We start from the raw sequence: 57,671 nt of genomic DNA, 5'->3' as shown, positions 1-57,671 counted from the left end.
TGGCTACCTAAATTAGCACAGGCGCCATCACTTGCACCGATAACAAAAGGCGTTTGGACGTAAATTCCTGTTGATGATACAACAGATTCGTTAACATCAGCGCGATAATAAGTTGTATTGACAGGCTCAGACAGCTTATTAGTTGGGATGCCGATCAGGTCAAGCGCTTCAACATTCCACCGCCTGGTCACAATATCAAACATACCCGTCGCCGAGGCTATGGAATAATCAATCTCAAAAACCCCGAACAATTTAAACCAGATATACTCTTTAACAGATATAAATTTATGTGCAGATTCAAAAACCGCCGCTTCGTTATCTTTTAGCCATAACAGTTTATTTAGGGGAGACATAGCGTGGATGGCCGTACCACAATTATGATACAGCGAGGCACCTTTTTCAGTCGCTCTCAATGCCTGGGCAATATTCTCGCTCCGGGCATCGGCCCAGGTGATCATGGGGTACAACGCTTTACCTGCTTCATTAACAGGAATAATGCTGTGCATCGCACTGCTCAGGCTTGCTGCCTGTGGGTGCGTACCTAATTTCGCGATAATCCCCGAAAGGCATTTTATAAAAGCATCCCAGATCAGTTCAGGATCCTGCTCACTGTACCCTGGTTCGGGAGAATTGATAGGATAATGAGCCGATACTGTACCTAAGGCCTCGCCGGTTAAACTGATGGCTACAGCTTTAGTGCTGCCGGTGCCTATATCGATGCCTAAAATATATGCCTGCATGGTGATGTATTTTAGGCCAAAATAGCAAACAGAACCGGGATTGTCTGAATCAGAATTTACAGAATTTTTAAATTAACAGAATGCCGTAAAACTCTTTATTCTGAAAATTCTATAATTCTGTAAATTCTGATTCAGACAAAACCAACAGAGACAGAGGGGGATAGTTCCGGCATTTATATTATCTACATTAGCCTTACCAATATAAACCAATTAAGAGTATGCAAGTAATTTTAGGGGTCATCTTTCATTTTATCGGTGGCTTTGCTTCAGGGAGTTTTTACATCCCCTACAAAAAAATAAAGGGCTGGGCCTGGGAAAGCTACTGGATAGTGGGCGGCTTTTTTTCATGGCTTATTGTGCCGCCGCTGGCAGCATGGCTTACCGTGCCGGGTTTTGCCGACATTATAAGCCATACCGATTCGGCAACGCTTGGCTGGACATATTTGATGGGGTTATTATGGGGTATAGGCGGATTGACATACGGTTTGGGTGTACGCTACTTAGGGGTATCCCTGGGCAGTACCATCATATTAGGTTTATGCTCGGTTTTTGGTGCGATAATACCTTCGGTATATTATGATCTTTTCCCTAAAGAGGGCAAAGATACTTTTACCCTGATGTTGCACAACCAATGGGGGCAGTTTGTTTTATTAGGTATTTTACTTTGTGTGGTCGGCATTATTATTTGCGGTAAAGCCGGCACCATGAAAGAGAAAGAACTATCAAACGATAAAACTGTAGCCGAGGAAAATAAGGATTATCGTTTTGGATTAGGCATTGTTGTGGCCGTAATATCGGGCATATTGAGCGCCTGTTTCAACTTCGGTATTGAAGCCGGTAAACCGATGGCCGAAATTGCCAATCATACCTGGCAGGCTTCGCATCCGGGGCAGGGCGATTTCCTGTTCTCAAACAATGTGCCCTACATCGTGATACTATGGGGCGGCCTCACCACCAACTTTGTATGGTGCATGGTATTGAATGCCCGCAACAAAACGTTTAATAATTATACCGACAAAAAAACGCCCCTGCTTAAAAACTACCTGTTTGCGGCGCTGGCCGGTACCACCTGGTTTTTACAGTTCTTTTTTTACGGCATGGGCGAAAGTAAAATGGGTAACGGTGCCAGCTCATGGATATTGCACATGGCCTTCATCATCCTCATAGCCAACACCTGGGGATTGGTGCTGAAAGAATGGAAAGGTGTAAGCAAAAAAGCATTCGGTACAGTAATAGCAGGTATAGCGGTAATTGTGTTATCTGTACTGGTGGTAGGTTATGGTAACAAGATAAAGCCGAAACCCAAGGCAAAAGCCGAGTTAATCAAGCCAACAATCAAAACAAATCAATAATTAAAAATTCGCTAATTCACTAAGTCAATAATTCACTAATTAAAAATATGTCTGTTAAAACAACACAATTTAAGCATGTAAGTTACCTTTGGGATGATGCCAAAGCCGCCGAACTGGAAGGCGATGAAGTAGCCCTGCTCATATACCGATCAAACCTGTTAGGTGCCGATCTGCGCCTTACCAATTATGGCGGCGGCAATACATCTTGCAAGCTGCAAAGCAAAGATCCCCTTACCGGTAATAACGTTGAAGTAATGTGGATTAAAGGTTCAGGCGGTGATATCGGCACACTTAAAAAAAGCGGACTGGCAGCACTTTACGTTGATCGCCTACGCAGCCTAAAAAATATTTACCGCGGGGTTGAATTTGAAGATGAAATGGTTGAACTGTTTAACCACTGCATTTACGATCTTAACTCGAAAGCGCCATCTATCGATACACCATTACACGGTTTCCTGCCATTTAAACACATTGATCACCTGCACCCCGATGCGGCTATTGCCATAGCGGCAGCAAAAGATGGTAAAAAAATAACCCAGGAGTTATTTAACGGCACTATTGGTTGGGTTGAATGGAAAAAACCGGGCTTTGAACTGGGCCTGCAATTAAAACAGTGTTTGGACGAAAACCCTGGTATCCGCGGTATTATGTTAGGATCGCACGGTTTATTTACCTGGGGCGATACCGCTTACGAAAGCTATATGAACACCCTGGAGGTAATTGAGCGTTGCGCCGAATACCTGGAAGAAAACTATGGCAAAAAAGGCCCTGTTTTTGGCGGACAGAAAGTTGAAAGTTTGGATGAAATCGGTCGTAAAAAACAAGCCGCTGCCCTTGCACCGGTATTACGTGGTTTTTGTTCAAGCTACCGCCATATGGTTGGCCATTTTACTGATGATGCGCGTGTGCTGGAGTTCATCAACTCGAACGATCTGGATCGTTTGGCCCCGCTGGGCACCAGTTGCCCGGATCACTTTTTGCGCACCAAGATCAGTCCGTTGGTACTTGACCTTGCACCGGGCGAAGATTTGAGCGATGTTGCCGCCTTAAAAGGCCGTTTGGCACCTGCGTTTGAGGCTTACCGCCAAATGTATACCGATTACTATAATACCTGTAAGCATGATAACAGTCCGGCTATCAGGGATACTAACCCGGTAATTATCCTGTATCCCGGTGTAGGTCTGTTCTCTTTCTCGAAAGATAAACAAACCGCACGTGTTGCCGCGGAGTTTTATACCAACGCCATTAACGTAATGAAAGGCGCTGAGGCTATTTCTGAATATACTTCACTGCCACGCCAGGAAGCTTTTGATATTGAATACTGGTTACTGGAAGAGGCAAAACTACAGCGTATGCCTAAGCCTAAAGCTTTATCGGGCAAAATAGCTCTGATAACCGGCAGTGCAGGCGGTATAGGTAAAGCTATCGCCAAAAAATTTGTTGATGAGGGGGCGGTTATAATTCTGAATGATATGAATGCCGAACGTTTGGAAGGTGCCGGCGAAGAGTTTAAAAAACAATACGGTAAAGATTCATATACTACTGCTATACTCGATGTTACCAAAGCCGACCAGATTAACGAGGCCCTTGAAATAGCCGCTTTAGCTTTTGGCGGTGTGGATATCGTGGTGAACAATGCCGGTTTATCCATCTCCAAATCAATTGCCGATCATACCGAGAAAGATTGGGATCTGCTTTATGATGTATTGGTGAAAGGCCAGTTCTTTATTACCCAGGCTGCTGTAGCTGTAATGAAAAAACAGGATATTGGTGGCGATATCATTAATATTGTAAGTAAAAACGCCCTGGTTAGCGGTCCGAACAACGCGGGTTACGGCTCGGCAAAATCGGCGCAATTACACCTGAGCAGGTTAAATGCGGCCGAGCTGGGTACCGATAAGATTCGCGTGAACGTGGTTAACCCTGATGCGGTGATCAGCGATAGCAATATCTGGGCCGGCGGGTGGGCCGAAGGTCGTGCTAAAGCCTATGGCGTTACTGTTGATGAGTTGCCTGCTTACTATGCTAAACGCACATTATTGAACGAAGTTATTTTACCTGCCGATATTGCCAATGCCTGCTTTGCCTTTACCGGCGGACTGCTCAACAAATCAACCGGCAACGTGTTGAATGTTGATGGTGGGGTGGCGATGGCGTTTGTGAGATAGTTCATAGGGGATAGACCATGGTTCATGGTCTGAAAATAGAGATTTAAAAAGCGTAGGCCTGTGCGATTCCCTCCCCCGGGAGGGTGTAGGGAGGGGTTTCTTCGATTTGCTTATCCGTTAAGCATGGCGTACAAACCCCTCCCTGCCACCTCGCAGGCCCGCGCACCCCTCCCGAGGGAGGGAATTAAAGAACTCAGCAAGTTCAGGCGTCCACGCCTGAACTTGCGAATGATAACCAATACCAATTATGCAGTTAGAAAAATATAAAATTGATGAAGCCAATCATCAACAGCTCAACAGCCATCAGCGCAAGTTTGATTTTGTTGCGGCTGATGTAAAAAACCTGGATACTATCCTGCAAAAACTGATCGATTTTAACATCGCCATACCAAGCTGGGCCTTAGGCACCGGCGGTACACGTTTCGGTAGGTTTTCGGGTGGTGGTGAGCCGCGCAGTTTGGAAGAAAAAATTGAAGATGTAGGTTTGATCCATGCGCTTAACCGCAGCAGTAATTCTATTTCGTTGCATATTCCATGGGATATCCCTTCAAATGCTTTGGCTGTTAAAGCACATGCGGCGCAGTTGGGTTTGCATTTCGACGCGGTTAACTCCAACACTTTTCAGGATCAGCCAAACCAGGAACTGAGCTATAAATTTGGTTCGTTACACCATGTGGATAAGGCTGTGCGTAAGCAGGCTATCGCCCATAATATCGAGGTGATCAAATACGGCGTTGAGCTGGATTCGAAAGCATTATCTGTTTGGCTGTCGGATGGTTCAAACTTCCCCGGTCAGCTAAATATGCGTGGGGCATTTGAACGTACGTTAGAAAGCTTGCAGGAAATTTACGATGCTTTGCCCGATGACTGGAAAATTTGGGTAGAGTACAAACCATACGAGCCTAACTTTTATTCAACTACCATTGGTGATTGGGGTCAATCCTATTTATTGTCATCCAAATTAGGCCAAAAAGCGCAAACCCTGGTTGACCTCGGTCACCACTTAGGCAGTACCAACATTGAGCAAATAGTTTCATTATTGCTGATGGAGGGCAAACTTGCAGGTTTCCACTTTAACGATTCGAAATATGGAGATGACGACCTTACCGTAGGCAGTATCAATCCATACCAGCTATTCCTGATATTTAACGAACTGGTTGAAGGTATGGATGCCCGGGGCATGACTCACGCCACTTCTATCGGCTGGATGATCGACGCCTCGCACAATGTAAAAGATCCTATTGAAGATCTGCTGCAATCGGTAGAAGCCATCAAAATTGCCTACGCACAGGCTTTATTGGTTGATACCCCTGCTTTGGTGCAGGCACAACAGGATAACGATGTGGTATTGGCACAGGAAATATTACAACAAGCCTACCGCACCGATGTGAGGCCATTATTAGCCGAAGCACGTTTACGTGCAGGTGGCGCGCTGAACCCACTAACTGTTTACAGGCAACAAAGCATCAGGCAGCAACTGGTAAACGAACGCGGAGCTAAAGCAGTGTCAACCGGATTGTAAGTCTATGGAGCCGATACCAGTTATAGCTGTTTTTGACGTGGGTAAAACCAACAAGAAACTCTTCCTGTTCGACGAGAACTATAAGATAGTTTTTGAGCGCACAGCCCGTTTCCTGGAAACCCACGACGAGGATGGCGACACCTGCGAAAACCTTGATAGCCTCAGGCTTTCAGTGTTCGATTCGCTGCGAGAAATCATTAAACATAAAGAGTTTGATCTGAAAGCGATCAATTTCTCGACTTATGGGGCCAGCTTTGTTTATGTAGATGAATACGGCAAGCCGCTCACGCCGCTGTACAATTACCTTAAACCATATCCGCCTGAACTGGGCAGGCAGTTTTATAACAGTTACGGCGATGAAGCCGGGTTTGCTTTAGAAACCGCGTCGCCTGTTTTGGGCAACCTTAATTCGGGTTTACAATTGTACAGGCTTAAATATGAGCAACCGGACGTTTTTAAAAAGATAAAGTACGCGCTTCATTTACCGCAATACATGAGCTACCTCATTAGCGGGCAAATGGTAAGCGATTTAACCAGCATCGGCTGCCATACCGCCCTTTGGAATTTCGGCAAAAACAATTACCATAACTGGTTGAAACAGGAAAATATCCTGCTTAAAATGGCACCCCTGCATCCGGCAGATAGCGTACTTACTGCCGAGTTTCCCGGCAATGGCTATAAAGTTGGTATCGGCTTGCACGATAGCTCGGCAGCGCTCATTCCTTATTTGGTGAGCTTTAATATGCCTTTTGTGCTGATCTCTACAGGTACCTGGTCAATCAGCCTGAATCCGTTCAATCAAACACCATTAACGGCAGATGAATTGAAGCACGATTGCCTCAATTACCTGCAATACAAAGGCAAACCGGTAAAAGCCTCGCGCCTGTTTACCGGCTACGAGTACGAGCAGCAAGTAAAACGCATAGCCGCTCATTTTAACCAGGACGAGATCAGGTATCGTACCATCCAGTTTGACCCGGCAGTTGTGGCTAAACTACAAAACCAGCCGGCTTTAAAAGCCAATGAAAAGGATGGTGAGCTACAAAAATCGGCATTTGAACAGCGTGATCTTGGTGCATTTACAAATGATGTGGAAGCCTATCATCAACTGATGCTGGATATCATCGCGCAGCAAACCATCTCCACCAATTATGTTTTAAACGGTTGTACCGTGAAACGTATTTTTGTTGACGGCGGCTTTAGTAAAAACAGCGTATTTATGCACCTGTTGGCCTGTGCGTTTCCACACCTTGAAGTTTACGCCGCTTCTATGGCACAGGCAACGGCTGTGGGTACGGCTTTGGCCATACACCAGCATTGGAATAGTAAACCGTTGCCGCATGATTTGATCGAGCTAAAATATTATTCGGGGGTGCAGAGTGAGGTGGTGTAGTGTAGTGCATCCCGTCCAATCTCCCGCTTGTCATTTCGACGAACAGCGGGAGGGCATAGCGGGTGGTGTGAGGAGAAATCTTCTACGCCCTGCTTTTACGGATGCAAAGCCGCGTTACAGGGCGTAGAAGATCTCTTTCGTCCCTGTACACTTACCGCCCGTTGCTCTATCGGAAATGACATTTTTTAGATTAACATAATCCGGTTATCAGCCGTTTTTTTTTATTTTAGGGCAACCAACATCCTCAATTATGAAACGGATAGCTTTGTTTTTATTATCATTCTGTTTTGCATTTACTGTCCACGCCCAGCCGTCAAAACATAAAAAAGCCATCATCGTACTTACCTACGATGACGGCATCAACTCCCAACTCAACATCGCTATCCCCCAGCTTGATTCGGCACACCTTACCGGCACCTTCTTCTTAACCGGCGGAATGTCGGAAACATCGATCGCCCGCTGGCGGGAAACAGCAAAAAAAGGTTACGAACTGGCTAATCATACTTTATACCATCCTTGCCTGCTTACCACGGTAAAAGCCAATCCCGCCAATAATTCGGCTGCTTATACACCGTATATGATGCTGCGCGAGATTAACCAGATGAATACCCTGCTCTACGCCCTTGATGGTAAAACAGGCACCCGCACTTATGCTTATCCCTGTACCGAAGAAGAGGTTGGCGGTGTAAACTACGTAGATACCCTGCGCAAAGCAGGCCTTGCCAAATACGCCCGCATTGGCGGCGGCCCGGACGCCGTAATTACCGATTTTAAAAACCTCGACCCGCTCAGGGTACCGTCATTCGCGGTTACCGGCAATCCCGTAACCGGCGAAGCGCTGATAGCCTTTGTGAAAAAGGTACAGCAAAGCGGAGGCATGGGCGTGTTTATGTTTCACGGCGTTGGCGGCGATTACCTCATTACCCCGGCCGATGCCCATCGCCAGCTTTTGGCTTATTTAAAAGCGCATCGCGATGAAATTGAGGTAACCACCTTTATGAAAGCGATGGATGAGGTAGTGGCAGCTAAGTAGTTAGCTTATCAAGTTGATGATATCCGCTATCAAAGTTTCATCTTTGATAATCCTTTCATGCCCGAGGTTCTCGTAAATCCTTGTTTCTATCTCCGGGTGGAGGTTAAGGAAACTTTTCAAAAACCCAACCGGAGCAACCTTATCTTCCGGATCAAAGGCCAGCCAGTGGCGATTGATCAATCCGGCCGGATATACTTTATCCATAATAAAATCGGATGCCTGCATTTCAAAAAGCTGCTCAAAATCGGCAAAGAACTTAGCCTGTACCTCCCGGCTTACATCTGCCGAGTTTAGCGTTGCTATAAAGTTTTCTTTTAAGTTGATTAATGGCGTAATGCTGATCAACAACTCTGGTTCGATACCTGTATCCTTAATAGCTAAGGCATTAGCCATTGCACCTAAGGAATGCCCTATAAGCACATCAGGCACACCATGAGTTTTTATAATGGCAGTTGCCGCTTTGGCAAAAAGTATCAGGTTTGATAATTCTCCCTCCGAACTACCATTCCCCGGCGCATCGAAGCCGATTATTTGGGTGTCCGGCAGGTTTTTCAACGCGGTGATGAGTTCTGCAAAATCAGCGGCTTTTGACCCCCAGCCGTGGGTAACCAATATCCGGCGGTTACCTTCGCCCCAAATAAAGCCGTTGAACTTTAAGTTTGCTTTGGCAAAATGCGGATCATCAACTTCAAGCGTAAAAGCTTTAGCCTCATTAAGCAATTGCTGCTGTTGCAGGCGTACCGGCATTTTTGGCGAGTAGTAGATCAGTTGCCACAACAGGCTGATCAGTTCGGGAGTTTCAGCGCCTTCAAGGGCTTTTACCTGGTTAAATATGGTTTTGAATTTCTTCATCGGTATGTGCAGAGGTTTGCGCACGCAAAATAAACAATCCTGTTTGAAATATACCGATGGGTATTTTTATTTACTTTAAGGAGACGAAGTTTAGGGAAGAGGGTTGAGCAAAGGTGCAAAGTTTTTTTGTGGATAACCGTAGATTTTAAGTACCCGAAGGTGGCTAAGACGCAATATTTTTGTGGAATAGTTTGAGAGTTTTGAGCACGCAAATGCGCGAAGACGCTAAGTTTTTTTGTGGATAACTGTAGATTTTAAGTACGCAAAGGGAGCTAAGACGCCGTATTTTTGTGGAATAGTTTGAGAGTTTTAAGCATACAAAGGCGCGAAGATGTAAAGGTTTTTGAGGTTGAGCCGCGTACAAATGGAGAAAAACTTGCGAAGTTTTAAAAACTTCGCAAGTTTCAAGTTGTCAAGTTATTTACCCCGGCCCAACCACAGCAAGGAGTTTATAATTAGTTTATCCACATCATCATTTTCAAAGGTTTGTGATAGTTCTTGGTTAGTGCCGCCATCGTAATCCATAGCGTTGTGACCTATATTAAAATAAACCATTTTATATTTTTTGTTTGTCCACGCTACCGGATAATAACCGCTATGCCAGATTTCGTACTGCTTCGGACCGGTACCCAATGGGAAACTTGTAGAATCAACCGCCAGCAAGATATCGATATCCGGATTTTTGCGCAGGTCGTGTTCCCAACGGTACCATTCGTTAGGGTTGGTTTTAAAGGTGAGAGGCAGGCCTTTGGTTACCGGGTGTTTAGGGTCTTCTACGTGTAATATGGCAGGGGTTGGGTGCCAGGTATTACTTACATATTGTCCCGAGCCCAAAAACTCGTTATGGTACCAATCCCAGTTTTGTGGAAAAGCCGACGGCGTAAGCGCGAAGGCCGAAAAGTGAAAACCCATCCAGGCACCACCGTTTTTCATGTATTGCTCAAAAGCGGCGCGTTGTTCAGGGTTATCTGCACGGGTATCTAAAAATACCACCACCTGGTATTTGGCCAAAAATTCGGGGTTCATGTTAGCCCAGTTGTTGGTGCTATCGTAAGTGAAATTATATTTTTCGGCCATTTTGGGAAACCAGCGATTGGCCTCGTGCATAAAGCTGATATGGGCCAGATCGGCCCTGCCCGTGTAAAAAGCTATTACTTTAAATTTCTTTTTGCTTTGGGCGTTGGTGTTTATCGTCGTAAAAACAGCCATAATAAGGATGGCAGTAAACAGCATGGCCCGGTTAATCATGGTTCGGTTAATCATCATTTCCGTGTGTTTATAATTGTGGATATAAAACTAAGGGATTTGGGTTTAGGGTGATGGAAAAATGAGGGAATGAGAGGTAATGTAGGGGAGAGTAAATATATCAATAGCAATAAAAACGATTATTGCTTGGTTGTTTCCCAGACATATATCTTGGAAGTATCACTTTGGTCACCAACAATGATAACTCTTGGCATTTTAGAAAATTCAAGAAAATAAGGAACAGTTCGGGAAGCTGATGGCCCATTTGTTATCATCCTTACAAATTTTTCCTGCCCCCTATTACCAATTGTTCGATTCCAATAAGTATAGCTGACAGAAATTGAGATTGTTCCACCATATTTATTCCAATACCAGATTGGATTTATTGTTTGATTATCGCTATCTAACAGTTCCACATAAGGAATTTTCCAGGTGCCCTGAATCGGAGAAAATTGAATTAAGGTTGGAGTGATTTGTTTAACTATAATATTATTTTCAATCGGAAGGTCCTTGTCTTCAGGAACTGTCAAATTGAAAACTCCCGCCATTCCACCTTGTTGATTTTGATTTATTATTTGCACTATGGGCTTTTCTTTTTGAATCAACGATGCTTGATTTATTGAAGCGTGAGTTGTTTCTTTTTTGGAATTCTTCAGTTTATTCAACTCAATAGGAATAGATAGATAGGAAACTGACACCTGCTTAGTATACGTCTGGTAGCCTGACTTTGAAACTCTTAAGATAACAACGTCCCCGCGCTTTAACGATGCAGGTAAAAGTATCAGAAAGACTCCGCGATCGTCAGATGTTCCATTTGCATTTATTCCAACGATGTCAATAGTTGCTAATTTAACAGGTTCTTTTTTGTTATCATAAATTTGTCCTGTAATTGATATCTGCTGTGCTTTAGAAGTCAGACTAAATAATATCATTACTAATGCAATGTATTTCATTCCTACTCTGAAGTTAACGGAATTATTACATTGCTATTGGGAATATCAAAAGATTTGTCATAAGTGTGATAATGCTTTTTTACAACTCGTATCCTGACACTACTGATTGAATCTTTAATATTAAGTCGAAAATTTCCATTGTGCTCGGAATAATAGATTTCATTGCGGCCGACAACTGAAATTTCTGCTTGTTCAATACTCTTATTAGTGGCTTCATCTACTATTGATCCAGATACAATCAATGTGCTATTGGCAGCAGGAAGACTTTTAGAATCTTTCCATGGGTAAAATTTAATTATTGCAGGAATTATGACCCCAAGTAAACCGATTATACTAATCCAGATTTTGGTTTTATTATTTGTTGTACTCATTTATTCATAAATGTAATAAATATTTAATCTGAAAAGCATAGTGCCTTATGCTTTGTCTTTGCGAGCTTTATCACAAAACCATCTGCTCAAACAACTTATTCAACGTAGCCTCTGCATCAGCAGTCATCCCCGGATGCACTTTGGATGCCTGCACCACCGTACTCCGGGTAGCGGTAAGCCAACGGAAACGTGAGGGCTGATCAAGCAGCGCTATCGGTCCGGCATCTTTTTCGCCGTTGCAGATACGCTCGAGCGAGTTGACGTTATCTTTCAGGCAATCCAGATCCAAGTCGCCGCAGAAGCCTGCCAGGCGCTTGTTATCAAGACTGAACAATACTTTTAAAAACTTTTGTTTGGCACAAAACAATATCACCCCGATATTGATAAACTCCTCACGCTCTACCCTGGGTACAACGCGGATTACGGCGTACTCAAATACCTGCATATAGGGCTTGTTTTGCTGCTGTAACAAATATATCCGACGCGGCCAGCCGGGTTATGATAAATTCGGCGTAAATGTTGCGCACTTCGTCGGGCGTTTCTTCAAAATCGCGGTAGGTGATCCATTCGTCGGGGATCAGCGCTACAATATCGCGGATCTTTTCGGGTGTTAGTATGGCTTTAAATTCGGTATCAACGGCATCCAGTTGGGTAGCCCTTGCTAATAGCACATGGTCTTTCACCTGCGCAAACGGACGGGTTGCCATTTCCTGCCAGTTATGCCACGAGTGATGAAAATATAGTGCGGCACCGTTATCAATCATCCAGAGCTCTTTATGCCAGATGAGCATATTGGTATTGCGGGCCGTACGATCAACATTGGTGAGCAGGCAATCAAACCATACTATCTGCGAGGCCAGTTTGGCATCAACAATGGTAACTGCCGGATCGAAAGTGATTGCGCCCGATAAATAGTGAAGCGCAAGGTTAAGGCCTTCGCTAAATTTTAACAGGTCCTGGATCTCTTCGTCGGCTTCGGAGCGGCCGAAGGCTTCATCAAGGTTGGCGAAAACCAGTTCGGGTACTTTAAAGCCAAGCAGGCGGGCTATTTCGCCGCCGATTAATTCAGCAATGAGGGCTTTTACGCCCTGGCCTGCGCCGCGAAATTTGAGTACATATAAAAAGCCGTCGTCGGCCTCGGCAATAGCGGGTAGGGAGCCGCCTTCGCGCAGGGGCGTTACGTAACGGGTTACGTTTACAGTGCGAAGCTGTGGTGCTGTGTAGTTCATAGTTTGTTGTTGCGACGAAAGTAGGTTACTAACGCCTGTTTGCGTTAGGGATTGCAGCGGATACCGGCCTTGTGCGTAATGCCCGCAGGCGTATGAGCGGAAAGCCCGGGCCGCAGGCAACGCCATTCCCTTAATTGAGCTTTTGTGTTATCTTACAATCATTCGCCGCTCAATTGCCGCGGGTGCTGTTACTTTTGTCTTGATACAAAAGTAACCAAAAAATCAGGTCATCAGAGAGGTTTCTTTGCCGCACCTGGCCGCTCCACGGGGCCACCGCTTGCCTTCCCTGCAAAATGGGTAAAACCACGGGCTGCTAAATTTTGCCCTGTTTCACGCGCGATTGCCTCGCCCTTCTGCAAAAAGTAGCTATGCCCCTGCAGCCGCACCGCCCACCATTGTTTTACCCATTTTCGCCCGAAACTTTTCTGCTGACACTTTTCGATGATTTAGAAATTTATTCTCCAAATGAGCATCCTGAGAATCCTCTAATCCTAAAAATCATGGTTCAGACAAATAAATCCGAAATCGCACATCCGAATTCCGAAATCATACCCGCAATTATTTTTTTCAATCAACAATTCCTCCTGACATAGGGCTGTCATTAGCCCGCCGTTACTTTACATCATCAAACAAAAACACAACATTATGGATACTTTGAAATCATTGCTTAAAGAGATGGAACAAGAGGCTCAAACCACCGAAAAAATGCTGAGCCGCATTCCTGACGATAAATACCAGTGGAAACCCCACGCCAAAAGCATGACCATTGAGCAATTATCAAGTCATATTGCCGAACTGCCTACCTGGGTTCCGCTTACTCTGCATACCGACGAACTGGATTTCGCCACCTCGCCTTACCAACCCAAAAAGATTGCTAATACTGCCGAATTATTAAAGGTTTTTGAAGATTCGTTAGCGGATAGTTATGCCAACCTGCAAAAAGCGGATGTAAATACTTTTGATGAGACCTGGACTTTGCGCAATGGCGAGCAGATTCTTACGCAACGCACCAAGCTGGAAGTAATCAGGATGACTTATTGCCAGATTGTACACCACCGGGCACAATTGGGCGTATACTTAAGATTGCTGGATGTACCTATTCCGGGAAGTTACGGCCCAAGCGCTGATGATTTGGGGCTTTAATGGGATAAGAAAATCACCCTACCTTTACCTGATGAACAATTAAAACACACAAAAGCCGGGCAGGCATTAGCGGGCCGGGCTTTTGTGTGTTAAGCACTATCCACGGTGCTTTGATAGTTTACCTGTATTAATTTCTTCCAGGAAACCATTTTCGTTAATAGCATATCGGGCCTCGGAGGTGTCGGTATCTATTTTGTAATTTACGGTCTTTACTTTTTTGCTCCTGATCCTTTTGCCAAAAATTAACATTGGCAAAACGAAAACCGCAAGCAGGGCTACAACTTGTAATAGGGTTGTGTACATAACATCTAACATAAAAATTTAAGTCTGATTGGTACATATATAACGTTACCACGCGATAAATGGTTTACCCCTAAACGGTTATATTTATACCCATCATGGCGCACTTATAGCTAATTGTGTGCCACATATTTATTTGACGCTATTTATTGTGTGAAAATTACACAGGGAGGCTTATTTAGTTGATTTACAATAAAGTATTTGAATTTTTAACCGCTTTGATGTTTAAACCTGTTATGGTTTTGAAATAAATAATATACAGTACACTTTATTGATTTCAGTACAGTGGCGAAGTATCGTTTTTTGACGATGACTGGCGTTGGCGGCGGCGGATTTTGGGGTGAAAAATGTTGAAAAGTATTTTTTGTGGATGAGTTTTTTTGGGGACAGGAGACGATTTTACGATAGGTATTACCACGTCGTCATTGCGAGGAACGAAGCAATCGCGAACTATACAGAGCGGCCCTGCCTCCGTGCGATTGCTTCGTTCCTCGCAATGACGGCTTTTCTACTAAGGTTAGTAGAGTTGTTGGAGAGATGACCGCCGGTTTGTGGAAACTTTTATAAATTATAAAACGCTATCGCATTCCCACCAAAAAACAATTCCTTTTCGGTAACGGATAATTTTTCCGCATAAAGCCCCATTACCTCCATCGTTTTTTCATAACCACCGGCCAGTAAACAAACCGGCCAATCTGAACCAAACATTACGCGGCTGATACCGAAAGCGTTAAATACAATATCAATATAAGGGATAAAATCTGCAGCCGGGGTATTGTTCCAATCTGCTTCGGTAAGCAGGGCCGATACTTTGCAGTATACGTTTGGATAGGTGGCCAGCTTTTCGATATCCTGTTTCCAACCATCAATTTTACCGGCTTTGATATAGGGTTTGGCTATGTGATCGAGTACAAATTTCTGATCCGGAAATTCGGCAACCAGTTGTGCTGCGTATGGCAGGTGATTGGGGAAGATCAGGATATCATAAGTATAACCATACTCCGCCAAAGCAGCTATGCCTTTTTTAAAAGCCGGATTAAGCATATATTGCTCATCGGGCTCGGATTGCAATATGTGGCGGAAGCCCTTAAGCTTTTCATATTTCTTAAAATGATGCAGCCTGTCATTCAAATCATCGGCTTTCAGGTCAATCCAGCCTACTACGCCTTTTATAAAAGGGTTTACGGAAGCCAGATCGAGCAAAAACTCGGTTTCTTTTTCGGATTGATCGGCCTGAACGGCAATACAGCCATCTATGCTGTATTGCTGTAGTACAGGTAACAGGTCTTCCGGATAAAAATCCCGACCTATTACCTGCATATCTGCGGTGATCCAGCTGTCTCTTACCGGGTTGTATTGCCAGAAATGCTGATGCGCATCAATTTTTAGCATAAGCTATTACGTTTTGTTTCGATTCGCCAAGACCTTCGATGCCTAACTCAACCACGTCGCCTGCTTTGAGGTAGATAGGCGGCTTCATGCCTAAACCTACGCCTGCAGGAGTACCTGTCGAGATGATATCACCCGGCAGCAAAGTCATGAACTGGCTGGTGTATGAAATAAGGTGCGGCAGGTTGAAGATGAAGTTTGAGGTGGTACCATCCTGCATGGTTTCGCCGTTAACTTTTAACCAAAGGCGCAGGTTATGCGGATCGGCAATTTCATCCGGAGTAGCTAAAAAGGGGCCAAGCGGCGCGAAAGTATCGCAGCCTTTACCTTTATCCCAGGTGCCGTTACGCTCCAGTTGAAACTCGCGCTCACTTACGTCATTGTGCAGCACATAACCGGCAACATAATCCATGGCTTCGGCTTCTTCCACATACGATGCTTTTTTGCCGATAACCACAGCCAGCTCCACTTCCCAATCGGTTTTTACCGAGTTTTTAGGGATCATGATATCATCAAACGGACCAACAATAGCGGTGGTTGATTTCATGAAGATAACCGGCTCGGGCGGCAGCGGTGCGTTGGTTTCTTTGGCGTGATCGGCATAGTTCAAACCAATGCAAACCAGTTTTGACGGGCGAGTGATCGGGCTGCCTAAGCGTACATCCTCGGCCACTTCGGGCAGCAGGTTATCCTGTACAAAAGCGGCAAGGCGGTTAATACCGTCGGTTTCAAAAAACTGTTCGGTATAGTCTTCGCCAAAGGCAGATACATCGTATTTTTTATCGTTCAGGATAACGCCCGGTTTTTCTTTTCCTGGCTCGCCAAAGCGTATTAATTTCATTTTGTATGTTTTAGTTAGTTATAAGCTTAATAATAGTATCGTTAGGGTCGGCTGCTATACCGTTTAAATATACAAACACACCCTCGGTTTGTTGTTTAAATTTAACCACGCTGCCATCGGCCAGTAAAGCGGCTTTGGTTATCTTGCCTTTTAACTGGGGGATAAATATGTAAGGCTGTTGCGGCGGCGTCATCACATGCACGTAAAGGTTTTTATCTTTTTGGGTGATAACGCCCCATGGTTGCGCCGGGATGCCGCTGCCGCGGGTGCCGTAAATAGCTTCGCCGTTTTTTTGTATCCATGCGCCTACTATGGCCAATGTATCGGTAAACTCAGATTGAATTTTGCCGTTTGGCATGGGGCCGATATTTAACAGGAAGTTGGCATTTAAACCTGCTGCGTTAACCAGGTAATGGATAATGCGTTTTGATGATTTAAAGCTATGGTCGGTTATGTTAAAACCCCAGCTGTTATTGATGGTTTCGCAGGTTTCGAGAGGCAATGTGCCTATTTTTGACTTGCCGCTGAAACCGGTGGTATTGGCACCTGGCAAATCTTTCTCAAACATCTGGAAATCTTCGCCTTCTTTGGGTTCGAGGTGGTGGTTGTTACCTATTAGGATAGCCGGATTTAATTTATGGATCAACCCGTAAATTTCATCATAATGCCAGTTTACATCGCGCTCCCAATGGCCATCAAACCAGATGCCTTTAACACCCGGATATTTGGTAATGAGTTCAGTAAGCTGGGCCTTCATAAAGTTGATGTAGCTGTCCCAATCACCTTTTACGGGTTTGCCGTCAACAATAGGGCTGCCATAAGCATAATCTTTGCGGCCCCAATCTAACAGCGAATAGTAAAAATGAAGTTCGATGCCTTCTTTAACGCATTCCTGCGCCAGTTCCATCAAGGGGTCTTTATGGTACGGCGTGGCATCAACAATATTATAGGGTGATGCCTTAGTACCAAACATGCTGAAGCCATCATGGTGGCGCGAAGTAATGGTGATATACTTCATGCCTGCTTTTTTGGCAAACATCACCCAATCGTGCGCGTTGAAAGCCTGCGGATTGAAGAAATCGGCCAGGCGTTTATAGCTATCATAAGGGATATGCTTCTCGTTCATCACCCACTCGCCCGCTCCAAGCTCACTGTAAATACCCCAGTGAATAAACAGACCGAATTTCAGATCCTGGAAGTTCTGCCTTGCGGCAAGGTTATCGGCCGTTGGCGTGTAGGTCTGAGCGCCGGCGCGCACGACACCAAGCAGCATACCCATTAATAATAGCTTTTTGATCATATCAAATCGGGTTTAATTATTCAGCGTGATAAAGCCGCCATCGATAGGATAATCGGTACCGGTAATGAAACCGGCCTCGTCCGAGCAAAGGTACAGCGCTAATGCCGCAACTTCTTCCGGTTTACCCATCCTGCCTATCGGCTGGCTTTTTGAGAGCTTTTCAAAAATCTCTTCTTCCCTGCCCGCGTAGTTTTTAGCAATAAAGCCATCTACAAAAGGCGTATGCACCCGGGCCGGCGAAATACAATTGCAGCGGATATTGTCATTGATGTAGTCGCGTGCTACGGATAGGGTCATGGCGTGGATAGCGCCTTTGCTCATCGAATAAGCAAATCTATCGGTTATGCCCACGCTGGCCGCAATGGATGCCGTGTTAAGGATAATACCACCGCCATTTGCCTTAAGCGCCGGGATGGCTGCGTAAAGGCAGTTGTAAGCACCTTTAACGTTTACGTTAAATACACGCTCAAAATCTTCGGTACTGGTTGTATCGGCTTTGCCAATATGGGCTATACCCGCATTATTAATCAGGATATCTATTTTGCCAACTTTAGCAAAAGTGTCTATCACCTGCTGCTGGTTGCTTACATCACACGCGTAGCTGGTTGCTTTGCCGCCCGCGGCTGTTATCTCGCTGACGGTATCGGCCGCTGCCTGGTCGTTTAATTCGATAATGTGTACTTCGGCACCTTGCTGCGCGAATAATACGGCCATGGCTTTGCCTATGCCGCTGCCGCCGCCTGTTATGATTACTGATTTATTGGTTAGTTTGAACATTTTGATTCTGGTGTTTGTTTGTCATTCTGAGCGACAGCGAAGAATCTTCTGTGCTATCCAATTTGCGCCCGGACCTACCATCTTGAGTGTCCTCGCGAAGAAGATCCTTCGTTCCTCAGGATGACAGTTAGTTTAGTATAGCAAGACTTACGAAGCTTAAAACTTCGTAAGTCTTAAATTTTTACAGCGATACCCCTCGCTTCCACGGAATAAAGTCATCCTGCCCCAGCTTAACCGATTTTGGTTCCGCTTCACCGCTGGCTACCTGTATTACGTAATCCAGGATCCGCTCGCCGGCCTGCTGGATGGTTTCAGAACCTTCAATAATAGTTCCGCAGTTGATATCTATAATATCTGGCATGCGCTGAAACATAGCCGTATTGGTTGATAATTTGATAACCGGGGTGATGGGGTTGCCTGTTGGCGTGCCCAAACCGGTAGTAAACAATACGATATTAGCGCCGGAGCCCACCTCTGCGGTAGTGCTTTCTACGTCGCTGCCAGGGGTACATAATAGATTTAAGCCTGGCTTAGTTACTTTTTCAGGATAATCCAGCACAGCTGTTACCGGCGATGAACCTCCTTTTTTTGCCGCCCCGGCCGATTTAATGGCATCGGTAATTAAACCATCGCGGATATTGCCCGGAGATGGGTTAGCGTAAAAACCGGAGCCATCGGCCTCGGCACGGGCATTATAGGTTGTCATGAGGTTCATAAAGCGGTTGGCGGTATCAACGTCAACGCAACGGTCGCTTAGTTCCTGTTCTACACCGCATAGTTCCGGAAACTCGGCCAGGATCACCGAGCCGCCCATGGTAACCAGTAAATCGGATACATAACCCAGGGCAGGATTGGCCGAGATGCCCGAAAAGCCATCTGAGCCACCGCATTCCAGCCCAATACAAAGTTTTGAAAGTGGTGCAGGCTGGCGACTGGTTTCATTTGCTTTTACCAAACCGGCAAAGGTTTGCTTCAAAGCTTGTTTTAACAATTCGCTTTCTGTACCTACTTTTTGCTGCTCCAATATCACCAGTGGTTTATTGAAGTTGGCATCACGTTTAGCAATCTCGGCTTGTAAAATACTTACCTGTGCGTGCTGGCAGCCTAAACTCAATACAGTTGCACCTGCCACGTTAGGATGCGTAATGTATCCGGCAATCAATCCGCAAAGTGCGTCCGAATCTTCGCGCGTACCGCCGCAACCCAGGCTATGATTCAGAAATTTGATACCGTCGATATTTTTGAACAGGCGTTTTGAATTTGGTTTTTCTTCGGATGAATTGATATCCGCGTTCAGAATTTCCTCCACCGATTTCCCGGCCTGGTAAAGCTCCATCAGTTGTTCCACATCACCTTCGTAGCTTTTGGCTTTTTTATAGCCCAGTTTATCAACCAAGGCTTCTTTTAGTACGTTGATGTTTCTGTTCTCGCAAAAAACAAGCGGAACAACTACCCAGTAATTAGCAGTACCTACCGAACCATCTTCGCGGTGGTAGCCCATAAAGGTTTTGCCTTCAAAGCTATTGGTATCGGGTTTGTGCCAGTCGAGCTTGCGTTCGCCAAGGCGAAAACCATCGGCGGCATGGTATACGTTTTCGGTAGTGAGCAAGCCACCTTGCGGAATAAACGAAGATGCTTTGCCTACCAGTACGCCGTACATGTGAATTTCCTTATCTACCGGCAGTTCATTGATGGCAAATTTGTGCTTGGCTGCCACTTTGTTTACCAGTGGGAATGTTTGTCCCTCAAACGTGATAACTGTTCCCTGCTCCAGATCTTGCAGGGCCACCAGTACGTTATCATGCGGATGGATCCTTAAATATGTTTGTTTTTGTGTTGACATTAGTTTTTATGATCGGTCCTTTTTTGCAGGGACAATATTTTTTGGCTTATTGCTGAAGCGTGAGTTCAATTACCGGAATTTCGTATGGCGGTTTTTGTGCCGGCAATGTCAATTCCAAATCGTTACCATTAGCTTCTTTATATAACAATTCTGAACTATCGTTCAAAAACTGGGCGTATTTAATTTTGCCTTTGTACCCGGGCAACACCAGTTTACCTTGCGGATAATTGAACAGTTGCACATACAGTTTACCGGCAGCTTTGTTATAAGTAAGCTTGGTTCCTTCAGGTACTTTATAGGTATCAGGAGCAAAAGTGCAATTGTATATAGCTTTGCCATTGGCATGCATCCAGTACGCCAAACTATCCAAAGCCCTGTTAGCGCGGTAATCAAACTCGCCGCGGGCAGTAGGACCAACGTTCAGGATCAGGTTACCTCCATTGCTTGTTGAGGTAATTAAGAGATCGAGCAGCTGGCGGTGGGTTTTCCAGGTGTTTTCATCACGATAATATCCCCATGAGCCTGAAAACGTTTGGCAGGTTTCCCAGGTTTTGCCGCGGTATTTGGCCAGTTCTTCGGTGCTTACCTGTTCGGGCGTTTCAAAGTCGGCACCGTCTTTATATTCTTCCAGGTTCAGGCGGTTATCGATTATAATGCCCGGCTGTAGTTTCCTGATCAGTTTTACCAGTTCAACGGCACCCCAATCGTCCTTGGTTTTGCCGTGGCCGTTTTTATTCGGGAATGAAAAATCGAGCCAAAGAATATCGATCTTACCATAGTTGGTTAACAACTCGGTGATCTGGTTACGCATGTACTGGCGGTATTTGGCCATATCGCGGCCTTTATTCAGTTTGGCGTAGCTGGCATCACTTTTATCGGCAGGTGCCTGCGGATGATAAGCATCAACCAGGTAATCCGGGTGGTGCCAGTCTAACAGCGAATAGTAAAAACCCACTTTTAAGCCCTGAGCGCGGAAAGCGTTCACATACTCGCGTACCAAATCGCGTTTGGCTTTGGTATTAGGCGCTTTATAATCGGTATATTTTGAATCAAACAGGCAAAAACCCTCGTGGTGCTTAGTGGTAAGCACAGCGTATTTCATGCCTGCTGCTTTTGCCTCTTTAGCCCATTTCTGCGGCTCGAACTGGTCGGGATTAAACTGGTCGAAATATTTTTGATACACATCGTTTGTGATGTGTTCATGGTTTTTAACCCATTCGTGGCGGGCAGCCTGCGCGTACAGGCCCCAGTGAATAAACATGCCAAAGCGATCGTCCTTCCACCATTCCATGCGTTTTTCTTTTTGGGCATCGGTTTCGGTGCCTATCATTTTTTGCGCTGATACTGATGAGCAGATCAGCGAAAAACACACAGCAAGCAATTGTATTTTTTTTAACATACCCATCCCTGTTTATAATGTAAAAACTTTATCCATCAAAACCCATTTTACACCCTCAGGCGCATTTTTTACCGGCGATTGGTAGCTCCACATTAAATCTTCCCACTCCTTAACTTTAGGATTTGCGGCATCCATAGCAGCGGCCTCATCAAAGCTAAAATTATCGTTAACCTCCATAATCATGAACATGCGGGTATCGAAACGGTAAATCTCCATATTGGTAATTCCCTTGGCGGTGATACTTTCGTGAATTTCGGGCCAGATGCTTTCGTGATACTTTTCGTATTCGGCAATCAGGGCCGCATCGTCTTTCAGGTCGAGGGTTAAACAGTATCGTTGGCTCATAGAATAGCTCTCAAAAAAGTTTATATCGGTATTACAAAGAAATAAGGTTTAAGGGTAAATAATTATCGAAAATTGGCCAAAACGTTCAGCTTTTTTGGCATAGTACCGTTGATAAGAACGATCAGTTCTTTTTAGTAAACTCTTTCTGATACGTCAGCGGGCTTTTGCCCGTTACCTGCTTAAAATGTTTATGAAAAGTGGAGAAGTTATTAAAGCCGCTATCATAACACAATTGCTTAATATTCAGTTTATTTTCAATCAACAGTTTACATGCATAGCCAACCTTTATTTCAATAACAAACTGCGAGTAAGTTTTACGGGTTTTTGATTTAAAGTATCTGCAAAATGAGTTGGCGCTTACGCCGGCTACGTCAGCAATCTCTTCGAGGTAAATTTTTTTGCGGAAGTTGCGCATCGAGTACTCATAAATATTATTGAGTCTGTCACTTTCCAATTCGTTATGATCATACTTAAAACCAATTGAAGTTAAGTAATGAAGTGATGCACCAGCCAGTGTGTTCAGTGCTCTGAGCAACATGATAATCCGCTCGGCACCATCGGTATTAAGCATGGAGGTAAGAATTCCGGCCAGAGATTCCTTGGTTTTTCCGGTAATTTGCAGCCCACGTTTTGAACGCTCGAGCAGCACTTTAATCAGCTTATTTTCGGGCAATTGTAAAAACTGTTCACCCCAAAAATTTTCGTTAAAATGCACTACGATAGTGTCTGTAGGTTGCACTTCTCCCCCATCACCAAAATAAACATCGTCAAACCGCCAATAGTGGGGCAGGTTTGATCCTACCAACACCATATCGCCTGCCTCAAATTGTTTAATGCTGTCGCCAATAAACTGTGTTCCGCCTCCCTTTTTAAAATAAATAAGCTCCAGTTCCGGGTGGCAATGCCAGCGGTTATTTATATCGGGCTGTACATCATGCCGCACGCTGAAAGAATGTGCGGGATCGGCAGATACTTTGAGTAAAAGCGGCTTCATTCAGTTATATTTACCATTAAAACGCTAAATATAGATATTAAGTGTAAAAAAAGCTTAATTAATAACACTAAAAAAATGGGTATACTTATTTCAGGTATGATTTAATTAGTTTTATATTGTGCTGATTAAACTCAAACCAATCACAGTTATGAATCGTTACTATCAATTATTCCTTCTTTTTGTATTATTACCTTTTTTTAGTTTTGCACAAAGTCATTTCAAACCGGGTTATGTAATTACCACCGGCGGGCAAACAGTACAGGGCTTTATTGACGAGCGCGATTGGGACAATAACCCTACAAGTATATCTTTTAAAACATCGGCTTCAGCTACTGATACAAAAAGCTATACCGTTGATAATATCAGTTATTTTGAAGTAACCGGTTCGGTTGCATTTCAACGCTACAGCGGCGCCATTAGCATGGATGAAACTGATATAAACAAGCTGTCAACAGGTAAGGATACCAGCACTAAACAGGCTACTGTTTTTTTACGCCTGCAACAAAAAGGCGATAAGGTTTCATTGTTTTCATACAGCGATGATATTAAAACGCGATATTTTATAGCAGATAACCAGGCCGGTACCACAGTTGAACTGATATATCGGATTTACCGCACCGGCGAAGCGGCGGGTGTCAACGGGACTAATACGCGATCTGAAAATCAATACGTGCCTCAACTATATAGCCTGGCTACTAAATACAATCCATCGTCAAGCAAATTGGGGGTACTAATTGAAAAAGCCGAATATAAACCTGGCGATTTGAAAAGCATATCTCAGCTTATAAATAACCAAACGGTTGATAACGACAGTTACGGCTCGCACGCAGGTATGGACTTTTTTGTTGGTGCCGGTGTTGACGCGAGTACCTACAAATTTACGGGTGCTGCTGTTTTTTATAACGATGTGCCCAATAAAACTTCTTTTGCACCGGTATTTATAGCGGGTGTTAATTTTTATACTAATAAAGACATTGGCCGGTTTATTTTCAGGACTGAAGTGCTTTACACCTCGAGTTCATATAACACCATAGTTGATGTGTATTTTAATCAACCTGATAAACCCAAGGCTACATACAGGCTAAAACAACATGAAATAGGCATTGCCCCGCAGGTGCTATACTACTTTTATAATACTGCAAATGTTAAAGCTTATGCTGGTATTGGGCTGATGTTAAACTTAACCAGCTACGGCGGCAACAATATTACCAACAATGCCGACCCAACATCGGTACGCACTAACATTTTGGTACTGGATACAAGATGGCTTTCGTACCCTATTAAAGCTGGGGTATTACTTAACAAGAACATTGAAGTAGCACTGGCATATAGCCTGCCTGTTTCCATTACAAACATAGCAGCAACAAACACGGCCAATTACTCCCTTAATCTGAGCAGCTTTAAAGCAGGTGTTAACTACCATTTCTAAAAATAAAAAACGTTGTTAAACAAAATAAGGCGTTCCGTATCTCACCCCGGAACGCCTTTTGTTATCTCATGGATAACTGATCAACTAAATCTCAGATCACCATGTACAGGATCTGAGCCCACCATCTTTCTCAGGGATGGAAAGGTTTTAAATATTGTTTAAAAGCCGCCGCCCGGAGGAGGGCCACCCGGACCACCGCCCGGAGGAGGGCCGCCCATGCCACCCGGCCCCATTGCGGGCCTTTTACCTGCAAACTTTTGAAGCTTTAATGTAAATGATAACAAGAAATAGCGCCCTAAACGGTTACTGTTGGTTTGTGTAACATAACTTCCGTTTTGAATTGTTGTGTAGCCTGTATTTTCGTTAAACACATCCATTACCGAAAAACGAAGCGTACCCGCATTGCCCTTTAAAAAACGACGCTCAATATAAGTGTTCAAAATATTGGGATTGGTTGCGCCTGTGTAACCATAGTAAATCATTTTCGAATAATCGTAGCTTAGCGTCCAGTCTTTAAAAAAGTAGCTTTTGCCGTTAATACCCAGGTTAAGCGACCGGAAATTATTGTTAACGTTGGCCTGTTTAATAGAATTTCTTGATGTATTAACACTGTAGGTTGTGCTGGCTTCGGCATCAATAACATCGGTAATGCTTACCCTAAAGCGCGCGCCTTGTGATAGCACCAGGTTTTTGGCTATGTTTTTCTCGGTAGTCATGTTATAGGTAACAGAATCAACGTTGCTGATATAAGAGACGTTGTTGTTGTACAAAATGTTACCGATCATGAATAAATTATATTTTCTTTTTTCCCAGGGCTTTGCAAACACATAAAAACCTTGTGCCGAGTAGTATCCGTCGGCATTTAAATATTGAGTAAGGATACTGCCGGCCAGTTTGGTGTTGGGTGCGTAATTACGCGGGTATGTAATGGTATTGGCTACAATTCTGTTATCGGTTTTGGTGAACGACAGGTTACTGAAAAAAACGTTTCCGCTTTCAAAATTAAACTTGTTGTACCTGATGGCCAGGGTGTTGTTAAACTCGGGTTTTAGATCGGGATTACCTTGAACAGGGTACGAAGCATTGCTGAAATCTGTAACGGGCTGCAGTTCGGTATAAGTTGGTTGCATGCTGCTGCCGTTGTAGTTTACACTAAGCGACTGGTTTCTGGAAAAATTATAAATAAACCTGGCTGTAGGTGCCCAGTTAAACGTGTTATTGTTGGTTTTAAAAGGCTGCCCCGCCATTACCGATGCACCATTTAAAATGGTAGGCTGTGCAACAAGGCCTAAAACATAGTTATATTTTTTATCGATAAATCGATAGTTAAGTCCGAAACGGTGGGTTATAAAAGTTGAGTTGTAGTTATTGCTCAGCAAATCATAATTGTTCCTGGTACCGTCGCCGGCCAGCGTATCGGTAACTTTATCGGCCGTAGTGTAAGCATAATGATAAGCATAACTGGCTTCAAGGTAGCCTTTTTTGCTAACAGGTTCCATGTATGATATGGTGGTACCCACGCTATCGGTGCGGCTATCGGTGTTGATAAACTGGTTTAGCGGGGCATTCCTTGCACCATCTATATAGGTATAAACCGGATTTTGGTATTTATTGATACTATAGCTACCCGCTCCCGCACTTACGCTGAAGTTACGGCCATGGGTATTAAACTTGTGGTTAAACAGCACATTGGCTCCGTAATTAGGCTCGGTTGATTTGCTTAGTGTTGAAAATGTATAGTTAGATACAGTTTGTGCATTCCTGATTAACAGGCTGCTTCCGTCTGCATTGGTATTGGTGCTGGCGTAAGCAAATGTAGGCGTAATCTTTACATAATTCACCGTATCGGGTTTGTACTCGATATTGAAATTAACCCGGTGATTCAGCTTGTCATCCTGCTGATTATTGCTTTGCGTATTAGTGCTTGGATTGGTGTTGGAAAGGTTATTTTGAATAGTGCTGCTGATGGTATTTACCGAATTGTTGGCATAGCTGTAGCTGCCATAAGCCGTAACCTTTTTGCCCCAGCTGTCGCGATAATTAAACCCGAACGACCGCGCAGTAGTAATACCGTTTGATGAATTGTTATTGCCGCCCGGAGGGCCCCCCGGGCCACCACCTCTGGGGCCGCCGCCGCCAAAGCTAAACAGGTTGGTATTGGTGTTGTTAAGATTACCCAAAAAAGCCAGTTGCCTGTTGCCATTAAAGCTGAACACACTGGCCGATGCCACATACCTATCGCTTTCCTTATCGTTTGAGATGCCGGGTATAGCATCGCGTCCGCCGCCTAAGCTGGCCTGGCCAAAATAACCGTAGTTTTTGCTTTGTTTGATATTGATGTTCAATACCTTTTCCGGCTCCCCGGTTTTGATGCCGGTTATGTTGGCCTGATCTCCATAATCGTCAATTACCTGGATGCTTTGAATAATTTCGGCCGGAAGGTTTTTGGTTGCCGTTTTAACGTCGCCTCCAAAAAAGTCCTTACCGTTTACACGCACCTTGGTCACGCTTTTGCCCTGCGCGGTAATATTACCATCTTTATCCACATCCATACCGGGTAGTTTTCTAATCACATCTTCTACCGGCGCTCCATCCCTAACTTTATAAGCATCAGCATTAAATTCAACAGTATCCTCCTTCATCTTAACCGGATTAACATCGGCAATAACTACCGTGTTCAGCATGCGGGTTTCCGTTTTCATGATTACCGCAGGCAATATAGCCGGCTTATTATCTACCTGTAAAATAAACCGGCGTTTAAGGGCCTGATAACCAATTGATGTAAACACCAAACTAAACTGGTTAACCTTTACATTATTAAAAGCGAAGCTCCCATCTGCGTTGGTTATCACTGTAGTGCTATCGGTACCTGTAAGCATTTTTACGTTTGTACCCGCCAGCAAATAACCGGTGCTGTCTTTTACAACACCTTTAACCAGCCTGCCTGTTTGGGCATTAGTTTTCAGAGCAATAAAAAGGATAAGGCTTAATATGGTAAATAAAAATTTCATTTAGGATTTGTTTACAACCGCAAAACAATAGTATTAATTTGGCTGTAAAAAACAGAATAGACCGGTGTGCCTATTGTATCGACGGTTTACCTGTTTTACTCTATAAAAGATGGTTAGGCACCTTTATACAACCTATTGTTATATTTAGAGATAGTTTTAGCCTGCTCGTCGGTATTTTCGGGCTCCCCGGCGATTATGGTTGCCGGCAGGGAAGCGCAATTTGTAATATTGCTGAATTATATGTGTAGATTTATGTTTCGGCGTAGCATTATAAACCTCTTTAAATGAGCCTCAAATCAAAAAGTAATACCATTACCGTACTTATCCATATTTTAATATGGGTGGTTTTTGGGTTACTGCTGTTTTTTTACCAGCCCCTCACCTGGAATGTTGATTTCCCCTACCAGTTTTGGGTTAAACAAACCATTACTTTTTTCCTGCTTGTTGCCGGTTATTATTTTAACAACCGGTTGCTTGTTCCGCGCTTTTTACTGCACGACCGTACGGGCGTATATCTTGTTACCGTAGTAGCCGTGGTGGCTATTTTTTTATTGCTAAATCAATGGGCCGATAAAGTGCTCAACATGCACGAGCACATGGAGGCCATATTTCACAAAAAGCACGGCCCCCCAAAACCAAGGGGACGAGGTGGCTGGGATATTTTTGGCACCATCATCATCGCCCTGGTTTTGGGCATAGGCACCAGCATTACGGCTATTCAAAAATGGCAGGCCGATATCAGGCTGCGTGCGGCATTAGAGCAGGAAAAGATCAGTTCGGAGCTTTCATTTCTCAAAGCGCAGATCAATCCGCATTTCTTTTTCAATACGCTTAACAACATTTACTCGCTCACTTATGTCAATGCCGAAACATCGCGCAAAGCGCTGCACCAGTTATCGCGCATGATGAGATACGTGTTGTACGATACCCAACACGGTACCGCGCTGTTAAGCCAGGAAGTTGCATTTATAAAAGATTATATCAGCCTGATGGAATTGCGGCTTACCGAAAAAGTTACGGTATCATTTACTCCGCCTGCACAGCTTAACGATGTGACCCTTGCTCCTATGTTGTTTTTGCCTTTTGTTGAAAATGCTTTCAAGCATGGCATCAGTGCAACTTTGCCGAGCACTATCCTGATCAGCATTGATCAGCACGACGATCAGCTCGAGCTTTTGGTAAGGAACGGTATTTACAAAGATGCAAATGCCAGTATTGAAGAAAATAAAGGTATCGGCCTTACCAACACCATCCGCAGGCTTGATTTACTTTATCCTGGCAAATACAAGCTGGATATTAAGGAAGATACCGACCAAAATACCTACACCGTTCATTTAATCCTTAACCCGCAATGATCCTGAACTGCATAGCCGTTGATGATGAACCACTGGCCCTTGGCCTTGTTTGCGCTTTTATTGAACAAACGCCGTTTTTAAAACTGGCCGGCCGATATAGCAGCGCGGTTGAAGCACTGGTAGGTTTGCAGGATCAAAAAATCGACCTTATTTTTCTCGACATCCAGATGCCCAACCTTAACGGAATGGAACTGGCCAGGGTTTTAGATAGTCGCGGCCCCAATAAACCCCGCATTATTTTCACCACTGCCTACAACCAGTTTGCCATTGAGGGCTACCGGGTTGATGCACTTGATTACCTGCTTAAGCCGTTTAACTACGAAGAGTTTTTGCATGCATCAAATAAGGCGCTAAGTTATTTTGAGTTGGTAAACCGATCGCAAAACGCAACAAACACAGCAACAGTTCCGGCTGCAGCCCCGCAATCCGAAGAGGAAGAATATCTTTTTTTAAAGATCGAATACCAACTGGTACGCATCGCTCTTAATGATATCCTGTACATAGAAGGTTTAAAAGATTATGTGAAGATCTATCTGCAGGATAAAGAAAAGCCGCTGCTTTCACTCAGCAGCCTGAAAGCTCTTGAAGAAAAACTGCCTGCCAAACGTTTTATGCGTGTGCATCGCTCGTTCATCGTATCCCTCAATAAAATAAACTCCATAACCCGTAATGCCCTGCAAATTGGCAAAGTAAACATCACCGTTGGCGATCAGTATAAGGAAGCTTTTGGAGTGTTTTTGAGCAAGTGGGCGTGACCGTTGATTTATTCGAGTTCAGACAAAAAAAGAACATCCCAAAAATCCCCCCAAATCCAGGTTCAGACAAAATCAACGCAATCAACATAATCATTCTCCTATCAACGGTCACGGTCTCACCCTATTGCAATTTTTTGTCTCATTTTTATCCGATTAAATAATATTCACTACTTTTAAATTATGCAAAAGGTAAGTGAAATACAGGTTGAGGTAGCAGACCTCAAAACGTTTGAAGGTTTGGCGGGTGTGCCCGATGATCAGCTGCAATGGCTGATTGACAAAAGTGAGGTTTTGACATTTGAAGATGGCGAATACCTGATGGAACCCGGCGAAACCCTTACAGGCCCGCATTTTATATTGGAAGGCAATATGCGCTTCTTTATGCTGCAACAGGGCTCACGCCGAGATTATGTGGCGGTTGAAAAAGGAAGCATTACAGGTTATATGCCCTATTCGCGCGGAGTGACAGCCCGAGGTTATGCGCAGGCCGTGGGTGAACTCACCGTATTGAGCTACCCAGTAGAGGATATTATGGAAATGATTAAAAACCATTTCGAACTTACCCAGGCCCTGGTACATATCATGACTACCCGCGTGCGCGATTTTACGGCCATGCAGCAACAAAACGATAAAATGATGGCACTGGGTAAGCTTTCGGCCGGTTTGGCGCATGAGCTGAACAACCCAGCCTCGGCCATTGTGCGCGATTCGTTGTCGCTGCGCAAACACCTGCGCATGGTGCCTGCTCACCTCAAAAATATGTTTGCCATCAGGGCCAGCGATGAGCAGGTTGACGGGCTTACCGACGAGCTTTTCAGGATCCTGAACAAAAAGGAATGTTATACCCGCCTAACGCTTAAACAACGCACCCAGCTTGAAGATGAAATAACCGAGTGGCTGGAAGAAAACGGTGCCGAGGATGCTTATGAAATAGCCGAAAGCTTTGTTGATTTCAGCTTTACCCCCGAAAATCTCGAGGCCTTAAAACGATACATCCCGCCGCACGCCGTACCTATTATTATGGGTTGGCTGAGTGCCAAACTTGCCGGCGAAAAAATGATTGAAGATATCCAGGAATCGGCCCGCCGCATTGCCGAACTGGTGAGCTCGGTAAAAACATTTACCCACATGGATAGGGCGCAGGATAAGCAATACGCCGATATCCACATCGGTATCCGCAACACCATCACCATGCTGGGCTACAAAATCAGGAAGGAAAACATTACCGTTGTTGAGGAATTTGATGAAACCCTGCCCGAAGTTAAAGCCCTCATAGGCGAACTGAACCAGGTGTGGACCAATTTGGTTGATAACGCACTTGATGCTATGGAAATCAACGAGAAAGGCACACTCACCATCCGCACCAAAAAGGACAATGATTTTGTTGAGGTTACGATTATTGATGATGGGCCAGGTATTCCCGAAGAAAACGTAGGCCAGATTTTTGATCCTTTTTTTACAACCAAAGAGATGGGCAAAGGTACCGGTATGGGCCTGGAAGTGGTGCATCGCATTGTTAAGCAGCACCGCGGATCGATTAAGGTAAAATCAAGGCCCGGGCATACCGAGTTTATAGTTTGTTTTCCGATAAACGGATAGCAAACTACCATTTTACCAAAAATATTAGTTAATTTGCCTGCATATTTACCCTATGAGCCGTCCGATAATTTTTTCTATAGATGATGACCCGCAGGTACTGCGGTCGATAAGTCGCGATTTGAAAACACAGTATGGCAAAGAATACAAAATACTGAGTACCACATCGGCAAATGAAGCTTTTGAAACCCTTACCGAGCTAAAAAACAGTTCGGAAGTGGTAGCCTTGTTTTTATGCGATCAGCGCATGCCCGAAATGGAGGGCGTAAAATTTTTAGAGAAAGCCAAAAAAGTATTCCCCGAAGCCAAACGCGTATTGCTTACCGCCTACTCGGATACCGATGCGGCTATCAAAGCCATTAACGATGTGCAGCTGGATTATTACCTGATGAAGCCGTGGAACCCACCCGAGGAAAAGCTTTACCCGGTAATAAACGATCTGCTCGACGATTGGCACAGCCATTATATTCCCGAGTTTGTGGGTATGAAGTTGGTAGGCTACCAATTTTCGCCGCAATCGCACCAGATTAAAGATTTTTTGGCAGGAAACCTGATCCCATACCGTTGGTTTGATATCGAAAAAAATATCGACTCGGCCAATTTATTAACCATCAACAACCGCACTACCGACGATTTGCCGATGGTGATATTTGAAGATGGCACCTGCCTAACTAAGCCAACTATCCGCGATATTGCCGATAAAATGGGCAAAAATCCAACCGAACTTACCGATGTTTATGACGTGGTAATTATTGGTGCAGGCCCTGCAGGTTTGGCTGCCGCTGTGTACGGTTCATCAGAAGGTTTAAAAACCTTATTGATTGAACGCAAAGCACCCGGCGGCCAGGCGGGCACAAGTTCACGAATTGAAAACTATCTTGGTTTCCCTGCAGGATTAAGCGGTGCCGATTTAACGCGCCGTGCCATAAGCCAGGCCATGCGTTTGGGTGCCGAATTTTTGTCGCCCCAATCGGTTAGTGATATCAAACAAAAAGATGGTTATAAAACCATTATATTGGATGACGGGCCCGAAATTATCAGCCGTACGGTTGTAATTACCACAGGTGTTGATTACCGTAAACTTGAGGTAAAAGGCGTTGAAAACTACACCGGCGCAGGTATTTATTACGGCGCAGCAACAACCGAAGCTTCGGCTTGTACAGGGAAGGAAGTTTACGTGATTGGCGGCGGCAATTCGGCCGGGCAGGCTGCTATGTACCTGTCTAAATTTGCCAAAAACGTACATATCATTATCCGCAGGGATGATTTAACGGCTACCATGTCGGCCTACTTGATTAACCAGATAGCCGAAACACCAAACATTGTGGTGTTGCCTAACACAGAAGTGATTGAAGCCGAAGGGACCAACTGTCTTGAAAAAGTAACCATTCAAAACTGCAAAACAGGCGAAACAGAATTAAAGGTAGCCAGTGCGCTGTATATATTTATAGGTGCCAAGCCCTATACCGACTGGATAAAACTGGATATCATTAAAAACGCCAAAGATTTTATTGAAACCGGCAGGGAATTGAGAAGTTACGAAAACTTTAATAAAGTATGGAAGCTTAAACGCGATCCGTTTTTACTGGAAACCAGTTGTCCCGGCATATTTGCCGCAGGCGATGTGCGTGCCGGAGCGATGAACCGCGTAGCATCTGCCGTGGGCGAAGGCTCGATGGCGATAAGTTTTGTACATAAATACCTGGCTGAAGTTTAAAAACATATTATGGAAGAAACCTGCACCCACCTTGAAGCTATTGAAAGCATCATCGAGCCTAAAGATTACGTTTGCGAAGAATGCGTAAAACACCACGGTAGCTGGGTGCACCTGCGTACCTGCCAAACCTGCGGCGTTACACTTTGCTGCGACAGCTCGCCGAACACGCACATGACCAAACATTTTCATGCTACAGGTCATCCGGTAGTGATCTCGGCCGAGCCGGGCGAACGCTGGTTGTGGTGCTATGTGGATGAAGCGGTTAGAGGGTATTGATTTGAAAGTATTAAGTAGGAAGTCTTAAGTTCAAAGTAAGGATTTAAGACTTTCTGCTTTTCGACTAATCTCTAATCTCCAGCCTCTAATCTCTCGCTCCCCTCAACTCTTAAACGCCAGATATTTATCCAAAGACCATGGCCCCGATCCTAAAACGGTGAACATAATCAGTAATACAAGCGCGGTAACCGATGGCCACGCCATTGCGTTGATGGGCTCCTGAAAAACGCTGGTTAAAAAAACTGCTCCGGTAACAATCGGGATCTGGATGATGCAGCCCAGGCGGGTTAAAATGCCCATGGCTATCAAAATACCTCCTACCATGTGCGCAAAGGCCACATAATATACCAAAATCATCAGCATATCCGGCGATACATCAATCACATCCTGATCGGTAATGATTCCCCGCAAATAGGATGTATTTTCCATAAAGGCTATCCCTTTCAACAGTAAAAAGATACCGAGTGCAACGCGCACAAGGTCTAAAACCTTTGGGTGATGAGTATCGCCCCAATGTTCAATTTTATGAACCAGATTCATAAAGCCCTCCTTTTTGTTTAATAATTGGTTACCTGCACACACGGGGCTTGTTTGGATCAAGACGGCCGTGCTGCGTATTTCTAATTTAGTAACAAGTTTGTTATAAAACAAGTTTTAAGATAGGAGAAGAAAAATTTCTTTGGTTGCATTACTCGTACTACAAATCATATTCCGCCAGCCACTTCCTCAGCGTGGTCAAATCCTTCTTCACAGCCTCAGAAAATGCTTCTTTACTGATGCTAAGCTTCCGTGCACCATCTTCAGCCCCACCCAGGGGATATTCGCAATGCAGGCTTAGCGGGCCGTTGATATTGTATTGCTTCAGCAGGCTGAAGTATTTCTTAAAATCAACCATGCCCTCGCCCAGCGGTACGCTTTTCACCTGCCATTTGCCATCTTTTTTATCCCAGTAAAAATCTTTTACATTAATGGTTTTTGAATAAGCTTTAAGCAGATCGAGTGTAACCGGCCATGTGTCGGCACCTTCGGTAGTGGCATGGCGCACATCGTACTGGCAGCCGATATAGTTAGGATCAAGCCCTTCCAAACTCAGCCATAAATCCCATTGCGAGGCACCAAACAAATCGCCCGAATGATTTTGGTAGCCACCATGCATCCCGTATTTTTTGTTGATGGCCGCCAAACCAACCAATTGCTTATAAATAGCCTTAATATTGGCTTGAACACTCAGGGCTTTATCATAATTAAACCAGGCGGTGCGGTAATATTTTATACCTAATGCCGAGGCCGCTTTTAAAATAGGCTCCGTATCCTTTTCATCGGCAGCTTTGATATTGGTTACTATCGAATATACCTTGAGTCCTGCCTTTTCAATGGCCTCAACAGCTTTGGGCAGGTCGTCGGTAACACGCTCCGGCGATACATGGCCATCAGGTCGTACCGTAAGATCCACACCATCAAAACCCAGTTGAGCTGCAAGCGTAGCCATATCAGTATAGTTAAGCCAGTGCAGATGCTTGGAAAATATGCTCACTTTTATTTTTTCGGTTGCTGCCGGATAAACACCATTAATATCTTCGGGTAAAGCTAATGGCTTAGCTAAGGCACCTAAGCCAAAAGGCAAACCTGCGGCAGCCAAAGCTGTAGTTGCAATAAATTTTTTGCGACTGATATTTTCCATAAGGGCGTTAAAATTGGTAATGCAATATGCTATTTTTTGCTGTGATTATTTGCCGTTTTTTGCTCACCTTTAGCCAAACCTTTTATCATGATACTATTCTGGTACAGCGTAATACTGTTTGTAATCACTATAGCGCTAAACTTTTATCTGCTTATCGGTTTTAAGCAAATTAAGCAGGTAAGCCGACAACCTTTAAGCGATAATCCCCCTCCCCTGGCTATTATTATTGCGGTGCGCAACGAGGAAGAAGACCTTGAAAAAGCACTTCAAAGCCTCTGTCATATCAACTACCCCAACCATCGTCTAATCGTAGTTAACGACAGATCGACCGACCGTACCGGCGAAATTCTTGAACAGTTTAGTCTCCGCTATCCTCATATTCAAATAACAACCATCAATACCTTACCCGAAGGTTGGCTGGGCAAAAACAACGCCTTATACCAGGGCTACCTGAGCAGCACCGAAGAGTGGATGCTTTTTGCGGATGCCGATATCGTTTTTCATCCCGATGCTATCAACAAGGCAGTAAGCTACGCGGCCAGGCAACAGCTTGATCATTTAACCATACTCCCCGAACTGGTGTCGCGCTCGGCAATTTTAAACAGCGTGTTTGCCACCCTAAGCGTCATGCTCATGACGGCAATGAAACCCTGGGAAGCCAAAAATCCAAAATCAAAAGCAGCATCGGGCATCGGCGCTTTTAATCTGGTAAGGCGCACGGCTTACGAAAAAATTGGCACCCATGTCCGCATTAAACTGCGCCCCGATGATGACCTGCAGCTTGGCAAAATGATGAAAAGCGAGGGCATGCGGCAGGATGTTTTGGCAGGGCACGGCACGGTTTGCCTGGAGTGGTACAAAAACCTTGGCGAACTGGCCGGGGGCATTAAAAAAAACTCATTCGCGATAGCTAATTACAATATTGCCAAAGCCATTGCCAATGTAATAAGTATGCTGCTAACGGTTGCCTTACCAATGCCCCTGATGTTTATTTTCGGCACTGCCGAAATACGGGTAATGGCGGCCATCATGCTGTTGTTTCACATTGTTTATATGATACTTGTACCGCCCAATAAATGGTGGTATGCATTCATGATTCCCTTTACCGGTGCATTTTTAGGCTGGAATTATTTGAAAGCGACAGTGATAACTGTAGCACAGGGGGGTATATATTGGCGGGATAGCTTTTATTCGTTGAAGATGCTGAAGGAGGAATAGATTCTGAATCAGAATTTTCAGAATTTAAGAATGAACAGAATGCTTTTTACTGAGAATACATTCTGAAATCCGGTTTGAACAATGAGGCTATTCTGAAAATTCTATAATTCTGTAAATTCTGATTCAGACAGACATAAAACCCTTATCAATCCAGCCCCAGGTACTCTTTCTGATGCACCTCTATCGAGCCTGAAATATTATCGTGATTCAAAAATATCACGATGTGAAAAAAGTCGTTATCAAAAAAGAAAATATCGTTTTTGGCGTCGGATCCATGCATCTTCATGGTAAGGCCCGAGTGTTTGGCCTGGGCTATTAAATTTAAAATATGGGCCGATGTAACGGTAGTATAAGTAACCGTACGCAGCATAGTGCCACTGGGCAACCTGTCGCCCATGCCTATCACTATGGTTTCTTCCTTATTATCCGGGCCTATTTTATTAAGATGTTCTATGCTGTGGCCATCTACCTCCTGCAGGTATTGCCGCTTAAACTTTTTGCCTAACGTAAGATAGTTATGTGCCTCGGCATTGGAAAGGTTGGCTACGTTGGCCAAATCATTAATGGTTATGCTTTGGGCAAATACCGTGGTGCAGCAAAACAACAATAAGGTAATTAACAGGGCTCTCTTCATATTTAACTAACCAAAGATAGTTTTTGTTCATCATTTAAAATAGTCGCCGGGGTGATAGGTTTGTTGCGCGTGTTTTAACACATCCTTTTTATAAAACAGCACATCTTTAAATTTACCGTCAATAATCCCCTGCGCCTGATCGGTAAAGTTTTTTGATGAGGGATTGAAAGAACTCCCCCCTGTTATGATACTTTTGGCTTTAAGGTGTGTACCAAATTCCACAACAGCGATAAAACTATTGCCCGAATATCCATAGCGCTTGCTGGTGTTTACGGTACGACTTTGGAACGATGGCAGCTGTCCGAAGCCGGATCCGGTTAAACCAACTGGGATACTTGGCTTATTATCATCAAAGGTAATGCCATCATCCGGGCGTTGGTAGCGGTTCATATCGCCCCATTCCACATTCCAGGTACCGAAACGGCTTTTCAGGTTAATGAGCACATCACTTAAATAACCTAATTGCTGCGCCGGACTTAGCGTTTTTACCAACGTTTGAAAACGACGGGTAATAAAGGTACTTCCCTGGTCGGTTTGCGGTGGCGGCAGGGCTTTCATCATGAGGGTTCCCCATTCAATAGCCAACGCGCTGGCTACCGAATGTATGGCGGTGCGCTTGTCCCACTCTTTCAGTAGCTTTACCGGTTCGGCAAGTTTTTGTTTAACCGAGTCGGGCGCATTTTCGTAAGCGCTGAACAGCGAGGGCAATAAATCATCAAATGCCGCCAGGTAATGATCATAGCCTTTGGCAATCAAACCGTCCATCGACAGTTTTTTGGCATCCTTTAGTATTTTAATAGCAGTTACAGCCCGATAATTTTCGCCATCGGGTGCCATATAAACCGGGTATTTATTTTTATCCGGACTTGAGGCGCCCGAAGCAGTAAAAGGTGTAGAATTACAATTCTGGATCCAACCGCTGGCGGGATTGGTAACGGTGATAATTTCGTTTAGCTTATGCACGCCCAGCCATTCGGTAGCCGATGTGCTGCCATCAACGGGCAGGCTCCAATTATATTTAGGGTTACGTTTTGGGATGTAGTTGCCGTACCAAAAAATGGTATTACCCTTATCATCTGCATAAACCGTACTATTGGTAGCGTTTGACACCAGGCTCATGGCTTTTTTATATTGCGCAAGGTTATTGGCTTTTGTAATTAACCACGATTCGAGCAGGGCATTGTACGACCGGTTGTTGGCTTTAAGCGCAAGCCATTTACCGTCGCGACTGCCCATTACCGGGCCGTGGTGGGTATAATAACCGGTGATGTTACGCTGCTCTGTTTGCCCACCGTTTTTTACGTTAAACACCAGTTTGCGCGTAGCAACCGGTTTTAGCTTACCATCATATTCGTAATACCATTTACCGTCCTTTTTGATCACCTTTTCGGCGTAGAGATCGGCCACATCAGCGTAGGCGCTGGTATGCATCCAGCCGCAATGCTCATTAAAACCCTGGTATATAAAAAACTGCCCCCAGGTAACTGCCCCATAGGCATTAAGCCCTTCATTACTTACCAGCTGCACCTCGCTGCGGAAATAAAATGGTACATGCGGATTGATATACAGCAAAGCATGCCCCGATGCCGAACGGGACGGCGCTATAGCAAAACCATTAGAGCCGGTTTCGCGCTCATTCACCATATCATAAACCGGCTTTCGCTCATCGTTTAAAGCTCCCAGTTTTTCAGGATCAGTACTGTAAAAAGCCTTGGTTTCGGCCAGTTTAATCCCGCCTGTTTCGGTTGCGGCTACGCTGCCATCAGTAAACATCAGCGCATACCAGGGCTCAAAATGTTTAAACACTTTGGGTTTTACTTCGGGATGTTTGTACAGGTAATAATTGATCCCATCGGCAAAGGCATCCATTAGTTTTTTAAACCATGGGGCACTATTACGATAATCTTTGATAGCGTCGGCACTATCGGCAATCAATTGCAGCTGTAGATCGGTATACAAATTGGCTTCGCCGTCAACTTCGGCTTGTTTGCCTAACTGGTATAAATAATTGCGTTCGATGCCTTTAAAGTTATCTTCGCATTGGGTGTACATCAAACCAAAAACTACGGCCGCATCTGTTTTTCCATAAATGTGAGGAACTCCCCAGTTATCGCGAATTACCGTAACTGTTTTTGCAAGCGCTTCCGACCTTTTTATTGCTTGTTGGTTAATATTTGGGGCGAAAACAAACACATGAAGAAACATTAAACCAATAAATAAAATCACTTTCATCGTAACAGGAATTTTACCAAACAAATTATCCATTAAATTGTGATAAAAACGGCCTCTTTTAAAGATTTTGAAGTAAATTTGCCGAATAATTCACAATAATTACAGCCCACCTCCGTTTTTATTCAAATATTTACAATCGGGGTTTTTAAAGGTAATTATTTACACTATTCTGCTAAAACGGTATAGTAAATGTAGCAATGACATTCAATACCGGTGCCAACCGGTTCATGAATAAAGAACTTGGGTATACATGTAACATGATATCTGAGATTTAGTTGATTCAATATCATTTGAGACGTGATATTGTGTGCGTTCCGGGGTGAGATACGGAACGCATTTTTTTTTTGGTTGGTCATTAGATCATTTGCTTCGCGTCATTGAGTCATTTTACTTGCATCATTGGTTTCATTGATAATTGCCTCAGCAGCACAAAACAAATGACTTAATAATACATGGCAAAATGACCTAATGACCGTGCAGCAAAATGACCTAATGACTCAATGACGAAAGCGAATGACGCGCAGCAAATGAAGGCCACTGCGTTTGGTATGCAGCCATAACCAGCAGCACCATTCGATTGTAGGTTTCCAGGCCGCGGGGTTGATTGTTAGCTTTCAGAAAATTATCGTAAAAAATACTGCTTACAGCGCCTAATTTGTTTTGGTAGGCACGCCAGTAGTCGCGTTCAATTTTATAATCGTTGCGTACATCTTTGTTTAGCAGGGCTTTAAGCTCTTTATGAGCGATAGTGTCCCTCCCGGCAAGCGAGTACATAAACTCCTGTACCGCAAGGTGGTAGGCTGAGTAGCGCAACAACCTGTCAAGCGAGTGGGTTGCAACAACAAAGCCGGCATAATCGGCTTCATCTTCGGCACCGTAACCCATCTGGTGCGACATTTCGTGGCAAACCACAAAAGGCCTGTTAAAAACCGGCATCTGGTAATTTACCTGCGCTTCGGAAGTAAAAGGATTATAATAGCCCGATGTGCCTATGTAGTTAAGCAGGGGTGTAAGAATGGATGGTTTTATATCAGGATCATAGGCTCTGAAATTGAGCGAATCTTTACTAAGTGTACGGATAGTGTGGCGGGCAATATTATAAATGTTCGTATTGCTCTGGGCCAGATCGGCATGGGTTACGCGCGAGCGGGTTGCATTAACGCTATCTATCAGGATATGGGTAACAGCTTTCAAATCGGCGGTGGTAAATGAGGTATCCTGCAGATTAAGCCTTATAGCAGCCGGCTGCCTGAAGTAATTCATCCCCCAAAAAAGATAAAAAGCCAGTATTGCCGACTGTACACCTATTATCAATCCTAAAAAAAATCTACCCGCTATTTTAAACCGCTTTTTAAAAATCAATACAATTAAACGTATAAAAGCATAAATGAGGTAAATAACTACCGAGATATATAACACATCGCCTACACTAAACGGAAAGATATTCAACACCGGGTGGACAACCCGGCAAATAACAATATAAAAACCATTGGCATAATAGCGTTCTACTGCAGCCGGATGCCCGGCCAGCAGCATCAACAAAAAAATGGCTAAAGCTAAAAGTGCGATAACTATTACTTTTTTTAATACAGGTTTATTATTGTTTTTAGGGCGATGCATGAATGAGGTAAATATAATGTGTCTGAATCAGAATTTTCAGAATTTAAGAATTAACAGAATGGATGAGAGGAAATTTCAGATTTTTGCCCTCCCGGCGGTCGTGTCTTCACGACCGCATACTTGTGTTTTGTCTGAACTCGAATTTGGGGGAATTATTAGAATTTTTAGAATTTGCTCAGCATTCTGCCTATTCCTTAATTCCCCCAAATTCGAGTTCAGACAAAATCCCCTTATCCCCCCAAATCCGGGTTCAGACAAACATTCTGCTAATTCTCAAATTCTGTAAATTCTGATTCAGACAGACAACAAAAAAAGGCCCCGTTGCCGGGGCCTTTTCAATAAGATTTGAGGTTAGTAAATCTCCTTATTTTACCGAAACCGGTACTACAATCTTATCCCAAAACATGCAAAAGCTTTTTGAATCAACTGTATAAGTTAAACGTTCGTGCATTGGCGCGGCTTTGGTTTTAACGGTTACGCGCAGGGCATCTTCTTTATCATCATATTTAAAGGCGCCCCATTGTTTAGCTACTTTATTAAAAATCACTGTCCAGGTTCCGTTTTCTTCCGGAATCAGGAAAAAGCCGTAAGTACCGGCAGCCAGTGGTTTGCCTTCAACTTTAATAGCTTTAGTGGTGGTAAAAGTGGTGGCTTCGTTAGCGCCTGCACGCCATACTTTACCATAAGCTTCCAGTCCGCCCCAAATTTTACGGCCTTTAACCGATGGGCTGCCGTAGTTAATGGTAATGGTTGAACCTGCCGCGGTACCGCTTACGCTGTCGCGTGGACTGGCCATAGGTTTTTGCTGGGCAAAAGTAAAGCTCGACACTAACAAGGCAAATGCAAACAGAAATGCCGCCTTAAGCTGGAATGATTTTTTCATAAGATTTCTCATAATTTATTTACGATAAAGATAAACTGAATTTTGGTTTAATAACAACAAATACATCAAATACCCCTTTGAGGTGATTTTAACACATAAAACACTTAAAATAACCTATATAAAACGAAAACCAACGCAATATTAAATTGTTAACGTATATAGAAAAATCACATTGCAGTTAGGAATACACCGGCGGGATTCATAGCCCAAAGGTTAAACAATTGTTGTGGTTTTTTTACCCTGCCCACCGTGGCAGGGTTTTTTATTTTATTCTACTTTATAGGTAGATACGCTGCGGCCAACATTGCCGGCGGCATCAATTCCCTCAATTACCACCCGGTATGTTCCTTTGGTATCGGCATTAAAAAAATCAAACCCGGCCATGCCATCGTTTCCGGTAGTTACATCCGGATTCCAGTAAACGGTACCCCGGTTATCCGGTTTATTGTTGATGCTCCCGGTACTTTCATAAACGGGCGCATAAAATGTGCGTGCTTTATAAAAACCTTTCGCTGTAAAATAAAGTAAACCCGGCGCGGGTGCGCTGTTAACAGCAATTGGCGCCGCATTTTTGCGGGTTTTCAGTATCAATACACCGTTAGCTCCTCTTATACCATATATTGATGCATCGGCAGTTTTTAAAACGCTTACACTTTCAATATCGGTAGCGCTGTAATTATCAACACTGGTGCCCTGCGGCAAAGCTACATCATCCATAATAATAAGCATCGGGCCGCCCTGCATCGAGGCATTTACCTTATCAGCAAGATATGGCACCCCTTGCCTTATCACTACGCCGTTTAAACGCCCCTGCAAACCTGTAGAGAGCGTTGTCTGATCGTGCAGACCTGTATTTTTCACATTAAAAGCTGCCTGATCGGTAACAACAGTTCTATTTACTTTTGCTGCGATGCTTGCCGATCTCCGGCTGATATCGGCAAAATAAACAGGTTGCGTTCCGGTATTATTCTGCTCAATTTGCGGCTTTAGTACTCCGCCCGGCTCGATGGCGGCTACCGGCGCGGCGTCGGTGATTGTGATCTGGGTATTACTTTTTCCGGCTGCAGTTTTTGCCTGGATAATAAATCTCGTTTTATCATCGTAAACCAGGTTTGCAAAGGTAAACTTGCCATCATGACCGGTAACCTGCGTTAACATGTTACCGCCGGCCTGTGGCATGAGTGTTACTGTTCCGCCATCCACCGGCTCGCCTTTTAATGTTTTTACCTGGCCCGAAATATCAAAGCTGCCTTCGGCCTTGTAAGTGGTAGTAGTTTGCGCATCACTCAGCAACTGCTTCCATTCAAACCGGCGGTAGCCTTGCGTTAGCATCAGTACATCAAGGTTACTACGGGTATCGGCATTAACATTGGTAAAATAGTAGTTGGGTTGTTCAACCTGCCCCCTCAGTTCGGATGTGAGCAACAGGTTTGACAGTATGGTGGTTTCTGCATCTTCATTCACCTTGCTACCGGCTATAACCACTGCCGACAGATAGCTACTTACCGGCATGCCATCTTTATTTTTGGTATTGATGCTGATATGCACTTTTCCGCGGGTTGCGTAAACCGGTTTATCATTGAGGGCTACAATATTAAGCAGATCAGGATTTTGAATAAATGCGAGTCGTTCGTTAAGCGGTTCGCCTTGTGCCGAGAACAGGGTTATCTGTACAATACCGGTTTTGAATTCCTTTTTGTTCAGATTAAGATCCAGCACCTGGTTATCAAGCACTGTTTTCACCGTCCGGATGGATCCGCCCGAGTAAATAACAATACCTATTTCTTTGTTTTTATTTTTAAGATAGTAGGGCTTATTAGCATTTATTTCGATGGCCAGTTTATCCGGATTGTCATTGTTAACGGTAAGCGTCATTCCTTCGTTATCGGGCTTGGGCAAATCTACTGTCGCCTTGCTGCCATCGGCATAAGTTAAATTGGCTTTGTAGGTTTTACCTGCTTCGGGGGTAATGAACAGCAGGCCCATGCCCAGGTGTTTTGTTTCAAACTTTACGACTTCGGTATTGGCATTATCAACTATAACGCCTTTAACGTTTATACCCATACCGCTTGCACCTACGGCCTTAAAAGCCAGTTTGGCCGGCACATCATTTACCCAGTTTCCTCCCTCGGCAAAAAAACTGATGGCGGGTTTACCGGCTACAACAGCATCCGGCTTTTTAAAACCGGCTATCAGCAGATTATTAACAACAATGTATTGATTAAAAAAATTGGTTTGCCCGTTATTCAGCATCCACCTGGTATAAGCCCTTACGCGGTAAACCCCGGTTGGTGCGGCACCATCCAGGCTGAAATCGCCCTTCGCCAAACCATTTACCAGTTGAAGCGAAAGCGTTTGCAGCAGCGAGTCCTGCGGATCAATCAGATCAACATGTAACAAGCCGCTTAATTTAGATAGTTCACGCTGTTCGCCCAGGGTAACATAAGCCTTAAAGTAAACAGTATCGCCCGGACTATAGGATAACCTGTCTAAATGCAGATAGGCTTTTTCAATGGCTCTCTCGGCGGATAAGGTTTGCAGGCGCTGTACAGCTCCATCCAACGATGTAACAGACCGGGAGGTTTGCGAAAAAACAGGTGCACAAAGGCAAATAGCGCATAGCAATGCCAGGACTGACTTTTTCATGGGCAGGAATGCTAAAGGGTTTAAATTAGGTTATAATTGGCACATAAATATAACCTTTTATTATTAAAAAACAACTGATAATTAATCAATTACAACCATTAAACCCGATTAAGGCGCCTATCGCGTCAGTTCCGCGTTCTGCTTCATTTCTTCCCAGTACAGTGTTTCAAGATATATGCCGTTTTGGATAGCTACGCGGGCGCGTATTTTTTCCAGCTCGGTCCTGATCTCATCATCGTTAAGCATCCCGCTTAACGAGTGGTAATAAATAGCGTAACCGGTTTTACTGTTTACGCATTTATAATGTTTATCCCCGGCGTTCATGATACATAAGCTATAAAATGATAATAGCACCGGTCGGGATATTGTTTCAATTAAACTTAAACTTTACAATAATTTCTTTTCAATACCATTACATTTCCCGTAGCTTTAAATCAATTACTTATATCATAAAGCTGGGATAAGTCAACGCTTTTTTTACATTGCCTTAACCATTGTTAACATTAACTTAACACAACACATCGTTTTAATGGTTACTTTTACGCACTGAACAATTTATAGAAACATAGTTTAAAGTCCGCTTAGTATAACTACTGTAAATTTACGACTGATAAAACAGATCAATGAAGAGCTCAAACTCAAAATCGATATTCCCAAGTTCAAACCAGCTTTTTTACGATTTATTTAACGATGCTACGGCAAACGTTACCGAAATGGCCCGTTTGCTTGATGAAGCAGTTAACGCGTCAACATCGTACGAGCAAAAATTCAATTTTGCTCATATTGATAAGCTGAAATTTAAAAGCTACGAAATTACCCACAGGGTTTTTAATGAATCGGGCAGGATGCTGATCTCGCCATTTGGCCGCAAGGATATGTGCGACCTGGCTTCGGCAATTGATGATGTTGCCGATAGGATTACTATGGCCGCGCGACGTATTAACCTGTACAATGTACCGGCTATCACACAGCCTATCATTAACCTGGCCGGCCTCATCCTTAAAACCAGCACCGAGCTTGAAAAAGCGGTAAACATGATGAATGAGCTGAGCCGATCGGCCGAAATTTTTGATATCTGCGCAAATATCAAGCGTATTGAAGCCGATGCAGACCGTGTTTACAACACCGCTTTTGCCGATTTATTGGCCAACCAAACAGATGCGATCGAGTTAATTAAATACACCGACGTATTTGTGGCCATGGAAACGGCTACAGATGCCTGCGAGGATGCTACTTTAATTATTGAAAGTATTTTGATTAAGATGGGTTAATTGCCCTGATCATATAAATAAAAAAAGCGATGAGTGATCATCGCTTTTTTGTTTGATGCAGACCTCTCGCCGGGTTTACTCACCCCGACATCGCTGCGCTTGTAACACTTCTCTACGCTGCGCGTAAAGAAGGGACTTTTTTGTTTTTTATGTTCCTACCCTCTTTGCGGCTTGCCGGAGAGAGGGTGGTCCAGCGAAGCGTAGACCAGGTGAGTAACTCTACGCCTTACTTTCCTCTATCCTGCCCCGGCCCGTTATCGCCTCCGTTATTATCACGGTTTTCGTCACCTTTCTCTCTATCCTTTTTAAACTCAAGCTTACCAAATTTATAGCTCAAGCTAATGCCAAAAGATTGTACTGGTACCAACCGCTCGTTAGTTGCATAAAAGTTACTGCCGAAGGTTGATGAGCTCTGGCTAACATATTTGGCGAACGGATTGGTAGCCGTTAAGCCAATACTTGCCTTTTTATCCCAAAACATTTTGCGCATGGCAAAGTTGTAAAACACAAATTTGGGATTGGTACCCTGAATACCCTTTTGCGATGAATTGTAGTTGCCAAAAAATTCGGCACTTAAATCATGACCAAAGCTGTATTGCGCGTTCAGGTTGATACGATAAGCGAAAGCGTTTACAGTGGCAAAACCCGGATTGGTTGAACGCCTGTTACTGAAGATCATATTGGTACGCACACTTAACTTACTGGTAAGCGGCACAGATGCGTAAATATTGATACCCTCCCTGTCTTCCGAACCAATGTTGTAGCGCTGGTTAAATGATACGCCTTTGTATACCCTATTGTTTACCATTAACGAATCATAATAAGTTGTAAGCTGCTGGATATCATCTGTATTGTGGCGATAAAAGGCAGCGATATTGATATTAGCCCCTTTATCAAACGATTTATTGTAACCCAACTCAAAATTATCCCCTTTTTCGGGTTTAAGATTGGGGTTACCGGTATTGATATTATGCGGATCGCTGATGTTAAGGAATGGGTTTAAATCGCCGTAATCAGGTCGCTCAATGCGGCGGCTGTAGCTTAATTTAACCGATTGCGAACCGTTGCTGCCAAACTTATGCGAAAACACCAGCGATGGCACCAGGATATTATAGTTGGGGATATTCACACCTTTAAAATCGGCTTTGGTAGTGGTGTACTCATCCCTTAAACCACCTTTTACATCTAAAAAATTATTAAATAACGATGCGGATGCCGAAAGATAGTACGCGTATATTTTACGGTTGTAAGTAAAGCCATAAGTTTGATCAGGATCGAGGTTTAGGCTCCCATCAGTTGCCAGCGTATCGGTTACTACGTTATTATTAATGTGATTAAAATCAAGCTTACCGCCGGTTTCAATAGTTACTTTTTTGCTTAGCGGATGGGTGTAATCGATAGAGATATTAGTTTCACGATCTTTACCCGGGTTATTGTTGGAGATTCCTGTAGATGGTTTTACACCGTTCAGGTAATCCTGCACCTGCGATGAGCTGAAACTGTTGTTACCAAAGCTTTCGGTATAAAGGATATCCAGCTCCTGCCCTTCCTTATCAAATGTTTTTTTGTATGCTAAACTCACATCAGTTGAGCGGCCGTTAAACTTACTGCTTGAGTTACGGATATCGGCAGTATCAGAAATAAACGCGCCCGAGGCCGAAACTATCCTTGAATCCTCATTAGTGATACCATTGCCGTGGTTACCAAAATGGTTAAAACCCACACCGGCGGTAAGGTTATCATGTTTGCTGATGTCCCAGTTAAAATTAATGCCCGATTCGTAACCGTTACGCTTAAAGTTATTTGAACCCTGCTGAAAAAATGTGGTTTGGTTGTCGCTCCCATCAGTAGATACCCGGTTACGGGTATAAGGCGCGTTGGTATTGATTTGGGCGTTGCCGCTAAAAAATGCGTTCACCCCAAAGTTACCTTTACGGGCATTTAAGTTGAACGAACCATTTTCGCGGCGGGTACCTGCCGATAAGTTAAACGAGCCATTGATACCCTGTACCTTACTATCCTTCAAAATAATATTCACAATACCACCTGTACCTGCAGCATCATACTTAGCCCCCGGACTGGTAATTACTTCAATACTTTTGATCTGGCTTGCCGGGATGCTGGCCAAAGCATCGGCCAGGCTCGCGCCGAAAATACTTGATGGTTTACCATTAATCAGGAAACGGATATTGGCATTACCCTGTAACTCTACGTTACCATCAATATCAACAGTAATTTGGGGTACTTTTTTCAATACGTCGATAGCTACACCGCCTTGCGCGCTCAGGTCATTTTGCGGGTTATACACCATTTTATCAATCCGGTTTTCAACCGTTGGTACCTTGGCGGTTATGGTTACGCCTTTAAGCTCGTTGGCTGTAGGCGCAAGTTTAATCTCGCCCAGGGTTAATACGGCACCATCTTTCACAATTACATGTTCGATGATGGCTTTCTGGTAGCCTAAAAACTCGGCGGTTACTTTGTATTCTCCGGCGGGGATATTGCCAATACTGAAATTTCCTTTCGGATCGGTACTGATACCATTAAAAGGCGAAGTAGCACCTTGTTTAAATAAGGATACGGTAGCATAATCAACCGGAAGTTTGGTAGTGGCATCGGTAACTTTGCCGGTTATTTTCCCCTTTGCTCCGGGGGCGGTTTGGGCATGTGTGGTGGTTATAAAAATAAGTGAAAATAGTATAACAAAAACAGACTTCATTATATAGTTGTGCATAGTTTAACCACAAATATGCTATGAAAGATTGGATTAAAACTGGATTTACCCCTATTGAAGTGTATTTGTTACAATATGATTTTACCACGTATATATAGTTGTTACATTGTATATAAGCCTGTTACATAAAAATTAGAATATCAATACAATTGTACCCCCAATGATGAGCAATGCCCCTATTGAATTTTTGAGGGTAAGCGGTTCGCCCAAAAACAAAACCGACAAGGCGATAGCCAGTGCAACGCTCAGTTTATCAACCGGGGCCACCTGCGTTACTTTACCTAATTGCAATGCACGGAAATAGCAGATCCACGAAAGGCCGGTGGCTAAGCCGGATAAAACAAGGAATGTCCAGTTGGTTTTGGTAAGGCTGCCGATACCGTTATGCCCACCTTTAAAAAGGGCAATGGCCCAGGCCAGTATAAGTATAATGACTGTTCGGATAGCTGTTGCCAGATCGGTATCAACTCCTTTAATACCTATTTTGGCAAAAATGGCTGTAAGCGCTGCAAAGAGCGCCGATAGTAATGCGTAGATCCACCACATAATATTTGATTTTGATATTTAACTTGCAACAAGTTAACAGCAAATTTGATGAGCTATTTTGGAGTAAATCTGAAAAATCCAAAATGTATACAAATTACCCATATACCTTTAGCTTAAAAAAGTTTTGAAAATACTTATTGTTGAAGATGAAGAAGGCCTGCGCGAAAGTATAGAAGAGTACTTTGCCGATGCCGGCAATATTTGCGAAACCGTAGCAACCTACCAGGCCGCCCTGGCCAAAATACAACTTTACCGATATGATTGTATCCTGCTGGACATTACCCTGCCGGGGGGTAGTGGCATCGACATATTAAAAGCTCTCAAAGCCAATAACTTTCCGGATGGCGTATTAATTATTTCAGCTAAAAATTCGCTTGATGACCGCCTGCAGGGCCTGGACCTTGGTGCCGACGATTACCTCGTGAAACCTTTTCATCTTTCGGAGTTAAAGGCCAGGGTATCGGCCATTGTGCGGCGCAAAATGTTTAATGGCAGCAATGTGCTTAACTTTAATGAGTTGAGTATCGATTTGATGGCTAAAACAGTAACCGTTAATGGCACCCCGGTAAAATTTACCCGTAAAGAGCTTTCATTACTGATTTACTTTATCAGCAATAAAGGCAAGGTGATCTCTAAAAACGCCATTGCCGAGCATTTATGGGGCGATGGTATTGACATGGCCAATAACTTTGATTTTATTTACTCGCACATTAAAAATGTTCGCAAAAAAATAATGGAGGCGGGCGGCAAGGATTATATTTATGCCGCTTATGGCATGGGCTATAAATTTGCCGATCAATAAATGAAACTCTCCGAAAGGTACAACCGGGTAAACCTGATTGCCACCGTAGTTATCATGCTGATAACCGGGGCTATTTATTATCAGGCTATCAGCCTAATCCTTACGGACCAGAAAGACAAATCGTTAGAAGTTGAAGAACAGGAAATATTTGATTATGTAAAGCTCAATCATCGCCTGCCGCAGGTTTTTGAATCAAAAGACCAGCAGATCAGCTTTACTTCGGCCGAGCCTAATTCTGTAAAACGTGAATTTATCAATACAGGGTATTACCGCGAAAAAGACGAGCCCGAATCGGGCCGGGGGCTTATCAGTTCGGTAAACGTGAACGGCAGGTTTTATAAAATTGAAATAGTTGAATCGAAGGTTGAAACCGAGGATCTGATCCAAATCATTTTCGGCATTACTATCGGCGTTATCCTCTTATTACTATTGGTTTTACTCATTACCAACCGACTTATTTTAAGCAGGCTCTGGCAGCCTTTCCACAGCATTCTGGGCGAGCTGAAACAATTTAAAGTTACCGATAACAGCGACATCGCCCCACTCAATACCCGGATAGATGAGTTTAACGACCTGCACCAGGAGGTAACCGCCATGGCCGAACGCGTAAAACGCGATTATAAAGACCTAAAAACTTTTACCGAAAACGCATCGCACGAGCTGCTTACCCCTATCGCGGTAATAAACTCTAAACTGGATACCCTGATCCAGACAGAAAATTTTAGTCAGCAGCAAAGTAAACTTTTGGGCGATTTGTATGGGGCCGTTTCCCGCCTTACAAGGCTTAACCAATCTTTATTATTATTGGTGAAGATTGAGAACAAGCTGCTCACCGATCAGCAAAGCATCAACCTCAAAGAATTGATTGAAGAACTATTATACCAGTTAGAGGATATTTTCGGCGATAAGATGATCACCATTTCAGCCTCGCTTCAGGATAAGGAAATTACGGCCAGCCGGTACCTTGTTGACATTTTGCTCAATAACCTTATCATTAACGCTGTGAGGCACAACCACGAAGATGGAGAGATTATCATAAACCTTACAGAAGATAGCCTGAGCGTAAAAAACACCGGCGAAAATACCTCTTTGGATAATGAGCGAATTTTTACCCGTTTTCATAAATCATCCACCTCTGAAGGCAGCGGGCTTGGGCTTACCATTTCCAAACAGATTTGCGAAAGTTTAGGTTATGAACTGGTTTACAGTTACGAAGCGCCTCATCATAGCTTCATGGTTAGGTTTTAAAGTTGATAGGAGTCTCCCGCTTGCAAATCAAGCGCGCTGAGCAAGGTCGCTTATTCTACGGGAAACGCATGTGATGCATCTCTACACGAAAACCCTTATTTTTAAATAACTGCCAGTTGGCCATACCAATTTTTTCCAGAATTATGCTTTAGCTTAGCTATTATTTAACACAATACACATTATTTTGAATACCCTTATCAAATGGTTTTGCTGCTTGGCGCTCTGGTTATACAGCTTTGTAACACAGGCGCAAACCTATAATCTTGATCATTACCTGGAGCTGGCCAAAAGCAACAGTCCGCTGTTGAAAGATCTGCAAAACCAAATAGCTTCGGGGCAGTTGGATAGCATGCGGATTAAGGCGGGTTACCGGCCGCAGGTAAGCGCCAACAGTACCGGTTTATACGCACCTGTAGCCAGAGGCTACGGCTATGCCCCCGCTATTACCAACGAGCATACTTTAGCCGCATTAATGGGCGTTAACCAATCGCTGGATAGCAAAAAAAATATTGCCGCGCAGATTGATGCCGTCAAATTACAATCGCAAACCGTTAGCAATACAGCAAAGATCTCCGAGCAGGATTTGAAAAAGGCTGTCACCGCGCAATACATAGCCGCTTACGGTAGCCTGCAACAGGTAAAGTTTAACCAGGATGTGATTGCCCTGCTTAACCGGGAAGAAAGCCTGCTAAAAAAACTCACCCGTACCAACGTTTACCGCCAAAGCGATTATCTTACTTTTTTAGTAACGCTTAAGCAGCAGGAGCTTACCCTGTCGCAGGCCCGGCTTCAATATAAAAACGACTATACTACGCTTAACTATCTAACCGGTATTACCGATACCAGCTATGTAGAGCTGCTCGATCCCATACTGCAAAAAAAACCGTCGGTAGATGCGGCCAACAGCATTTTCTTCAGCCAGTATAAAACAGATAGTTTAAAAACAGTGAACAGCAAGGCATTGGTTGATTTTAGCTACAAGCCTAAAATAAACCTGCTGGCCGATGGTGGCTACAACTCCGACTTTTTAAGCGGACCGGCGTATAAAAACTTTGGCGTAAGTGTTGGTTTTAGTTTCACCCTGCCCTTATATGATGGCGGGCAACGCAAGATCCAATACCGCAAGCTATCTTTAGAAGAAGATACCCGCCGCACTTACAAAGCCTTTTTCGACAGGCAGTACCGGCAGCAGATTGCGCAACTGGATCAGCAGATCATCGGCAGCGAACAACTCTTAGCCCAGATAGACGAGCAAATGAAATACACCGAAAGCCTGGTAAAAGTTGATACCCAACTGATGCAAACCGGCGATGTACGTGTGGCCGATCTTGTACTGGCTATCAATAACTATCTTGCCATCAAAAACCTTAAAACGCAAACCAACATCAACAGGCTGCAACTCATCAATCAGCTAAACTACTGGAATAAATAACTATGAAAGCCAAACATATATACCTTAGCGCCTGCATATTGGCAACCTTATACGGCTGCAAGGGCAACACCCAACCCGCCGATGATAGCGGGGGCGACGCCTCATCTGCCCAAACTCCTGTTACCGTAACCACTGTAAGCGATAGTGCTATGGTTGATTATATCGACCTGAATGCAACCTCTGTTTTTCAGCAAAAAAACATCGTAAAGGCCAATGCTAACGGGTATGTGCAAAAGGTAAATATTTTGCCGGGGCATTTTGTAAATAAAGGCGAACTGATTTTCAGCATAAAAACCAAAGAAGCCCAAAGCATAGGTAACAGCATTAACGTGCTGGATACCACTTTCAAATTTTCGGGTATTAACAAAATAAAGGCTGCCGGCAGCGGCTACGTTACCCAACTTAACCATCAGCAAGGCGATTATGTGCAGGATGGCGAACAACTGGCCGTAATAAGCGATCGCGAAAGCTTTGCGTTTGTAATGCAGGTGCCTTACGAACTTAAGGGCTATTTAAAAAACAACCCCAACGTGCAACTGATACTCCCCGGCGGCGAAAAAATCACCGGGCAAATAGCCTCGTCAATGCCCGCGGTTGATTCGCTGTCGCAAACCCAGGGCATCGTGATCCGGGTGAATGGCAACACGCCTATCCCCGAAAACCTGGTAGCTAAAGCACGCATTATCAAAACTATCAGGCCGCATACGGCATCGCTGCCAAAATCGGCCCTGTTGAGTAATGAAACGCAAACCGAGTTTTGGGTAATGAAACTCATCAACCCAACAACAGCCGTAAAAACCCCGGTAACCAAAGGCATTGAAACCGGCGACAGGGTGGAGATACTAACACCAAAATTTTCGGCAGGCGATAAAATTGTGGTAACTGGGAATTATGGATTGGCAGATACGGCTAAAGTTAAAATAAGCCCCCTCTAAATCTCCCCCAGTAGGGGAGACTTTTTGTTCGCGTTAAGAACGAGCTAATGTGGCAAAATAATTTAATAACTAATTTTCTCCGGGTATCCCACAACCGGAGCAGTATTTAAGGCCCTCCCTACCGGGGAGGGTTTGGGTGGGGCTTATATGAACCAGCGCAAAAACTATTTCATTACGCACCGCAAGCCTTTGGGACTTGTACTGGCGCTCATTATAATGGGTGGGCTGTTTGCCTATTCCAAACTACAAACTTCGCTTTTCCCCGAGATCACGTTTCCGAAGATCAAGATCATTGCTGATCAGGGTTTACAGCCTGTAAACAAAATGATGGTTACGGTCACTAAGCCGTTGGAGAACGCCATTAAGCAGGTACCCGATCTGCAATTGGTTCGCAGCACTACCAGCAGAGGCAGCTGCGAGATCTCGGCCCTTTTTAACTGGAATGCAGATATCGACCTGAGCCAGCAACGCATCCAATCCAGCATCGATCAGATCAGGAACGATCTGCCTGCCGATGTTAATATCAGCGTGGCTAAAATGAACCCTTCTATTTTGCCGGTTAGTGGTTACACCTTGGAGAGCCATAACCTTTCCCCCATCGAGTTGCGGCAACTGGCTACCTATACGGTAAAGCCATTCCTTTCGCAGGTTGATGGGGTATCCGAGGTTAGGGTTATCGGCGGTAAACTGAAAGAATACTGGCTTACGCTTGATCAGGAAAAAATGACCGCTTTGGGCCTTACGCCGGATATTATCAGCACCACGCTGGCTACCACCAATTTTGTTAAATCGGAAGGTTACCTATCTGATTATAAGCGCATGTACCTTACCGTTACCGACGCTACCATCAACGCCAAAGATCAACTGGAACAACTGGTGATTAGCAATAACCGCAAGCGCGTAGTACGCCTGGCTGATTTTGCTACCATACAGGTAAACGAAGGCATCGAATACACCCGCATCAATGCTAACGGGCACGACGGGGTTTTGATAGCAGTAATAAAACAGCCTAATGCCAACCTCATTTCGGTAAGTAATGATATGGCCGATAAAGTAGATGCGCTGAAGAAAATCCTGCCAAAAGGGGTAACCATCAGGCCATACTATATCCAGGCCGATTTTGTGAACGATTCGGTTAAAAGTGTGAGCGACAGCCTGTGGATAGGTTTGTTGCTCGCTATTATTGTAGCTATAATTTTCCTGCGCTCGGTTAAGGCAAGCGTTACCATATTGATCACTATCCCGGTAACCTTAGGCTTATCATTGCTGATACTTTACTGGCTGGGCTACACTTTCAATATCATGACTTTGGGAGCTATAGCGGCTTCAATAGGTTTAATTATCGACGATGCCATTGTAGTAGTTGAGCAGATTCACCGGGTACATGAAGAACACCCCGATGAGCTGAGCAGCCATTTGGTGCGCAAAGCTATCGACTACCTGTTTCCGGCTATGGTAGGTTCATCCATCAGTACTATTGTAATTTTTATTCCATTTGTGCTGATGAGCGGCGTGGCGGGGGCATACTTCAAGGTGCTTACTGACACCATGATCATTACGTTGCTTTCGTCATTTTTTATAACCTGGATAGGGCTGCCGGTAATTTACCTGCTCATCACCGGTAAGCCAAAACTGAAACAAAACACCAAAACCAAACACGAAGAGGTACACATCGTAAAGCAACAAACATGGGTAAGCTTTTTTATCCTGAGGCCTTATGTAAGCATCATTATCATTGCGGCACTTACAGCAGTTATTGTGATCGTACCATCGCTTTTAGAAACCGGCTTTCTACCCGATATGGACGAAGGCAGCGTTGTGCTCGATTATAAATCGCCTCCGGGTACATCGTTGGAAGAAACCGACCGGATGCTGAAACAGATAGAAAAGCAAATTGTAAAAGATCCGGATGTCGCTGCTTACTCGCGTCGCACCGGCACTCAAATGGGCTTCTTTATCACCGAACCTAACAGCGGTGATTACCTCATCCAACTCAAAAAAGATCGTACAAAAAGTACAGAAGAGGTAATCAGCGACCTGCGTAAAATGGTAGCCGAAACCCAGCCCGCCCTCGAGGTAGAGTTTGGCCAGGTAATAACCGATATGCTGGGCGACCTCACCACCTCGGCGGAGCCAATAGAGATCAAAGTATTTGGCGATAACCAGCAAACGCTGCAAGCCTTATCCCGCCAGATTGCCGGACTGGTTGAAAAAGTTCCAGGTACTGCCGATGTGCTACCGGGCATCATCATAGCCGGGCCAACCGTGAGCATCCAACCCCATTACAGCAAACTGGCGCAATTCGGCATTACCGCCGCCGATCTGCAAATGCAGGTACAAACAGCTTTAGAGGGAAATGTAATAGGTAGCCTGTTAGAGAAAGAACAGCTCTCCCCCATCCGCATGGTTTACCCTGGCAACCGGGTGCTTAATGTTAATGGCATCCACAACCTGCGCGTATTTCTGCCCAATGGTAAACTGATCCCGATAACCGAACTGGCCTCGGTAGAATTAAAAGAAGGCGATGCTGAAGTGAACCGCGAAAACCTGCAAAGCATGAACGTGATCAGCGCACGTTTAGAGGGAAGCGATCTGGGCACCGTGATCCCGGCTATACAGAAAACCATACAGGATCATGTAAACCTGCCAAGTGGCTATCACGTGGAATATGGCGGGGCATATGCGCAGCAACAGCAATCCTTTAAAGAATTATTGATGATTCTCATTACCGCCTGCGCTTTGGTTTTCGGGGTGATCCTGTTCCTGTTCAGACAATTCAGGATAGCCATACTTATTTTGGTGATCGGCATATTGGGGATAGCGGGCAGTTTCCTGGCCTTGTATCTTACAGCAACGCCACTTAATGTTGGCAGCTATACCGGCCTCATTATGATTGTAGGTATTATTGGAGAAAACGCCATTTTCACCTTCCTTCAATTTAAAGAAAGTGCGCTTGAAAACCATAACCAGGATATTGATGCGGCCATAACTTTCGCCATCAGCACCCGTTTGCGCCCAAAATTGATGACAGCTTTAGGAGCTATCATCGCCTTAATGCCATTGGCTTTAGGCATTGGCGCCGGGGCACAATTGCATCAACCTTTAGCCATTGCCGTTATTGGCGGTTTTTTAGCGGCATTGCCCTTATTACTTATTGTTTTACCGGCAATGCTACGTATATTGTACCGCAAAGGGTTTACAGAACACCCCAACCAATTAAATGAGCCGCAAAGGGTATAATACAGCATTTTTACAGATTCGGGATATAATTTCATGGCAATAAATAGATCCCGAAAATGAAAAAACACGTTATTGCCGCCGCATTGCTTTTTGCCGCTGCACTGCCTTTTAAACTGAGTGCACAAACTTATGTAGCCGATAAAACCATTGCCTTGCCCGGCGACGGCGGTTACGATTACCTGGCTATTGATAAGGTAAACCGTAACCTCTACATATCGCACTCAACCACGGTAAATATCATTAGCCTGGATGCCGAACAGCCTGTTGGTGTTATCGGAAACATGAAAGGTGTACATGGTATTGCTATTGTAAATAAACTTAACCGCGGTTTTATCAGCGACGGCAAGGCCAACGCTGTGGTAGTATTCGATCTGAAAACATTTAAAACCATCACAACTATTGCTCTTACCGGTGCAAACGGACCGGATGCAATTATGTATGATCCTTTTTCTGATCGGGTATTTACTTTTAACGGCGAAAGCGATAATTCATCGGTAATTAATCCATCAACCTTAAAGCAGGTTGGTACGGTAGCGCTTGGCGGCGGACCGGAGTTTGCCGTTAGCGATGGCAAAGGATTGATCTATAATAACCTTGAAGATAAAAGCAGCCTGAATGTTATCGACAGTAAAAAACTAAAGGTAATTAAAAACTACCCGCTGGCCCCTTGCAGCGGCCCCACAGGCTTAGCGCTCGATGCAGTGAACAAACGTTTGTTTACAGTTTGCCGCGAAAACAAAGGTGTAAGCGTGGTTGACATCAATACCGGTAAAGTAACCGCTACACTACCTATTGGCGCAGGTGTTGACGCAGTGGTTTATGATGCTGAAACCAAACTGATCTTCTGCTCGTGCGGCGATGGCGTTACCACCATCATCAAGCAAAAATCGGCCGATGAATACGAAGTGGTTCAATCCCTTAAAACTGCCGAGCGTGCCAAAACGATGGCTTTGGATGCTAAAACGCATAAAATTTACTTGAGCGTAGCACAATTTCAACCCGGCACACGTACAACAGTTCCAAATACTTTTGAAGTTTTGGTTTATAAACCAAATTAAATTCTATATAAAATCTGCATGAAATGTTCGTGAAGATTTTATGTATTCCTATTGTTACTAATTAAATTTTACAAAAAAATGAAGTTTTGTAGACGTTATTGGTATATTTAGCGTTTTAACCCTATATGATAAAAAAGACTGATTTTGTTTATTCCCAGGAGTC

The 57,671-nt window shown here is 44.1% G+C and carries 47 protein-coding genes (2 of these 47 running past the window's edge); 21 read left to right on the top strand and 26 right to left on the bottom strand.

Annotation, left to right across the window (positions count from 1 at the left end; translation table 11 throughout):
- A protein-coding gene (locus HYN43_RS02125; protein WP_119407882.1) for a gluconokinase crosses the window boundary here: on the bottom strand, positions 1-740 show its beginning. Its footprint begins 754 nt before the window's first position; only the first 740 of its 1,494 coding nucleotides appear in the window; the start codon lies at positions 738-740; the stop codon falls past the left edge of the window.
- A 218-nt stretch (positions 741-958) separates the two neighbouring features.
- On the opposite strand from HYN43_RS02125, the gene rhaT reads away from it, so the two are divergent.
- From rhaT to HYN43_RS02100, 5 genes are all read left to right on the top strand, one after another.
- Positions 959-2,092 (top strand): L-rhamnose/proton symporter RhaT, encoded by a 1,134-nt coding sequence (gene rhaT / locus HYN43_RS02120; RefSeq protein WP_119407881.1) that lies wholly within the window; start codon positions 959-961, stop codon positions 2,090-2,092.
- Positions 2,093-2,139: 47 nt separating this feature from the next.
- Complete coding sequence (locus HYN43_RS02115) at positions 2,140-4,260, top strand: bifunctional aldolase/short-chain dehydrogenase (RefSeq protein ID WP_119407880.1); 2,121 nt, start codon at positions 2,140-2,142, stop codon at positions 4,258-4,260.
- Between the two features lie 247 nt (positions 4,261-4,507).
- A complete protein-coding gene (locus tag HYN43_RS02110; protein WP_119407879.1) occupies positions 4,508-5,782 on the top strand; it encodes a sugar isomerase in 1,275 nt (424 codons plus the stop codon).
- Between the two features lie 4 nt (positions 5,783-5,786).
- Positions 5,787-7,175, top strand: coding sequence for an FGGY-family carbohydrate kinase (locus HYN43_RS02105; protein ID WP_119407878.1), 1,389 nt, complete (start codon positions 5,787-5,789; stop codon positions 7,173-7,175).
- A 250-nt stretch (positions 7,176-7,425) separates the two neighbouring features.
- Positions 7,426-8,208 carry a polysaccharide deacetylase family protein gene (locus HYN43_RS02100; RefSeq protein ID WP_119407877.1) on the top strand — a complete coding sequence of 261 codons (783 nt, stop codon included), beginning with the start codon at positions 7,426-7,428 and terminating at the stop codon, positions 8,206-8,208.
- On the opposite strand, the gene HYN43_RS02095 is transcribed toward HYN43_RS02100, so the two are convergent.
- The 6 genes from HYN43_RS02095 to HYN43_RS02070 form a co-directional block, all read right to left on the bottom strand.
- A complete protein-coding gene (locus HYN43_RS02095) occupies positions 8,209-9,060 on the bottom strand; it encodes an alpha/beta fold hydrolase (RefSeq protein ID WP_119407876.1) in 852 nt (283 codons plus the stop codon).
- A 417-nt stretch (positions 9,061-9,477) separates the two neighbouring features.
- Complete coding sequence (locus HYN43_RS02090) at positions 9,478-10,326, bottom strand: ThuA domain-containing protein (protein WP_205589854.1); 849 nt, start codon at positions 10,324-10,326, stop codon at positions 9,478-9,480.
- 119 nt (positions 10,327-10,445) lie between these two features.
- A complete protein-coding gene (locus HYN43_RS02085) occupies positions 10,446-11,258 on the bottom strand; it encodes a peptidase associated/transthyretin-like domain-containing protein (RefSeq protein WP_119407875.1) in 813 nt (270 codons plus the stop codon).
- A 2-nt stretch (positions 11,259-11,260) separates the two neighbouring features.
- On the bottom strand, positions 11,261-11,629 hold the full coding sequence (locus HYN43_RS02080; RefSeq protein ID WP_119407874.1) for a carboxypeptidase-like regulatory domain-containing protein: 369 nt from the start codon (positions 11,627-11,629) through the stop codon (positions 11,261-11,263).
- Between the two features lie 70 nt (positions 11,630-11,699).
- Positions 11,700-12,074, bottom strand: coding sequence for a DUF3037 domain-containing protein (locus HYN43_RS02075; RefSeq protein WP_119407873.1), 375 nt, complete (start codon positions 12,072-12,074; stop codon positions 11,700-11,702).
- Positions 12,061-12,858, bottom strand: a complete 798-nt coding sequence (locus tag HYN43_RS02070) for a HipA family kinase (protein WP_119409220.1) — start codon at positions 12,856-12,858, stop codon at positions 12,061-12,063. The genes HYN43_RS02075 and HYN43_RS02070 overlap by 14 nt, the downstream gene beginning before the upstream one ends.
- A gap of 645 nt (positions 12,859-13,503) precedes the next feature.
- Here HYN43_RS02070 and HYN43_RS02065 point away from each other — a divergent pair.
- Complete coding sequence (locus HYN43_RS02065; RefSeq protein WP_119407872.1) at positions 13,504-14,001, top strand: DinB family protein; 498 nt, start codon at positions 13,504-13,506, stop codon at positions 13,999-14,001.
- Between the two features lie 861 nt (positions 14,002-14,862).
- Here HYN43_RS02065 and HYN43_RS02050 read toward each other — a convergent pair.
- The 8 genes from HYN43_RS02050 to HYN43_RS02015 all read right to left on the bottom strand — a co-directional run bounded on the left by HYN43_RS02050 (position 14,863) and on the right by HYN43_RS02015 (position 23,189).
- Positions 14,863-15,693, bottom strand: coding sequence for an amidohydrolase family protein (locus HYN43_RS02050; protein WP_119407869.1), 831 nt, complete (start codon positions 15,691-15,693; stop codon positions 14,863-14,865).
- Positions 15,680-16,531: a fumarylacetoacetate hydrolase family protein gene (locus HYN43_RS02045; protein ID WP_119407868.1), complete on the bottom strand. Its 852-nt coding sequence runs from the start codon at positions 16,529-16,531 to the stop codon at positions 15,680-15,682. Before HYN43_RS02045 ends, HYN43_RS02050 begins: the two co-directional genes overlap by 14 nt.
- A gap of 10 nt (positions 16,532-16,541) precedes the next feature.
- Complete coding sequence (locus HYN43_RS02040) at positions 16,542-17,831, bottom strand: alpha-L-fucosidase (protein ID WP_119407867.1); 1,290 nt, start codon at positions 17,829-17,831, stop codon at positions 16,542-16,544.
- 12 nt (positions 17,832-17,843) lie between these two features.
- Positions 17,844-18,608 carry an SDR family NAD(P)-dependent oxidoreductase gene (locus HYN43_RS02035; protein WP_119407866.1) on the bottom strand — a complete coding sequence of 255 codons (765 nt, stop codon included), beginning with the start codon at positions 18,606-18,608 and terminating at the stop codon, positions 17,844-17,846.
- 181 nt (positions 18,609-18,789) lie between these two features.
- A complete protein-coding gene (locus HYN43_RS02030) occupies positions 18,790-20,451 on the bottom strand; it encodes a UxaA family hydrolase (protein ID WP_119407865.1) in 1,662 nt (553 codons plus the stop codon).
- Between the two features lie 46 nt (positions 20,452-20,497).
- Positions 20,498-21,850, bottom strand: coding sequence for an alpha-L-fucosidase (locus HYN43_RS02025; RefSeq protein WP_119409219.1), 1,353 nt, complete (start codon positions 21,848-21,850; stop codon positions 20,498-20,500).
- A gap of 12 nt (positions 21,851-21,862) precedes the next feature.
- Positions 21,863-22,195, bottom strand: coding sequence for an L-rhamnose mutarotase (locus HYN43_RS02020; protein ID WP_119407864.1), 333 nt, complete (start codon positions 22,193-22,195; stop codon positions 21,863-21,865).
- A gap of 121 nt (positions 22,196-22,316) precedes the next feature.
- Complete coding sequence (locus HYN43_RS02015; protein WP_119407863.1) at positions 22,317-23,189, bottom strand: AraC family transcriptional regulator; 873 nt, start codon at positions 23,187-23,189, stop codon at positions 22,317-22,319.
- Between the two features lie 148 nt (positions 23,190-23,337).
- Here HYN43_RS02015 and HYN43_RS02010 point away from each other — a divergent pair, with 148 nt between their 5' ends.
- Positions 23,338-24,618 (top strand): hypothetical protein, encoded by a 1,281-nt coding sequence (locus HYN43_RS02010; protein WP_119407862.1) that lies wholly within the window; start codon positions 23,338-23,340, stop codon positions 24,616-24,618.
- A 158-nt stretch (positions 24,619-24,776) separates the two neighbouring features.
- On the opposite strand, the gene HYN43_RS02005 is transcribed toward HYN43_RS02010, so the two are convergent.
- Positions 24,777-27,629, bottom strand: a complete 2,853-nt coding sequence (locus HYN43_RS02005; RefSeq protein WP_119407861.1) for an outer membrane beta-barrel protein — start codon at positions 27,627-27,629, stop codon at positions 24,777-24,779.
- A 284-nt stretch (positions 27,630-27,913) separates the two neighbouring features.
- Between HYN43_RS02005 and HYN43_RS02000 the strand changes: the two genes are divergently transcribed.
- From HYN43_RS02000 to HYN43_RS01980, 5 genes are all read left to right on the top strand, one after another.
- Positions 27,914-28,984: a sensor histidine kinase gene (locus tag HYN43_RS02000; RefSeq protein ID WP_119407860.1), complete on the top strand. Its 1,071-nt coding sequence runs from the start codon at positions 27,914-27,916 to the stop codon at positions 28,982-28,984.
- Positions 28,981-29,739, top strand: a complete 759-nt coding sequence (locus tag HYN43_RS01995; RefSeq protein ID WP_119407859.1) for a LytR/AlgR family response regulator transcription factor — start codon at positions 28,981-28,983, stop codon at positions 29,737-29,739. Before HYN43_RS02000 ends, HYN43_RS01995 begins: the two co-directional genes overlap by 4 nt.
- Positions 29,740-29,919: 180 nt before the next feature.
- Positions 29,920-31,338, top strand: a complete 1,419-nt coding sequence (locus HYN43_RS01990; protein WP_119407858.1) for an ATP-binding protein — start codon at positions 29,920-29,922, stop codon at positions 31,336-31,338.
- A 52-nt stretch (positions 31,339-31,390) separates the two neighbouring features.
- A complete protein-coding gene (locus tag HYN43_RS01985; RefSeq protein ID WP_119407857.1) occupies positions 31,391-33,052 on the top strand; it encodes a response regulator in 1,662 nt (553 codons plus the stop codon).
- A 9-nt stretch (positions 33,053-33,061) separates the two neighbouring features.
- Positions 33,062-33,328: a UBP-type zinc finger domain-containing protein gene (locus tag HYN43_RS01980; RefSeq protein WP_119407856.1), complete on the top strand. Its 267-nt coding sequence runs from the start codon at positions 33,062-33,064 to the stop codon at positions 33,326-33,328.
- Positions 33,329-33,430: 102 nt separating this feature from the next.
- Here the strand turns inward: HYN43_RS01980 and HYN43_RS01975 are convergent, their stop codons facing one another.
- Together HYN43_RS01975 and HYN43_RS01970 are read right to left on the bottom strand one after the other, a co-directional pair.
- On the bottom strand, positions 33,431-33,868 hold the full coding sequence (locus tag HYN43_RS01975; RefSeq protein ID WP_119409218.1) for a DoxX family protein: 438 nt from the start codon (positions 33,866-33,868) through the stop codon (positions 33,431-33,433).
- A 157-nt stretch (positions 33,869-34,025) separates the two neighbouring features.
- On the bottom strand, positions 34,026-35,009 hold the full coding sequence (locus tag HYN43_RS01970) for a sugar phosphate isomerase/epimerase family protein (RefSeq protein WP_119407855.1): 984 nt from the start codon (positions 35,007-35,009) through the stop codon (positions 34,026-34,028).
- An 87-nt stretch (positions 35,010-35,096) separates the two neighbouring features.
- On the opposite strand from HYN43_RS01970, the gene HYN43_RS01965 reads away from it, so the two are divergent.
- Complete coding sequence (locus HYN43_RS01965) at positions 35,097-36,227, top strand: glycosyltransferase family 2 protein (protein ID WP_119407854.1); 1,131 nt, start codon at positions 35,097-35,099, stop codon at positions 36,225-36,227.
- Between the two features lie 145 nt (positions 36,228-36,372).
- Here the strand turns inward: HYN43_RS01965 and HYN43_RS01960 are convergent, their stop codons facing one another.
- From HYN43_RS01960 to HYN43_RS01930, 6 genes are all read right to left on the bottom strand, one after another.
- Entirely contained in the window at positions 36,373-36,861 is a 489-nt protein-coding gene (locus tag HYN43_RS01960; protein ID WP_119407853.1) for a hypothetical protein, read from the bottom strand.
- 30 nt (positions 36,862-36,891) lie between these two features.
- Positions 36,892-39,093: a penicillin acylase family protein gene (locus tag HYN43_RS01955; RefSeq protein ID WP_119409217.1), complete on the bottom strand. Its 2,202-nt coding sequence runs from the start codon at positions 39,091-39,093 to the stop codon at positions 36,892-36,894.
- Between the two features lie 489 nt (positions 39,094-39,582).
- The gene (locus tag HYN43_RS01950; protein WP_119407852.1) at positions 39,583-40,713 is read right to left on the bottom strand and encodes a DUF3810 domain-containing protein; all 1,131 of its coding nucleotides are present in this window, start codon (positions 40,711-40,713) and stop codon (positions 39,583-39,585) included.
- Positions 40,714-41,077: 364 nt separating this feature from the next.
- Complete coding sequence (locus tag HYN43_RS01940; RefSeq protein ID WP_119407850.1) at positions 41,078-41,596, bottom strand: DUF2911 domain-containing protein; 519 nt, start codon at positions 41,594-41,596, stop codon at positions 41,078-41,080.
- A 267-nt stretch (positions 41,597-41,863) separates the two neighbouring features.
- Positions 41,864-44,242, bottom strand: a complete 2,379-nt coding sequence (locus HYN43_RS01935) for a carboxypeptidase-like regulatory domain-containing protein (RefSeq protein ID WP_119407849.1) — start codon at positions 44,240-44,242, stop codon at positions 41,864-41,866.
- A gap of 117 nt (positions 44,243-44,359) precedes the next feature.
- Positions 44,360-44,566: a hypothetical protein gene (locus tag HYN43_RS01930; RefSeq protein WP_119407848.1), complete on the bottom strand. Its 207-nt coding sequence runs from the start codon at positions 44,564-44,566 to the stop codon at positions 44,360-44,362.
- A 299-nt stretch (positions 44,567-44,865) separates the two neighbouring features.
- Here HYN43_RS01930 and HYN43_RS01925 point away from each other — a divergent pair, with 299 nt between their 5' ends.
- Complete coding sequence (locus tag HYN43_RS01925; protein ID WP_119407847.1) at positions 44,866-45,513, top strand: DUF47 domain-containing protein; 648 nt, start codon at positions 44,866-44,868, stop codon at positions 45,511-45,513.
- Positions 45,514-45,739: 226 nt separating this feature from the next.
- On the opposite strand, the gene HYN43_RS01920 is transcribed toward HYN43_RS01925, so the two are convergent.
- Positions 45,740-48,232 (bottom strand): TonB-dependent receptor, encoded by a 2,493-nt coding sequence (locus HYN43_RS01920; protein ID WP_162996257.1) that lies wholly within the window; start codon positions 48,230-48,232, stop codon positions 45,740-45,742.
- A 147-nt stretch (positions 48,233-48,379) separates the two neighbouring features.
- Positions 48,380-48,793: an EamA family transporter gene (locus HYN43_RS01915; RefSeq protein WP_119407845.1), complete on the bottom strand. Its 414-nt coding sequence runs from the start codon at positions 48,791-48,793 to the stop codon at positions 48,380-48,382.
- A gap of 124 nt (positions 48,794-48,917) precedes the next feature.
- Here HYN43_RS01915 and HYN43_RS01910 point away from each other — a divergent pair, with 124 nt between their 5' ends.
- The 7 genes from HYN43_RS01910 to HYN43_RS01880 form a co-directional block, all read left to right on the top strand.
- Positions 48,918-49,595: a response regulator transcription factor gene (locus HYN43_RS01910; protein WP_119407844.1), complete on the top strand. Its 678-nt coding sequence runs from the start codon at positions 48,918-48,920 to the stop codon at positions 49,593-49,595.
- Positions 49,596-50,843: a sensor histidine kinase gene (locus HYN43_RS01905; RefSeq protein WP_119407843.1), complete on the top strand. Its 1,248-nt coding sequence runs from the start codon at positions 49,596-49,598 to the stop codon at positions 50,841-50,843.
- 214 nt (positions 50,844-51,057) lie between these two features.
- On the top strand, positions 51,058-52,275 hold the full coding sequence (locus HYN43_RS01900) for a TolC family protein (RefSeq protein WP_162996256.1): 1,218 nt from the start codon (positions 51,058-51,060) through the stop codon (positions 52,273-52,275).
- 2 nt (positions 52,276-52,277) lie between these two features.
- The gene (locus tag HYN43_RS01895) at positions 52,278-53,210 is read left to right on the top strand and encodes an efflux RND transporter periplasmic adaptor subunit (RefSeq protein WP_119407841.1); all 933 of its coding nucleotides are present in this window, start codon (positions 52,278-52,280) and stop codon (positions 53,208-53,210) included.
- Between the two features lie 147 nt (positions 53,211-53,357).
- Positions 53,358-56,450 carry an efflux RND transporter permease subunit gene (locus HYN43_RS01890; RefSeq protein ID WP_119409216.1) on the top strand — a complete coding sequence of 1,031 codons (3,093 nt, stop codon included), beginning with the start codon at positions 53,358-53,360 and terminating at the stop codon, positions 56,448-56,450.
- A gap of 56 nt (positions 56,451-56,506) precedes the next feature.
- Positions 56,507-57,508, top strand: a complete 1,002-nt coding sequence (locus tag HYN43_RS01885; RefSeq protein ID WP_119407840.1) for a YncE family protein — start codon at positions 56,507-56,509, stop codon at positions 57,506-57,508.
- Between the two features lie 125 nt (positions 57,509-57,633).
- A protein-coding gene (locus tag HYN43_RS01880; RefSeq protein WP_119407839.1) for a fatty acid desaturase crosses the window boundary here: on the top strand, positions 57,634-57,671 show its 5' portion. 1,000 nt of this gene lie beyond the right edge of the window; the window shows 38 of its 1,038 coding nt (coding positions 1-38); it begins with the start codon at positions 57,634-57,636; its stop codon lies off the right edge, out of view.

It is taken from the genome of Mucilaginibacter celer (assembly GCF_003576455.2).
Lineage (GTDB): Bacteria > Bacteroidota > Bacteroidia > Sphingobacteriales > Sphingobacteriaceae > Mucilaginibacter > Mucilaginibacter celer.
This window is presented reverse-complemented; position numbering and strand designations above follow the sequence as displayed.

Excerpts from the sequence above, each read along its gene's own strand:
- rhaT (WP_119407881.1), top strand. The coding sequence starts at position 959 with ATGCAAGTAATTTTAGGGGTCATCTTTCATTTTATCGGTGGCTTTGCT.
- HYN43_RS02115 (WP_119407880.1), top strand. The coding sequence starts at position 2,140 with ATGTCTGTTAAAACAACACAATTTAAGCATGTAAGTTACCTTTGGGAT.
- HYN43_RS02110 (WP_119407879.1), top strand. The coding sequence starts at position 4,508 with ATGCAGTTAGAAAAATATAAAATTGATGAAGCCAATCATCAACAGCTC.
- HYN43_RS02105 (WP_119407878.1), top strand. The coding sequence starts at position 5,787 with ATGGAGCCGATACCAGTTATAGCTGTTTTTGACGTGGGTAAAACCAAC.
- HYN43_RS02100 (WP_119407877.1), top strand. The coding sequence starts at position 7,426 with ATGAAACGGATAGCTTTGTTTTTATTATCATTCTGTTTTGCATTTACT.
- HYN43_RS02095 (WP_119407876.1), bottom strand. The coding sequence starts at position 9,060 with ATGAAGAAATTCAAAACCATATTTAACCAGGTAAAAGCCCTTGAAGGC.
- HYN43_RS02090 (WP_205589854.1), bottom strand. The coding sequence starts at position 10,326 with ATGATGATTAACCGAACCATGATTAACCGGGCCATGCTGTTTACTGCC.
- HYN43_RS02085 (WP_119407875.1), bottom strand. The coding sequence starts at position 11,258 with ATGAAATACATTGCATTAGTAATGATATTATTTAGTCTGACTTCTAAA.
- HYN43_RS02080 (WP_119407874.1), bottom strand. The coding sequence starts at position 11,629 with ATGAGTACAACAAATAATAAAACCAAAATCTGGATTAGTATAATCGGT.
- HYN43_RS02075 (WP_119407873.1), bottom strand. The coding sequence starts at position 12,074 with ATGCAGGTATTTGAGTACGCCGTAATCCGCGTTGTACCCAGGGTAGAG.
- HYN43_RS02070 (WP_119409220.1), bottom strand. The coding sequence starts at position 12,858 with ATGAACTACACAGCACCACAGCTTCGCACTGTAAACGTAACCCGTTAC.
- HYN43_RS02065 (WP_119407872.1), top strand. The coding sequence starts at position 13,504 with ATGGATACTTTGAAATCATTGCTTAAAGAGATGGAACAAGAGGCTCAA.
- HYN43_RS02050 (WP_119407869.1), bottom strand. The coding sequence starts at position 15,693 with ATGCTAAAAATTGATGCGCATCAGCATTTCTGGCAATACAACCCGGTA.
- HYN43_RS02045 (WP_119407868.1), bottom strand. The coding sequence starts at position 16,531 with ATGAAATTAATACGCTTTGGCGAGCCAGGAAAAGAAAAACCGGGCGTT.
- HYN43_RS02040 (WP_119407867.1), bottom strand. The coding sequence starts at position 17,831 with ATGATCAAAAAGCTATTATTAATGGGTATGCTGCTTGGTGTCGTGCGC.
- HYN43_RS02035 (WP_119407866.1), bottom strand. The coding sequence starts at position 18,608 with ATGTTCAAACTAACCAATAAATCAGTAATCATAACAGGCGGCGGCAGC.
- HYN43_RS02030 (WP_119407865.1), bottom strand. The coding sequence starts at position 20,451 with ATGTCAACACAAAAACAAACATATTTAAGGATCCATCCGCATGATAAC.
- HYN43_RS02025 (WP_119409219.1), bottom strand. The coding sequence starts at position 21,850 with ATGTTAAAAAAAATACAATTGCTTGCTGTGTGTTTTTCGCTGATCTGC.
- HYN43_RS02020 (WP_119407864.1), bottom strand. The coding sequence starts at position 22,195 with ATGAGCCAACGATACTGTTTAACCCTCGACCTGAAAGACGATGCGGCC.
- HYN43_RS02015 (WP_119407863.1), bottom strand. The coding sequence starts at position 23,189 with ATGAAGCCGCTTTTACTCAAAGTATCTGCCGATCCCGCACATTCTTTC.
- HYN43_RS02010 (WP_119407862.1), top strand. The coding sequence starts at position 23,338 with ATGAATCGTTACTATCAATTATTCCTTCTTTTTGTATTATTACCTTTT.
- HYN43_RS02005 (WP_119407861.1), bottom strand. The coding sequence starts at position 27,629 with ATGAAATTTTTATTTACCATATTAAGCCTTATCCTTTTTATTGCTCTG.
- HYN43_RS02000 (WP_119407860.1), top strand. The coding sequence starts at position 27,914 with ATGAGCCTCAAATCAAAAAGTAATACCATTACCGTACTTATCCATATT.
- HYN43_RS01995 (WP_119407859.1), top strand. The coding sequence starts at position 28,981 with ATGATCCTGAACTGCATAGCCGTTGATGATGAACCACTGGCCCTTGGC.
- HYN43_RS01990 (WP_119407858.1), top strand. The coding sequence starts at position 29,920 with ATGCAAAAGGTAAGTGAAATACAGGTTGAGGTAGCAGACCTCAAAACG.
- HYN43_RS01985 (WP_119407857.1), top strand. The coding sequence starts at position 31,391 with ATGAGCCGTCCGATAATTTTTTCTATAGATGATGACCCGCAGGTACTG.
- HYN43_RS01980 (WP_119407856.1), top strand. The coding sequence starts at position 33,062 with ATGGAAGAAACCTGCACCCACCTTGAAGCTATTGAAAGCATCATCGAG.
- HYN43_RS01975 (WP_119409218.1), bottom strand. The coding sequence starts at position 33,868 with ATGAATCTGGTTCATAAAATTGAACATTGGGGCGATACTCATCACCCA.
- HYN43_RS01970 (WP_119407855.1), bottom strand. The coding sequence starts at position 35,009 with ATGGAAAATATCAGTCGCAAAAAATTTATTGCAACTACAGCTTTGGCT.
- HYN43_RS01965 (WP_119407854.1), top strand. The coding sequence starts at position 35,097 with ATGATACTATTCTGGTACAGCGTAATACTGTTTGTAATCACTATAGCG.
- HYN43_RS01960 (WP_119407853.1), bottom strand. The coding sequence starts at position 36,861 with ATGAAGAGAGCCCTGTTAATTACCTTATTGTTGTTTTGCTGCACCACG.
- HYN43_RS01955 (WP_119409217.1), bottom strand. The coding sequence starts at position 39,093 with ATGAAAGTGATTTTATTTATTGGTTTAATGTTTCTTCATGTGTTTGTT.
- HYN43_RS01950 (WP_119407852.1), bottom strand. The coding sequence starts at position 40,713 with ATGCATCGCCCTAAAAACAATAATAAACCTGTATTAAAAAAAGTAATA.
- HYN43_RS01940 (WP_119407850.1), bottom strand. The coding sequence starts at position 41,596 with ATGAAAAAATCATTCCAGCTTAAGGCGGCATTTCTGTTTGCATTTGCC.
- HYN43_RS01935 (WP_119407849.1), bottom strand. The coding sequence starts at position 44,242 with ATGAAAAAGTCAGTCCTGGCATTGCTATGCGCTATTTGCCTTTGTGCA.
- HYN43_RS01930 (WP_119407848.1), bottom strand. The coding sequence starts at position 44,566 with ATGAACGCCGGGGATAAACATTATAAATGCGTAAACAGTAAAACCGGT.
- HYN43_RS01925 (WP_119407847.1), top strand. The coding sequence starts at position 44,866 with ATGAAGAGCTCAAACTCAAAATCGATATTCCCAAGTTCAAACCAGCTT.
- HYN43_RS01920 (WP_162996257.1), bottom strand. The coding sequence starts at position 48,232 with ATGAAGTCTGTTTTTGTTATACTATTTTCACTTATTTTTATAACCACC.
- HYN43_RS01915 (WP_119407845.1), bottom strand. The coding sequence starts at position 48,793 with ATGTGGTGGATCTACGCATTACTATCGGCGCTCTTTGCAGCGCTTACA.
- HYN43_RS01905 (WP_119407843.1), top strand. The coding sequence starts at position 49,596 with ATGAAACTCTCCGAAAGGTACAACCGGGTAAACCTGATTGCCACCGTA.
- HYN43_RS01895 (WP_119407841.1), top strand. The coding sequence starts at position 52,278 with ATGAAAGCCAAACATATATACCTTAGCGCCTGCATATTGGCAACCTTA.
- HYN43_RS01890 (WP_119409216.1), top strand. The coding sequence starts at position 53,358 with ATGAACCAGCGCAAAAACTATTTCATTACGCACCGCAAGCCTTTGGGA.
- HYN43_RS01885 (WP_119407840.1), top strand. The coding sequence starts at position 56,507 with ATGAAAAAACACGTTATTGCCGCCGCATTGCTTTTTGCCGCTGCACTG.